Origin of the sequence: Nibrella saemangeumensis, assembly GCF_039541915.1 — a bacterium.
In the GTDB taxonomy this organism is placed as follows: Bacteria; Bacteroidota; Bacteroidia; order Cytophagales; family Spirosomataceae; genus Nibrella; species Nibrella saemangeumensis.
Map to the genome: position 1 here is coordinate 1 of NZ_BAABHD010000027.1, position 56584 is coordinate 56584.

At 54.4% G+C, this 56584-nt stretch carries 54 protein-coding genes; 21 read left to right on the plus strand and 33 right to left on the minus strand.

Annotation, left to right across the window (positions count from 1 at the left end):
- Positions 1 to 437 precede the first annotated feature (437 nt).
- From ABD949_RS11770 to ABD949_RS11795, 6 genes are all read left to right on the plus strand, one after another.
- Positions 438 to 1703 (plus strand): hypothetical protein, encoded by a 1266-nt coding sequence (locus ABD949_RS11770; RefSeq protein WP_345243674.1) that lies wholly within the window; start codon positions 438 to 440, stop codon positions 1701 to 1703.
- Between the two features lie 4 nt (positions 1704 to 1707).
- The gene (locus tag ABD949_RS11775; RefSeq protein WP_345243677.1) at positions 1708 to 2703 is read left to right on the plus strand and encodes a GRP family sugar transporter; all 996 of its coding nucleotides are present in this window, start codon (positions 1708 to 1710) and stop codon (positions 2701 to 2703) included.
- 76 nt (positions 2704 to 2779) lie between these two features.
- Positions 2780 to 3442 (plus strand): hypothetical protein, encoded by a 663-nt coding sequence (locus ABD949_RS11780; protein WP_345243679.1) that lies wholly within the window; start codon positions 2780 to 2782, stop codon positions 3440 to 3442.
- A 27-nt stretch (positions 3443 to 3469) separates the two neighbouring features.
- Positions 3470 to 3913 carry a DMT family transporter gene (locus tag ABD949_RS11785; RefSeq protein ID WP_345243681.1) on the plus strand — a complete coding sequence of 148 codons (444 nt, stop codon included), beginning with the start codon at positions 3470 to 3472 and terminating at the stop codon, positions 3911 to 3913.
- Positions 3914 to 3936: 23 nt separating this feature from the next.
- Entirely contained in the window at positions 3937 to 4521 is a 585-nt protein-coding gene (locus tag ABD949_RS11790) for a PD-(D/E)XK nuclease family protein (RefSeq protein WP_345243683.1), read from the plus strand.
- A gap of 80 nt (positions 4522 to 4601) precedes the next feature.
- The gene (locus ABD949_RS11795; RefSeq protein ID WP_345243685.1) at positions 4602 to 5225 is read left to right on the plus strand and encodes a Uma2 family endonuclease; all 624 of its coding nucleotides are present in this window, start codon (positions 4602 to 4604) and stop codon (positions 5223 to 5225) included.
- A 19-nt stretch (positions 5226 to 5244) separates the two neighbouring features.
- Here the strand turns inward: ABD949_RS11795 and ABD949_RS11800 are convergent, their stop codons facing one another.
- From ABD949_RS11800 to ABD949_RS11810, 3 genes are all read right to left on the minus strand, one after another.
- Positions 5245 to 5787 (minus strand): DinB family protein, encoded by a 543-nt coding sequence (locus tag ABD949_RS11800; protein WP_345243687.1) that lies wholly within the window; start codon positions 5785 to 5787, stop codon positions 5245 to 5247.
- 141 nt (positions 5788 to 5928) lie between these two features.
- A complete protein-coding gene (locus ABD949_RS11805) occupies positions 5929 to 6768 on the minus strand; it encodes a hypothetical protein (protein ID WP_345243689.1) in 840 nt (279 codons plus the stop codon).
- 182 nt (positions 6769 to 6950) lie between these two features.
- Positions 6951 to 9164, minus strand: a complete 2214-nt coding sequence (locus tag ABD949_RS11810; RefSeq protein ID WP_345243691.1) for a bifunctional alpha,alpha-trehalose-phosphate synthase (UDP-forming)/trehalose-phosphatase — start codon at positions 9162 to 9164, stop codon at positions 6951 to 6953.
- A 356-nt stretch (positions 9165 to 9520) separates the two neighbouring features.
- On the opposite strand from ABD949_RS11810, the gene ABD949_RS11815 reads away from it, so the two are divergent.
- Both ABD949_RS11815 and ABD949_RS11820 read left to right on the plus strand, forming a co-directional pair.
- Positions 9521 to 10492 carry a mechanosensitive ion channel family protein gene (locus tag ABD949_RS11815; RefSeq protein ID WP_345243693.1) on the plus strand — a complete coding sequence of 324 codons (972 nt, stop codon included), beginning with the start codon at positions 9521 to 9523 and terminating at the stop codon, positions 10490 to 10492.
- Positions 10489 to 11061 carry a DUF421 domain-containing protein gene (locus ABD949_RS11820; protein WP_345243695.1) on the plus strand — a complete coding sequence of 191 codons (573 nt, stop codon included), beginning with the start codon at positions 10489 to 10491 and terminating at the stop codon, positions 11059 to 11061. The genes ABD949_RS11815 and ABD949_RS11820 overlap by 4 nt, the downstream gene beginning before the upstream one ends.
- A gap of 15 nt (positions 11062 to 11076) precedes the next feature.
- On the opposite strand, the gene ABD949_RS11825 is transcribed toward ABD949_RS11820, so the two are convergent.
- The 3 genes from ABD949_RS11825 to ABD949_RS11835 all read right to left on the minus strand — a co-directional run bounded on the left by ABD949_RS11825 (position 11077) and on the right by ABD949_RS11835 (position 13405).
- Positions 11077 to 11241, minus strand: coding sequence for a hypothetical protein (locus tag ABD949_RS11825; RefSeq protein ID WP_345243697.1), 165 nt, complete (start codon positions 11239 to 11241; stop codon positions 11077 to 11079).
- Positions 11242 to 11347: 106 nt separating this feature from the next.
- Positions 11348 to 12724: a sensor histidine kinase gene (locus ABD949_RS11830; RefSeq protein ID WP_345243699.1), complete on the minus strand. Its 1377-nt coding sequence runs from the start codon at positions 12722 to 12724 to the stop codon at positions 11348 to 11350.
- 3 nt (positions 12725 to 12727) lie between these two features.
- Positions 12728 to 13405: a response regulator gene (locus ABD949_RS11835; RefSeq protein ID WP_345243701.1), complete on the minus strand. Its 678-nt coding sequence runs from the start codon at positions 13403 to 13405 to the stop codon at positions 12728 to 12730.
- A 415-nt stretch (positions 13406 to 13820) separates the two neighbouring features.
- Here ABD949_RS11835 and ABD949_RS11840 point away from each other — a divergent pair, with 415 nt between their 5' ends.
- Positions 13821 to 14879, plus strand: coding sequence for a sialidase family protein (locus ABD949_RS11840; RefSeq protein ID WP_345243703.1), 1059 nt, complete (start codon positions 13821 to 13823; stop codon positions 14877 to 14879).
- 79 nt (positions 14880 to 14958) lie between these two features.
- On the opposite strand, the gene ABD949_RS11845 is transcribed toward ABD949_RS11840, so the two are convergent.
- The 4 genes from ABD949_RS11845 to ABD949_RS11860 form a co-directional block, all read right to left on the minus strand.
- The gene (locus ABD949_RS11845) at positions 14959 to 15144 is read right to left on the minus strand and encodes a hypothetical protein (RefSeq protein WP_345243704.1); all 186 of its coding nucleotides are present in this window, start codon (positions 15142 to 15144) and stop codon (positions 14959 to 14961) included.
- Between the two features lie 126 nt (positions 15145 to 15270).
- Complete coding sequence (locus ABD949_RS11850; protein WP_345243706.1) at positions 15271 to 16515, minus strand: MFS transporter; 1245 nt, start codon at positions 16513 to 16515, stop codon at positions 15271 to 15273.
- Entirely contained in the window at positions 16493 to 17407 is a 915-nt protein-coding gene (locus tag ABD949_RS11855) for a sterol desaturase family protein (RefSeq protein ID WP_425576749.1), read from the minus strand. Before ABD949_RS11855 ends, ABD949_RS11850 begins: the two co-directional genes overlap by 23 nt.
- Positions 17408 to 17460: 53 nt before the next feature.
- On the minus strand, positions 17461 to 18120 hold the full coding sequence (locus ABD949_RS11860; RefSeq protein WP_345243710.1) for a metalloregulator ArsR/SmtB family transcription factor: 660 nt from the start codon (positions 18118 to 18120) through the stop codon (positions 17461 to 17463).
- A 223-nt stretch (positions 18121 to 18343) separates the two neighbouring features.
- Between ABD949_RS11860 and ABD949_RS11865 the strand changes: the two genes are divergently transcribed.
- The 4 genes from ABD949_RS11865 to ABD949_RS11880 all read left to right on the plus strand — a co-directional run bounded on the left by ABD949_RS11865 (position 18344) and on the right by ABD949_RS11880 (position 22298).
- Complete coding sequence (locus tag ABD949_RS11865) at positions 18344 to 20542, plus strand: heavy metal translocating P-type ATPase (protein ID WP_425576746.1); 2199 nt, start codon at positions 18344 to 18346, stop codon at positions 20540 to 20542.
- A gap of 85 nt (positions 20543 to 20627) precedes the next feature.
- On the plus strand, positions 20628 to 20867 hold the full coding sequence (locus ABD949_RS11870) for a heavy-metal-associated domain-containing protein (RefSeq protein ID WP_345243712.1): 240 nt from the start codon (positions 20628 to 20630) through the stop codon (positions 20865 to 20867).
- A gap of 16 nt (positions 20868 to 20883) precedes the next feature.
- Positions 20884 to 21351 carry a substrate-binding periplasmic protein gene (locus ABD949_RS11875; RefSeq protein WP_345243714.1) on the plus strand — a complete coding sequence of 156 codons (468 nt, stop codon included), beginning with the start codon at positions 20884 to 20886 and terminating at the stop codon, positions 21349 to 21351.
- On the plus strand, positions 21348 to 22298 hold the full coding sequence (locus ABD949_RS11880; RefSeq protein ID WP_345243716.1) for a cation diffusion facilitator family transporter: 951 nt from the start codon (positions 21348 to 21350) through the stop codon (positions 22296 to 22298). Before ABD949_RS11875 ends, ABD949_RS11880 begins: the two co-directional genes overlap by 4 nt.
- Before the next feature lie 47 nt (positions 22299 to 22345).
- Here the strand turns inward: ABD949_RS11880 and ABD949_RS11885 are convergent, their stop codons facing one another.
- The 4 genes from ABD949_RS11885 to ABD949_RS11900 form a co-directional block, all read right to left on the minus strand.
- Complete coding sequence (locus ABD949_RS11885) at positions 22346 to 23386, minus strand: AI-2E family transporter (RefSeq protein ID WP_345243718.1); 1041 nt, start codon at positions 23384 to 23386, stop codon at positions 22346 to 22348.
- A 115-nt stretch (positions 23387 to 23501) separates the two neighbouring features.
- Entirely contained in the window at positions 23502 to 25541 is a 2040-nt protein-coding gene (locus ABD949_RS11890; RefSeq protein ID WP_345243719.1) for a heavy metal translocating P-type ATPase, read from the minus strand.
- An 11-nt stretch (positions 25542 to 25552) separates the two neighbouring features.
- Positions 25553 to 26167: a hypothetical protein gene (locus ABD949_RS11895; RefSeq protein WP_345243721.1), complete on the minus strand. Its 615-nt coding sequence runs from the start codon at positions 26165 to 26167 to the stop codon at positions 25553 to 25555.
- Positions 26168 to 26297: 130 nt separating this feature from the next.
- The gene (locus tag ABD949_RS11900) at positions 26298 to 27035 is read right to left on the minus strand and encodes a hypothetical protein (RefSeq protein ID WP_345243723.1); all 738 of its coding nucleotides are present in this window, start codon (positions 27033 to 27035) and stop codon (positions 26298 to 26300) included.
- A gap of 120 nt (positions 27036 to 27155) precedes the next feature.
- Here ABD949_RS11900 and ABD949_RS11905 point away from each other — a divergent pair, with 120 nt between their 5' ends.
- Positions 27156 to 27950, plus strand: coding sequence for an ion transporter (locus tag ABD949_RS11905; RefSeq protein ID WP_345243725.1), 795 nt, complete (start codon positions 27156 to 27158; stop codon positions 27948 to 27950).
- 102 nt (positions 27951 to 28052) lie between these two features.
- Complete coding sequence (locus ABD949_RS11910) at positions 28053 to 29429, plus strand: chloride channel protein (RefSeq protein ID WP_345243726.1); 1377 nt, start codon at positions 28053 to 28055, stop codon at positions 29427 to 29429.
- Between the two features lie 5 nt (positions 29430 to 29434).
- Here ABD949_RS11910 and ABD949_RS11915 read toward each other — a convergent pair whose 3' ends face one another.
- Genes ABD949_RS11915 through ABD949_RS11930 form a run of 4 tightly spaced genes read right to left on the minus strand, consistent with a single transcriptional unit; the run spans position 29435 to position 35638 of the window.
- On the minus strand, positions 29435 to 30379 hold the full coding sequence (locus ABD949_RS11915; RefSeq protein WP_345243728.1) for an efflux RND transporter periplasmic adaptor subunit: 945 nt from the start codon (positions 30377 to 30379) through the stop codon (positions 29435 to 29437).
- Positions 30380 to 30398: 19 nt separating this feature from the next.
- Positions 30399 to 33575, minus strand: a complete 3177-nt coding sequence (locus ABD949_RS11920; RefSeq protein ID WP_345243730.1) for an efflux RND transporter permease subunit — start codon at positions 33573 to 33575, stop codon at positions 30399 to 30401.
- A 50-nt stretch (positions 33576 to 33625) separates the two neighbouring features.
- Complete coding sequence (locus tag ABD949_RS11925; RefSeq protein WP_345243731.1) at positions 33626 to 34192, minus strand: hypothetical protein; 567 nt, start codon at positions 34190 to 34192, stop codon at positions 33626 to 33628.
- An 18-nt stretch (positions 34193 to 34210) separates the two neighbouring features.
- On the minus strand, positions 34211 to 35638 hold the full coding sequence (locus ABD949_RS11930) for a TolC family protein (RefSeq protein WP_345243732.1): 1428 nt from the start codon (positions 35636 to 35638) through the stop codon (positions 34211 to 34213).
- 84 nt (positions 35639 to 35722) lie between these two features.
- On the opposite strand from ABD949_RS11930, the gene ABD949_RS11935 reads away from it, so the two are divergent.
- Positions 35723 to 36124, plus strand: coding sequence for a YidH family protein (locus tag ABD949_RS11935; protein ID WP_345243733.1), 402 nt, complete (start codon positions 35723 to 35725; stop codon positions 36122 to 36124).
- Between the two features lie 19 nt (positions 36125 to 36143).
- Here the strand turns inward: ABD949_RS11935 and ABD949_RS11940 are convergent, their stop codons facing one another.
- The 4 genes from ABD949_RS11940 to ABD949_RS11955 all read right to left on the minus strand — a co-directional run bounded on the left by ABD949_RS11940 (position 36144) and on the right by ABD949_RS11955 (position 39221).
- Positions 36144 to 36467, minus strand: coding sequence for a hypothetical protein (locus ABD949_RS11940; RefSeq protein WP_345243735.1), 324 nt, complete (start codon positions 36465 to 36467; stop codon positions 36144 to 36146).
- A gap of 242 nt (positions 36468 to 36709) precedes the next feature.
- The gene (locus ABD949_RS11945; protein ID WP_345243738.1) at positions 36710 to 36967 is read right to left on the minus strand and encodes a hypothetical protein; all 258 of its coding nucleotides are present in this window, start codon (positions 36965 to 36967) and stop codon (positions 36710 to 36712) included.
- Between the two features lie 188 nt (positions 36968 to 37155).
- Entirely contained in the window at positions 37156 to 38544 is a 1389-nt protein-coding gene (locus ABD949_RS11950; protein WP_345243740.1) for a sensor histidine kinase, read from the minus strand.
- A 2-nt stretch (positions 38545 to 38546) separates the two neighbouring features.
- Complete coding sequence (locus ABD949_RS11955) at positions 38547 to 39221, minus strand: response regulator transcription factor (RefSeq protein ID WP_345243742.1); 675 nt, start codon at positions 39219 to 39221, stop codon at positions 38547 to 38549.
- Between the two features lie 841 nt (positions 39222 to 40062).
- Here ABD949_RS11955 and ABD949_RS11960 point away from each other — a divergent pair.
- From ABD949_RS11960 to ABD949_RS11970, 3 genes are all read left to right on the plus strand, one after another.
- Positions 40063 to 41070, plus strand: coding sequence for a porin family protein (locus tag ABD949_RS11960; RefSeq protein ID WP_345243744.1), 1008 nt, complete (start codon positions 40063 to 40065; stop codon positions 41068 to 41070).
- 19 nt (positions 41071 to 41089) lie between these two features.
- A complete protein-coding gene (locus ABD949_RS11965; protein WP_345243746.1) occupies positions 41090 to 42145 on the plus strand; it encodes a hypothetical protein in 1056 nt (351 codons plus the stop codon).
- Between the two features lie 356 nt (positions 42146 to 42501).
- Positions 42502 to 43899 carry a mercuric reductase gene (locus ABD949_RS11970; protein ID WP_345243747.1) on the plus strand — a complete coding sequence of 466 codons (1398 nt, stop codon included), beginning with the start codon at positions 42502 to 42504 and terminating at the stop codon, positions 43897 to 43899.
- Positions 43900 to 44049: 150 nt separating this feature from the next.
- Here ABD949_RS11970 and ABD949_RS11975 read toward each other — a convergent pair whose 3' ends face one another.
- The 8 genes from ABD949_RS11975 to ABD949_RS12010 form a co-directional block, all read right to left on the minus strand.
- Positions 44050 to 45672, minus strand: coding sequence for a D-alanine--D-alanine ligase family protein (locus ABD949_RS11975; RefSeq protein WP_345243749.1), 1623 nt, complete (start codon positions 45670 to 45672; stop codon positions 44050 to 44052).
- A gap of 103 nt (positions 45673 to 45775) precedes the next feature.
- Positions 45776 to 46042: a NifU family protein gene (locus tag ABD949_RS11980; RefSeq protein WP_345243751.1), complete on the minus strand. Its 267-nt coding sequence runs from the start codon at positions 46040 to 46042 to the stop codon at positions 45776 to 45778.
- A gap of 85 nt (positions 46043 to 46127) precedes the next feature.
- Positions 46128 to 47234: an Mrp/NBP35 family ATP-binding protein gene (locus tag ABD949_RS11985; RefSeq protein WP_345243752.1), complete on the minus strand. Its 1107-nt coding sequence runs from the start codon at positions 47232 to 47234 to the stop codon at positions 46128 to 46130.
- Positions 47235 to 47282: 48 nt separating this feature from the next.
- The gene (locus ABD949_RS11990) at positions 47283 to 48287 is read right to left on the minus strand and encodes a GSCFA domain-containing protein (RefSeq protein WP_345243753.1); all 1005 of its coding nucleotides are present in this window, start codon (positions 48285 to 48287) and stop codon (positions 47283 to 47285) included.
- Positions 48288 to 48438: 151 nt separating this feature from the next.
- Positions 48439 to 48879 carry a 50S ribosomal protein L9 gene (rplI, locus tag ABD949_RS11995; protein WP_345243755.1) on the minus strand — a complete coding sequence of 147 codons (441 nt, stop codon included), beginning with the start codon at positions 48877 to 48879 and terminating at the stop codon, positions 48439 to 48441.
- 91 nt (positions 48880 to 48970) lie between these two features.
- Complete coding sequence (gene rpsR / locus ABD949_RS12000; RefSeq protein ID WP_345243757.1) at positions 48971 to 49222, minus strand: 30S ribosomal protein S18; 252 nt, start codon at positions 49220 to 49222, stop codon at positions 48971 to 48973.
- A gap of 2 nt (positions 49223 to 49224) precedes the next feature.
- Complete coding sequence (gene rpsF, locus ABD949_RS12005; protein ID WP_345243759.1) at positions 49225 to 49593, minus strand: 30S ribosomal protein S6; 369 nt, start codon at positions 49591 to 49593, stop codon at positions 49225 to 49227.
- Between the two features lie 136 nt (positions 49594 to 49729).
- The gene (locus tag ABD949_RS12010) at positions 49730 to 50671 is read right to left on the minus strand and encodes a hypothetical protein (RefSeq protein ID WP_345243761.1); all 942 of its coding nucleotides are present in this window, start codon (positions 50669 to 50671) and stop codon (positions 49730 to 49732) included.
- A gap of 178 nt (positions 50672 to 50849) precedes the next feature.
- Between ABD949_RS12010 and ABD949_RS12015 the strand changes: the two genes are divergently transcribed.
- Together ABD949_RS12015 and ABD949_RS12020 are read left to right on the plus strand one after the other, a co-directional pair.
- Complete coding sequence (locus tag ABD949_RS12015; protein ID WP_345243947.1) at positions 50850 to 51512, plus strand: YggS family pyridoxal phosphate-dependent enzyme; 663 nt, start codon at positions 50850 to 50852, stop codon at positions 51510 to 51512.
- Between the two features lie 94 nt (positions 51513 to 51606).
- Positions 51607 to 51984, plus strand: coding sequence for a DUF423 domain-containing protein (locus ABD949_RS12020; protein ID WP_345243949.1), 378 nt, complete (start codon positions 51607 to 51609; stop codon positions 51982 to 51984).
- Between the two features lie 6 nt (positions 51985 to 51990).
- On the opposite strand, the gene rodA is transcribed toward ABD949_RS12020, so the two are convergent.
- The 3 genes from rodA to ABD949_RS12035 form a co-directional block, all read right to left on the minus strand.
- A complete protein-coding gene (rodA, locus tag ABD949_RS12025) occupies positions 51991 to 53271 on the minus strand; it encodes a rod shape-determining protein RodA (RefSeq protein WP_345243762.1) in 1281 nt (426 codons plus the stop codon).
- A 60-nt stretch (positions 53272 to 53331) separates the two neighbouring features.
- Positions 53332 to 55269 carry a penicillin-binding transpeptidase domain-containing protein gene (locus ABD949_RS12030; protein WP_345243763.1) on the minus strand — a complete coding sequence of 646 codons (1938 nt, stop codon included), beginning with the start codon at positions 55267 to 55269 and terminating at the stop codon, positions 53332 to 53334.
- A 225-nt stretch (positions 55270 to 55494) separates the two neighbouring features.
- Complete coding sequence (locus ABD949_RS12035) at positions 55495 to 56472, minus strand: SMP-30/gluconolactonase/LRE family protein (RefSeq protein WP_345243951.1); 978 nt, start codon at positions 56470 to 56472, stop codon at positions 55495 to 55497.
- Positions 56473 to 56584 lie beyond the last annotated feature (112 nt).

The window sequence follows — 56584 nt, forward strand, 5'->3', positions numbered from 1 at the left end:
CGCCGACTCAGCAAAGATTATGAATGTGACTGTTCATCGGCCGAATCCTTTGTGTATCTGGCGAACATTTATCGCATTAGCCGTAAAATTTAAACAGGTTCTAAAAGACTTAGTACTTACTCAGATAAAGAAGTCATCGAAGCCTATAATCGGGAGGTTGGCAATCAAGGATGGACAGGGGCAAAAGGTGCCTTTATTTCAGCATTACGGTATGAGTTTGAACGCAGAGGGTGGGACTATTCAGCAATAGGTAACAGGTTGGTGCTCTCTTTCACGTCAAAGATTAAGTTAGAGGGCAAAACGATAAAACTCGAAAATGAGTTGTAACAACTCGGATGGATTTATAATAACAGTTTGAATCAGATATAACCGGAATTGCTCCGGCGGCCTCGTCCGGTCTGCAGTTTAAACAACCGGAAAGGGATCCCGGTCTACATATGCTCAAACTCCTCCTGTTTTTCCTGCTCATAACGGCGGCACACGCCCAGAAGCTCCCTGCGGCAATGCACCCCGATCCACAGGGTGCCCTGGCCGTCTACCGGCAGAATCTGGCTTTGCTGCGGCAGGAACACACTAACCAGCAGGAGTTACCGGATATGAAATTCTTTCTGTTTGGGATGGGCAACCGAACCAAACTCATTTACCAAAAGGGTAGGTTGATGGAAGCCCAGACTGGTCATATAGTCGAGCAATGGCGGGTGCAGCAGGCCCTGATTGTACCATCGGAATACCTGGTTCACCTGACGCTGATGGACAGCACGACGGTTCAGATCCGGGAGGACGAAAACGGTGTCTGGATTCATCAGCCGGGCAAATCCCCCCAACTCGTCAAAGGCACCCGCAACCGATTGAACCTGCCCACTTTTGCGGACAAAAAATACGGGCCTGTGCTGCGGGTACTGCACCACGAAGTACTGATCAATATCATAGCCGGGAAGCCGGTTCCTAACTTTCTGGTATACAGCCGACCGTGGTTCCGAGATGCTGCGCTGATGGGGATGGTGATGCAGCAAACCAACAACCTGCACCTGATTAAAGACTGGATCATGAAAATTCGTGACCCGTTCGACCGCAATAACCGAGGCATCAGTGAAGCCGACAATCTCGGGCAGGTACTCTTTCTGGTTTCACTGGTTTCAGATCAGAAACACCCGGCGGTGAAGATGGTGCTCGACTCTGTAAAGCGGTTTGGAAAACCGCTCCTCCCCAGTGTAACGGATACCATAGCCGTCAGACCTATCGCCCAATCCTCCACTGCCCCCCATTTACCCGACAAGATCTATTTATCCGGCAAAACTGACTACGCCGAACACCCGGTATTCCAGACCAAGTGGATCAAATACGGTCTGAAATCACTCGGCCTGCCCGACCCATATACCATTCCAACCGTATACGACAGCTATTCAGCCCTGTTCTGGTGGGACTACACTGATCAGCACGTTCCGGGCAAACCATTCAATGAAAGCTCCGGCAGAAACTACCCGTATCTGACGTGGGCTGAAGATCATTTCAACAGCCGCACGGGCACACTCGTCCGGCGGGGAATGGTCGGCAGCGTGGATTATCCGCTTTCGTGGGAGCAGCAGGCCAGCGAAGCCAATTACGCCGGTATGACTATTCTGGACAAAAATCTGATGAAACAAAAGCTCAGCTTTCCCCACACCTGGCATGCGGCCGAGATGTTTCTGCTTTTAATTGAATAACCGTATGTTTATCATCCAAACCTACTCCTTAGCCGTACTCTTCTGCATCATCACTATGCTCTGCTGGGGGTCCTGGGCTAACACCCAGAAACTGGCCGCCAATAACTGGCGCTTCGAACTCTTTTACTGGGACTATGTTATCGGTATCCTGCTGCTGGCGCTGCTGTTTGCCCTGACCCTCGGCAGTACCGGCGATAGCGGCCGGTCGTTTCTTCCTGACGTGGCTCAGGCCGATACCAGCAATATCGGCTCGGCCATGCTGGGCGGTATTATCTTCAATGCCGCCAATATTCTGCTGGGGGCCGCTATTTCGATCGCCGGCATGTCGGTTGCCTTTCCAGTGGGTATCGGGCTGGCGCTGGCAATCGGGGTCGTGGTGAACTACCTGGATTCGCCGGTGGGCAATGCGCTGCTGCTGTTTGGTGGAGTCGCGCTGATTGTAATTGCCATTTTGCTGAACGCCAATGCTTACCGTAAAACGGCCTCCAATACGTCATCGGTATCTACAAAGGGCCTGGCCCTATCGATAATCAGCGGCTGCCTGATGGGTCTGTTTTACAAGTATGTAGCCCAATCTATGTTTCAAAATTTTGATGTGCCCGAAGCCGGCAAGCTCAGCCCGTACACAGCGGTGGTATTTTTCTCCATTGGCATCTTTCTCAGCAACTTCGTATTTAACACGCTGCTGATGATGCGGCCGTTTGTGGGCTCGCCGGTCAGCTACGCCGATTATTTCCGGGGCAATCTGCGCAGCCACCTCATGGGCATCATCGGGGGTGTGGTCTGGTGCATCGGTATGTCGTTCAGCATCATTGCATCCGGTAAGGCCGGGCCGGCCATCTCCTACGGACTGGGTCAGGGTGCTACCGTAGTGGCCGCCTTATGGGGTATTTACGTCTGGCACGAATTCCGTAACGCCCCCAAAGGTACCAATACGCTGCTCAACCTGATGCTGCTCTGCTACGTAGTCGGTCTGGGCCTGATCATTGCCGCCCGATAGGCAATATTTTACAAACCGAAACCAGGGTTTTTAACCTCAACCGCGTAAATTTGACACCTTGCATTAAGGTTTATTCATGAATTGGGTTGTCCAACTTATACTTTTCGTTTCGCTTGCTCCGGCCGCTTTTGCCCAACAGGTTATCATCAACGCCCCCGCCGACGACCACCTGGAACCCGAAGCGGGCTACTTCGCCGATTTCAACTTCAAACATGATTACTACCCGCACATCCGGAATTACCTGCTTAAAAACCTGAGCCAGAATCCGGTCGCGCGGGTGCTGGTGCTGCCGACATTTGCGCCCGAATACGTCATTTCCGTTGAAAAAGATAAACGGTGGGACAACTACTTTCTGGTCTGCGCCGAAGCCCAGGAAAACATCTACCAGAAGCCGGGGAAAGAAGGCATTCAGGTGACAGTTCGCCGTATTCAGATTGCCAAAGACCTGGCGCTGCAACTCAATAAGCTGTTTATGACCGCTATTGGACAGGTAAGCTACCGCCGGAATCAGGCCTGGGGGGTAGATGGCACTACCTTTCACTTCACCGCCTATGCGGTTGGCGAAGGCGTAAGGAGTGGTTATACGTGGTCACCCCAGCGGGGTTCCCGTATGCACGACCTGGTGCAGGTCGTGCAGTTGCTGCAAAAAATGACCAGTACAAAAGATAATAGCCCGGTAGCGCAGGAGGTAGCTACCCGCTGCGAGAACCTGATGAAACGAATCAGCGTTACGCCTTAACAGAAGTCGCCTTCGATACCGCTCCTTATGCTTTACATTTATTTTCTGCTTGCTGTTCTGACCGGTATTGCCAACAGTACCCAATCGGGTGTCAACTCCCAGCTTCGTCATGGCCTGAACAACCCGATTATGGCCGCCATCGGCTCGTTCGGTATTGGCTTTCTAACCCTGATCGGGGTTCAACTGCTAACGGGTAACTCCACCCCTTCGCTGGAAACCGTCCGCAGCATCAGCTGGTGGAAGTGGACGGGCGGGCTGCTGGGCGCCTTTTATGTCACTACCGTTATTTTCACCGTACCCCGCATTGGAGCCGCCAGCCTCCTGAGCCTGAGTATTGCCGGGCAACTGCTGGCTGCCGTGCTGTACGATCATTACGGCTACCTGGGCTTCCCGCTCCATCCCGCCAATGGCTGGCGCGTGCTGGGCGTGGTGCTGATGATTGTTGGGGTGGTTTTGGTAGTTAAAAACTAAGAACTGCTTACTGAATACTGAAAATGGACGTTCGCTATCGCATCTACCCTACGCTGCTGAATGTGTTCTCGCGGTACCTGCGCGGGGGCGGCCTGACCGTGCAGGAACTGCTGGATACCATCAACCGGGTGCCATCACCTACTACAGCCGCGCAGGAGCGGGGTATTTCGTTTGAAGCGGCTGTGATCAAGGGCGAGGACGAAGAGCGATTCGATCCGGTGATCCTGCAAAAGGTCCGCAAGCTTCTTCCCCGCCCCATTGTGGAAACGCAGGTCTACTGCCAGTGGCAGATTGACGACGTACTGTTTTACGGCTACGTGGATCTGATTGGTAAATTTAAGGCGGTTGATATCAAAACCACGGCATCGTACCAGCCGCAGCGCTACCTCTTCAACCACCAGAACCTATACCTGCACGCGTTGAAAAAACGGGGTATCAAACTGATGGAGTACGTGATCACCGACTTCACCGATGTATACGTAGAGAGTTACCCGCTCACGCACCCTATTGAGAAACAACTGGAAGAGATCCGGCAGTTCAGGCAGTTTCTGGACGAGCACCAGGCGCTGATTACCGATCAGAAGATCTTTGTGCGGGACGGGCAATAGCGGCCTGTAGCCGGCTGTGCCATGTTTGGCCGTCTGTCGGTATTTTTGTACACTTGTAAAGAGTAAGACCCAGGAACGTTATGCAGGCCGTTACCGAACCCAAGCGCCGTCGTTCGCCGAAACAAACCCAAACCATTCCACCGGCTCTGGTCTATGAGCAGTGGAACGGTAAGCCTATTTACTACCGGGGTTATCGCGACGTGCTGGCCGGGAAAAAAACCATCGAAGAAATCATGTCATGTTCTGATCTGCAGGGTGTTCTGGTAGCTCTTTTAACAGGTCACCTCTTTGGAATCCTCAACCGCAAAAAATACCTGCTTGCTTCTAATGAGATTGGCTTACATGTGGCACTGAACGACAACCTGGGCAGTGACCTGGTCATTTTTGATAAAGAGAAAGTAGGCAAACTGAAGGGCAAGTACTTTGATGTGCCGCCCCGCGTGGTGATTGAGGTAGATATCAAGGCCGACGTTGCCGATTTTCAGAACAAAGAAACGGAATACATCCTGCAGAAATCACAGAAGATGCTCGACTTCGGCGTGGAGAAGGTCATCTGGATACTCACTACGCCACAAAAAGCCTACGTCATCGACCGCAATGACCCGCGCTGGTACATTGTCGACTGGACCGAAAACATTCCCGTCCTTGACGACTGCCTGTTGAACATTCAACAATTGCTGACCGACGAAGATATTACCTACTAATCCATTTTGCTTCTCTTGGTTATTGAAACTCTATATACTTCGGCGGCACAATGCCCTTCAGCCGGAGATAGACCAGCATCTGCGCCCGGTGGTGCGTCACGTGGTCGGTCATCAGCAACAGAAACTGCCGGCGGGTACGGGTAAATTTGGCGTACGAGCCGGTTTGGTCCAGCCGGGCCGGGTCAAGTGAGCGCACCAGCTCGGCCGCCCGGTTGAACTCCCGGTTCACCATCTCGATCATCTCCTTTTTGGTGCGGCCTTCTACCTTAAAATCATTCAACCGGGGCCGGTATTCCTGCCCATCGGCTTTGCTGAACGCATGCCAGTCGATCACCCAGGCGATATGCATGAGCTGTTCGGCAAAGGTCATTTCTTCCGGTGTGGGCTTAAATCCATACTCACTTTCGGGCATGGCTTCAGCCACGGTCAGCATATACTGACGGGATGTCTCCCAGCGCTCAGCATAATCTTTCAGAAAGGCATCTTTCTGGGCGAAGACAACCTGGGTAACAAGCAAAAACAGTAAGCAGGTCAGGGATGAGCGGTACGGGTATCCAGTCATAATAAGGGTGAGGTTTCGGTTGAAAGCATAAGCCCCTATTTTCTGACTTTATCAGGAGAATTCCTAAATAGTAAGTAAATTACGCGTTATGAAGTATGTCTATCAATCCCCAATTCTGGGGAGAGCGAAGGGTCCGTGTCATCAGTTCTTTACGGCAATCCCCCCGCTACCCGGCGCTTTAGCCCAGACTTCGCGCAGGTCTCCCGACCAGCCCTCCTGCACGTACTGACCATCTTTCGCCGTAATGCGGAACGTTTCGACCTTGCCTTTCCGCGCACCATTTTCCTGCCAGGACCAAAACTCGTTTGTCTCCGTCAGCGTCTTCCCATCAAACTGGTAGCGGGCACCTCCGGCCCCGTTAAACTGGCGCGTAATGGGGTTGTAGTATGCGTATACCACCATTGGATAGGTAAAGATTTTAACAACCTGCATGCCTTTGTATTGCCCCTCCCCGAAGCGGCTGCTGCCCCAGACGCCTTCCTGCATGAACCACACACCCTCCAGGCCCGGATGTTTGAGGGGTTCGGGAGACGAAATCCGTTCTGCTACTTCATTGATTGGAAAGTCTTTGTACTTGTCAGATGTCATTACGCCGTACTGCTCGTACTGATTCGGACTTACCTTGTAGTCGAAGGCAAACGTATTGCCTACCGCCGTTGAGTCCCAGGAATAGAAGGTTACTTTCTCGACGTACTTACCCCCTTTCAACGCGTAGGTACCGCCACAGGCCCCGTTAAAGGATCGAATACCGGGCGATTTTTCGTCGTAACGCCCCTGCCGTTTGTCATCGTAAAAAGCAGTCAGCCAGTAGCCATCCCGAAAAACTTTAATTACCGTTACCGAGTCACGGGTGCCCCATTTAGTCATGGCACCGTACTTGTAACGGGTTTGCCGGAATGCTCCGTTAAGTTTATCAACTGGTTCATCGGCGAGCAGGGCAACCAGACAGGCTACCAGAGGAAGTAATAACAATCGTTTCATGATCGTTCAGCTAATTTGTTTGGTCAAAAGTAGCCGACGACCTTTCCAACGGATTGTAAAAAAGGGACTTTCTCGTACCCAACTGACGCATAAGGCAATTAGGCCGCCCAGACGAGCCGTAATCAACACCCTAGCGGCTACCTCCGCTGTTTACGGGCGTAACGCCGTGGCCGGCTTTTGGTTTAAACCAATAACTGAAGCAACTGCTCCACATCCTGCTGACGGGCCAGGCGGTACCGGGCAAAGGATATGCCCGCACCGATTTTGATCGTGTATGCCCAGTTTGGCAGTTGCTTGAACATGTCCTCATCGGTGGTGTCGTCGCCGATGCTGACCAGGAAGTCGTAGGGTTTGGCTTCAAAAAAGCTGCGCGCTACCGCTCCCTTGCTGTGCTGGGCCGGCTTTACCTCCACTACCTTATTGCCCAGTACAACCGACAGCGGAATGTCTACGGTCAGATGGCTGAGTTGGGTCGCCAGTTCCAGCGCCCGCAGGTCGGCTTCCTGCCCCCTGGCGGTGCGATAATGCCAAGTAATAGCCGTTTCTTTCTCTTCCAGAAACGACCCCTTGATCTCCTTTACGTAGCTGTTCAGCGCTACCCGGATGGGCGTTATCCAGTCTTCCTGAGGCAGCGAAAGGGGTTCCCAGTCCAGGCCGGACCCGTCCAGGCCTGGACGTTTGACGAAGGCTCCGTCTTCGGCAACCAGGTAGACAGGAATGGTTCCGAAAGTCCTGTCGAGGTAAGCGCGGCTCCGGCCACTGACCACCACCAGATCATTGCCGTCGCTGAGCCGGACCAGCAGTTCCCGCATCGGCTCCGAAAGCAGAGCCTCCTCCGGATCGTCTACCAGGGGGGTAAGTGTACCATCATAATCCAGCAGCAACAGCCGGTTGCGGGCATTCTGGCAGGCTGTAACAAACTCGGCAACGGGCAGATTGGTTTGCAACGCAGGCTCGCTGATGGCTACATCCTGGAGCGTAGACAGGAATCGGTAGGTCCACCGGAATACATCATAAACCGCCAGATGGGTACGCATTTTTTCGAGCCGTTCCCTCTGCTCTCTGGCAGGCATTTCCAGGGCCTGCTGAATGGCGGAGGCAACCTCCTGGGTATCGGTCGGATTAATAATAAGCGCTTCGGTCAGTTCGCGGGCGGCTCCGGCCATCTCGCTCAGGATCAATACGCCTTTTCCGTCGTTGCGGCTGGCGACGAACTCTTTAGCGACCAGATTCATCCCATCCCGGATCGGGGTAATCAGGGCCACATCGCAGCCGGTATAGAGCGCCACCAGCTCCTCAAAACTTAACGACAGGTAGGAATACACAACAGGCCGCCAGCCGATGGTTCCAAACAGGCCATTGATCCGGCCAACGGCTTCTTCAATCTCCCGCTTAAGCTCCTGGTAGTGGGTGATCTTATCCCGCGAGGGTACCACTGTCATCACAAACGTAACCCGGTTGTGCCACTCCGGATGCTGGATCAGAAAGCGCTCGTAGCCCAGCAGGCGCTCCCGGATGCCTTTGGTATAGTCGAGCCGGTCTACGGAGAAGATGATCCTGTTCCGCCGGAGGAGCCGTTTGTACGTTTTCCTAAGCTCGCTTACAGGAGCTGTCTGACCAGCCAGACTGAACTTATTGAAATCGACGCTGATAGGGAAATCCTGCACCAGTACGGAGCGGTCGGGCAGCACCACGCGCTGGTTAATAATGGGCAAACTCAGCACGTCTGACACGCTCTGCTGAAAATGCTGCACGTAGTCGGTGGTATGAAACCCCACCACATCGGCTCCCAGAATACCCTCCAGCAGGGCCTGCCGCCAGGCGCGGGGAATCAGCTTGAAGATGTCGTAATTAGGAAATGGAATATGAAAGAAGTAGCCGATTGTAGCGTGCGGTACCGACGCCCGCAACAGCCCCGGCAACAGCATTAACTGGTAGTCGTGAATCCACACCAGATCGCCGGGTTCAACCAAAGCGGCTACCTTTTCCAGAAAACGGGCGTTAGCCTGTTCGTAATCCTGGTAATAGGTATCCGCGAAGGATGCGTAAGAAGTAAAATAATGAAACAGCGGCCAGATGCAGTCGTTGCAGAACCCTTCGTAGAAGCCCCGGTTCAGTTCCGGATCGAGGTATACCGGATGGACCACAAAATTGTCGTTCTCCAGCAGCGCCGGCGGTACGTCCTGAAAATCGGCGTCGCTATGCCCAATCCAGTGTATCTTCTCAAACGGCAGGTTTTCCGAATTACCCATACGCTCCGCCATTGATAGAACAGCCGATACCAGTCCTCCTGAATTTTGCCGGATAGACAGGCCTTCCTCCGTTCGCATAATGGCAAACGGCAGCCGGTATGAGACAATCAGTAATCGCTTAAATTTCGTTGGGTGTAAAGTCATGCTCATGGTGGTTATCAGTAGGGAAATCCTTATTGGCTTACGCGCATTCAGACTTCCTTTCCAGGGATAATGGCTGGAATAAAACAACAAAGCCGGGCAAAGTAAAGTACGGAGACAAAGCTTAGCTCCTTCTGAGAAAAGCCTTAGAATCTGCTTAAAATAACCAGCCCGCAACTGGCCGCTCAATTTTATAAGTTTAAAATCTCCTTAGAATTTCGCCGGCACAACAACAAATGACTCTAGCTAAGTCATTTATTATCAGAATTTTACTAAAAAGACTAATAACATTGGATCTCTACTAAGGTTATAGAAATAAGGGACAACCGTAGTCAGCGTCGTATTTAATCAGAACCACTATGCAGTTAGTCAATTTAGTACGCTTACAACAACCGGCTCAGGACCAAACGGTATCCGACGGCCTGCAGACCGTCTGGCAGACATTCCGGGAGATGGGCGGTTTTCTGCTGGAGCGACTTCCTTATATCGGAGTTGGCGTAGTTGTATTTTTCCTCTTTCTGTTCGCAAGTCGATTGGTTCGGTCGCTGATCCGGCGTTTTGCCACGCGCATTCACGCGCTGGATGAAACCCTGGCCGATCTGCTTGGTAAAATTGCCGGGGCAATCACCGTAATTCTGGGATTTTTTGCGGCTGCGGTGGCCATCTTTCCGGCGTTCAAGCCGGGTGATCTGATTGCCGGCCTGGGCATTACGTCGGTAGCCATTGGGTTTGCCTTTAAAGACATTCTGCAAAACTTTTTTGCCGGTATTCTGATTCTGCTCCGGCGCCCGTTCAAAGTTGGCGACCAGATCCGGGTCAAGGAATTTGAAGGAACGGTGGAGGAGATCAATACCCGCTCCACCCGGCTGAAAACCTACGATGGTGAGCGGGCCATCCTGCCGAACGGTGATGTATATACCAGCGCGATCCTGGTGCGAACGGCCTACGACCGCCGACGGGTCAAAATGGTCATCGGTATCGGTTACGAGGACGCTATCGAAGAAGCCCGCCAGGTCATCCGGCAGGTGGTGGAGTCGACCGGGGGCGTACTGCCTGAGCCGGGGCCGTGGATCTACGTATCGGAACTGGCCCCTTCCTCGGTTAATCTGACGGTTTATTTCTGGGTAGAATCCCACCAGGCCAATCTCCTGAAAGTCAGCGACAACGTAATGACCGGTATTAAGCTGGCGCTGGATAAAGCCAGCATTGACATGCCGTATCCGCATACGGTCCTTCTGATGAAGAGTTCCGTTGATGATTCCGGAGAGAAAGACGCACCGGCCGGATCGTCCCGCCAGGATAATCACCGGCAAAACGGACAGAATCGATGACGCTACAACTCCTGACGATAAGCGACTGGCTGTTTAAAGGCTGGGAAAGCGTTGGGCGGGTGCTGTTGGTGGGCATACTCGCCTACGCCGGCCTGGTCCTGTTTCTGCGCATTTCCGGCAAACGCACCCTGTCGAAGATGAACGCTTTCGATCTGGTGGTGACTGTGGCCCTCGGCTCTACCTTAGCCACTATTCTGCTCTCCCCACAAACCGGGCTGGTCGAAGGACTAACCGCACTGGCATTGCTGATTCTGCTTCAATACGCCGTAGCCTGGTTATCGGTCCGGTGGCCGTGGTTCAGGCACAAAATAAAGAGCGAGCCGACCCTGCTGTTTCACCAGGGGCAATTTCTCCGGCAGGCGCTGCGCCGGGAACGGGTAACGGAAGATGAGATACTGGCGGCCATGCGCAGTTCGGGAGCGCTGCAACCCGAGGAGGTAACCGCCGTGGTCCTGGAAACCGACGGATCATTCAGCGTTGTGCAGGCAAGCAAAAACAAAGACGTGGAGCCAACAACCCTGCAATCCGTGAAAAATATGGCAACGGCAAAACGGAAGACAAACCGGTAATATGCCGGTGCTAATCTACCAACCCGATGTGTTGGTTAACCCCATCAGCAGCAAAGCCGTCAGCAGCAATCCCGTGACCAGCCAGAGCAGCCAGTCGGGCCCGGAGGGGGACGGCTGGGTAGGCGGTCCGGGCATTTCCGGCTTTGTGCCGGTGCCCGCCGGGCTAAGATATGAACGCATGCGCAACGAAGCTGTCATTTACGGTTTTCCTCTGAGGTATGTACTGGTTATCAGCAAAGAAAAACCGGGGCTCTTAGGGGCTGCTGAGAAAAACCTTAGAATCTCCTTAAAAGCTTGACTGGTAGGGTAGCCTGACCTGAAACGTTGTGAGCTGCGGATCTGACTCCGACCGGACCTGTAACCGACCGCCGTGCAGCCGCACAATCCGGTCTACCAGCGACAGACCTATGCCATAGCCCCTCACTTCTGCAGTCTGCTGGCTCCGGTAAAATGGCTGAAAAATATACGGCAGATCTTTATCCGGTATCGGTTCTCCGTAATTGGACACGGTCACGTCAATCGCTTCTTTTTCAAACTGGGCGTGAATCATCGCCCGGCTATCCACCGAAAACTTACAGGCGTTTTCGACCAGGTTTTTCAGGGCCGTTTTCAGCAGCGCGGTATTTCCCGGCACGGCCACCCGCTCAAAGTCATCGGGTAAGGCTTCCAGATCAACCTCAACCACATAACGCTCGTTCAGGCGGGTTACCTCCTGCTGTACGTCCCACAGGACCTCATCTACCCGCACCGATTCGGTCAGTAGAACGGTGGCGTCTTCGGAACTTACCTTCGAGAGCTGGAGGAGTTCGTGGGTCAGGCTGGTCAAGTCGCCCACATCGTCAAGAACCGACCGGATCACCCGTTCGTACTCTGCCGGGGAGCGTTCCCGCAGCAGCAGCACTTCCAGCTGGGAGCTGATCTGGGTGAGCGGATTTTTGAGTTCATGCGAGACATTGGCCACGAACATACGCTGCAGGCTAAAGGATTCTTCAATGCGGTCGAGCAGGCGGTTGATGGTGGCCGAAAGCCGGCCCGGCTCATCGGTGGTGTCGGCGATCAGCCGCTCGCTGAGGGTACGGGGAAATATCTGATTGAGGTGGTTCTCAATGCGTTGCATAGGCAGCAGGGCGTCGCCGGTATACAACCAGCCCGAAAAGCCCACCAGCGCCATGATACCCAGAAACAGCAGGCCCATCATCTGCGCCATCCGGTTCAGAAACTCATCGCCGATGGTGTTCTGGGCCGTGGCCACCACCACGTACTGGCCGGCTGGTGTTTTATACAGCACACCAGCCCCGTAGGCATTGTTTATTCGGAACGAGGTCCTTCCCTCCTGCCGCACCTGCTCCAGCACAGCCGTTCTGACCGGCAGGAGTACAGTATCACCTGTTCGGTAAATCACCACATCGGTCCGGTCGTATACCACCACCTGCTGATTGGGCAGATGATCCCGCCGGAACTGGCTCAGTTCCGCCAATAATTTTGCATCTACCCTGCGCTGTAGCAGCAGATCACCGGTGGTAACGGCTTTGCGATCGAGCCGCCGGTAGAAGTCGGAGGAGAGAAAGTACCAGCTAAACCAGTAGATACTGGCAAACGTAACCGCCATAATAGCCGTTACCAGCAGCGTAAAGCGAAACGTCAGCCGGGTGCGGATCATCATAGCTTACTCCTCCCGTAAAACATACCCCATCCCAAACTGCGTGTGAATGAGTTTGCGCGAAAAATCCTTGTCGATCTTTTTGCGCAGGTAATTAATGTAAACCTCCACCACATTGGTATTCGAGTCGAAGTTCTGATCCCAGACATGCTCGGCTATTTCCATCTTGGACAGCACCCGCCCCTGGTTGCGAATCAGAAATTCCAGCAGCGCAAACTCCCTGGCGGTCAGCTCAATGGATTTACCCTCCCGCTTCACCTGTTTGGCGTCCAGGTTCATCTCCAGGCCGGCATAAGACAGGGTTTGGGCCGTCATACCCACAGCCGTTGTTCGCTTGGCCAGCGCCCGCACCCTGGCCAGCAACTCCGAAAACTGAAAAGGCTTGGTCAGGTACTGATCGGCCCCCGCATCAAACCCGCTGACTTTATCTTCTACCTCCCCCAGGGCCGTGAGCAGCAGCACCGGTGTAGTAATGCCCTGCGTCCGCAGCTGCTTGATCAGCTCAAAACCGTTCAGGCCGGGCAGAATAACATCGGTAATGATTACCGAGTACGAGTTTTTGGTAGCCAGCCGTTTGGCAATCAGACCGTCGTAGGCCACATCCACTTCAAAATGACTTTCTTCAAGGCCCTGCTGGATGGCCTGTAATGTCTTGGGTTCATCTTCAACCAATAAAATCCTCATAAAATCATAAATTCTAAGTACTTTTTAAGATTAGCTTAAGGTCTCTCCAAACAATGCTGCCGATTTTTACGGTAAGATTGGACATTATAAATGCCTTTTTCATTTTCACTGGTTTCGATAGCCACCCAAGTCTCTTGAGTGGCTATTTTGTTTACACCCATCTAAGCACATTCTAAGGTAGTTTTAAGGGATTTCCAACATCTGCCTCTTTTATTCGCCTTATAATTTGAGATCTTTTCCCCTTTCATTAGTTCACTCATTGCATAGCCGCCCGGACCTTCCGGACGGCTATGTTGTTTGCCCGGTTACTTTCTTATCTGATAAACAAAATCAGGATGAGAATGGCTGAAGACAGGGTAGTGAGTAAGTTAACCTGCTCACTTTCTTTACCAGTAGTTCATAGCCTCATTGACGTATGCTGATTCACCTGCTTGCCAACCTGCTTGCCAACCTGCTTTACTGCCTTTCTTTGCTGGCAGATTCTCCTTCCGCAACTTTACTGGCCCCTAAGGGGTATCATCCGGTGGTTTGTACGAATGGGCAGCAGGACGTGGAGGTGGTATACGGCCTGAACGACCTGATCTATTATACGCATTCAACCGATAAAGGTAAGACGTATGCACCCGCCGAGGTAATAGATACACTCCAGGATCTTTTTCTGGTGGCTCAGCGTCGTCCCCAGATTGCGTCCAACAGCCAGACCACGCTCGTTTTGGCGTTGAATAAGGCGGGCAATATTTTTGCCTACGTCAAAGACAAAAAAACCGGACGCTGGACGAAACGGATCAAGGTCTCCGACCAGCCGGATGTGGCGAAAGAAGGCTTTGTCTCCATTGCGGCCGGCCCCGGAAACATGTTCTACGCCGTCTGGAATGATTTGCGGGGCAATGCACAGAATAAAGTGGTGGGTGCCCGGTCATTGGATGGTGGTAGAACCTGGTCGGCCAATCAGAAACTGTACCAGTCGCCGGAAGGGCCGATTTGTCCCTGCTGTAGCCCGTCGGTAGCCATTGAAGGCAGTCGTGTGTACATTACCTTTCGTAATGCGCTGGCGGGTTCCCGCGATATCCATCTGCTGACGTCGTCGGATGGCGGGCAGCACTTTGGTCAGCCGCAGAAGCTGGGTACCGGTACCTGGAAACTCGAGGGCTGTCCGATGGATGGTGGGGGCGTAGCCATTGCCAAACCCGGTCAGGTGGTAACCGCCTGGCGCCGGGAGAACCGCATCTACGTAGCCGAACCAGGCAAACCGGAGCAGGAAGTGGCGCAGGGTGGTAAAAATGTTGCCTTAGCGAGTAATGCCCTGGGTAACTACATCATCTGGCAGGCCGACGGCAAAGTATGGGCGATTACACCCCGGCACAATACTCCGGTCAGCCTCGGCATGGGTGCCTTTCCCAGGGTAGCCGCATTGCCGCAAAGTGCTGTTTGTGTCTGGGAAACCGAAAACGGGTTGTTAGCGACGACATTGTAATCATGCTGGTGGTAATAGCCCCCACATGAAAAAGGCCGCCAGCGTATCGCTGGCGGCCTCACTTTATTAGCCAAATAGCTTACTTCTTAACCGTATCCGTTTCTACGGTAGTTTCTGTCACCACCTGTGCGGTGTCTTGAGTAACCACCGTACTGGTATCCGTAGTAGTGGTTTCTGCGTCGCCATCGGCTTTCTTGGAATCACAACCAACAGCCAATGCCATCATTGACAGGACAAAAAATGAGTATTTAGCGAGAACCTTCATAGCGTAAAATTTTTAAGGTTGTTTATATAACCACCTTTAATACGCTTAACCGGAAAAGGTAACCCACTGGGTCCGAAGCATCAGCCCGTTACACCGCAGACCGCGACTTCAGACAACCCGCAACGGTTAGCACGCAATAGCTGTAACGCTTGGGGCCTTACCGAATGTCTCGTCACCGCAACGCATCCGATACTGGATAATCAGCGCCGAGCCAACCGTCAGTAGCCCTACCGCCAGCACCGACGCCCCAATGCCTGCCGCATCGGCGATGATGCCCGTCAGTAAGGCCCCGATCGCGTAACCCAGATCCCGCCATAACCGAAATATGCCAATGCTCTCGGCGCGTTGCGACGGGTGCGTATACCGGGCAATGGCCGTCAGGAAGGTGGGATAAACGATAGCCGTGCCGATGCCCAGCAGCGCCGATAACGCCAGAAAGACAAGGTAGCTGTCAGCCCACAGCATCGCGATCAGAACGGCACCCTGCAGGAGCATTCCCCAGAATAGCATCGTCTTTTGACACAGGTGGTCGGCCAGCTTGCCCGTCACGAGCTGCCCCAGTCCCCAGACGGCCGGGTACATTGCTACAATGGTCCCTATGTCAGTCAGCGCAAAACCTTTGGTTGCCAGCAGCACCGGAAATAAGCCCCACATCATGCCATCGTTGAGGTTATTTACCAAACCAGCCTGCGTTACTGAACCCAGATTGGTATGCCGCCAGGTGGTTTCCCAGAAAACGTTTTGGAGTGTTTGCTGCTTGCTGCGCTGTGCGTCCAGCGCCGAATGGTGACGGGTATCCCTGACCCAGAGCCAGCTTGCCAGCAGCCCCACCACCGAAAACGCTATACCCAGGTAAAACGGGTACGGCCGTAGCCCGTAGCGGGAGGCCAGCCAGCCCGTAGCAACCGCCGAAAACGCCAGGGCCAGGTAACCCGACGCTTCGTTGAGCCCCATGGCCAGTCCCCGGTTTTTCTCACCCACCAGATCGATCTTCATCACGACGGTCGACGACCAAGCCAGTCCCTGATTTACCCCCAGCAGGAGGTTAGCCGCCATGATCCATGCCCAGCTATCGGCCCACATCAGCATAAACGGAATGGGCAGACCTACCAGCCAGCCAATGACCAACAGGCGCTTGCGGCCGATGCGGTTCGCCAGACTGCCGGTGTAATAATTGGTCAGCGCCTTGGTGACGCCAAAGACGACAATGAACGTCAGCATCACCGAGTGCGCATTCAGGCCGAATTCGGTATCGGCCAGTTCGGGCAGAATCGTTCGCTCCAGCCCGATCATACCGCCCACCAGGGCATTGATAAACACCAGCAGACTAAACTGCCGCCAGTTTTCTTTAAGGCCAAGTTGTACGTCCATGGGTAAATTGTTTTGTTGGCCGAAACGGGTAGCGTAGCTGATGCCAAAAACGTTTTGGAAACGTTTCCACCCCGTCAAAGCCCAAAGCCACTTGATGATTACCTCTGGGAAAGAAACCCGTCCCAAACAGATAGTCCCAGAGATTAAGGGTCATGCCAAAATTTATGCCATAGGGATGATGACCAGGTAGCTCTTTGGCGTGGTGCCAGGTGTGCGCCTGTGGGTTGTTCAGCACGTACCTGAGCGGCCCAAGAGGCAGATACACATTGGTGTGGTTTAAATGGCCAATCGTGAGCGTAAACCGGTGTACGAGGAAGAAATCCGTCAGGCCGAAGCCAATCATCGCCAGGGGAACATACTCAATCGTGCGGTACACCAGCGTCTCCATGGGATGGTAACGCAGGTGAGCGGCAAAGCCCATCTCCTCCACGGAATGATGCAGTTTATGGAATTGCCACAACCAATCTACCCGGTGCAGCAGGCGATGGACATTCCATTGAATGAAGTCCCGCACCACAAACAAGGTGAGCAACCGCGCCCACAGGGGCCACCAGGCTATATCCCAAACTACCAGATTGCTGATACCGAGGCCGGCCAGACCATCCTGAAAGGCGGCTACCGCTACTTTGGACAGGGCGTTATAGCCAATCAGGGAAAACAAAAAGAAATTAAAGACCATGTAGAAGGCATCCAGCCAGAAATCCTGCCGGATAACAGCCTGGTCTTTTCGCCAGGGGAACAGTATCTCCAACCCCCAGCATAACACGGACAGAGCCAGTAACCAGTAAACAAAGTTTGTCCAATGTGGGTGAAGCAACTCCCCGACCAAGTAGTTGCCATAACCCGTAAACGAGTCTGACAGAATACGGCCGTTTTTATCGACTACAGACATCATGTGCGTTGGTCAGTTGGCCGAACAGCCAGGGAATCTGGTTTGCATTCTCATCAGCAGGCTATTGGCAGGCCGCGCCCTTTCCAATCCGGAAATCCCTCCTCCAGGCGGATAGCGCGGTAGCCTTTGCCCCTGAGACGGGCTACGGCTTCATCAGCAAATACGCAGAAAGGCCCCCGGCAGTAGGCTATCACTTCTTTGTGCAGCGGTAACGTATCCAACTGAACGTCCCACTGGTCCACCGGGACGGAGATCGCTTGCGGAATGTGTCCCATCCGATATTCTTCCGCCGGCCTGACATCCACCAGAATGAGGTCATCGGAAGCCAGCTTTTCGGTGAGTTCGTCAATGGAAATGGCTTCCAGGCTATTGCGCTCATGCCGGAAATCATTGAGGACCTGCTTTACGTCGGGTATCTGCCGGATGCTTAATGAGCGGAGCGACTGCCAGGCCGAAAATACGTCGGGGTTGGCCAGGTTGTAGAAAATGTAGTGCCCCTGCCGGCGGGTACTGACCAGCCGGGCCTGTTTCAGCACCTGTAAATGCTGGGAAGCGTTGGCGACCGATTGCCCGATTTCCTCCGCAATTACCTCCACCGTCTTTTCCCCCTGGGCCAGCAGGTCGATGATTTCCAGCCGGTGCGGGTTCGACAGGGCTTTTGTCAATTGGGATATACCGCTGTAAACGCTTTCCTTAAACTTCCTCTTTTCCATAGAAATCTGCATTCACTGATGAACAGGAACAAAGTTAAAGTATTTATTTAATTATTCAATAGAATTATTGACTAATCGATAAAGTAGCTTATCAGATTGTACAGGTTATCAACCATCGCTATGATCAAAATCCTGTACACCTCAACCCGCATTATGTACCGCTTCTCCGCCATAAAGACCCTTACTTTGCCAGTAAGAACAGCCACCACAATTTCGACCGCATATGAATCACGAACATCATTCAACGGAAGGTCACGCCAATCACCACCACGAGCCGGCAAAAACAGACCTGACCGGCAAAACCAGCGAACCACCAGCCGAACAGCAGGCGCAGCAGCATATCGGGCACGACAGTCACAGTGGCCCTATAGACCATACCCACCACCAGGGCGGTACAGGTATGAATCATGGTCAGATGGATCATTCCAAAATGAGTCACAGCCATACTGGTCATAGTGGTCACGCCGGCCACGACCACGGGGCCATGATCGCCGACTTTCTGCGCCGGTTCTGGGCGTGTTTGATTCTGTCGGTGCCGGTGATAGCCCTGTCTATGATGTTTCAGGATCTGATGGGGTACCACCTGGATTTCCCGTACCGCGAACCCATAGTCGTGGTTCTGGCTAGTGTTATCTATATCTACGGTGGCTGGCCGTTCCTGTCCGGTATGGTTGGGGAACTGCGCACCCGCCAACCGGGGATGATGACGCTGGTCGCGGTTGCCATTACGGCCGCTTACGCATACAGCGTAGCCGTATCTTTCGGCTGGCTGCGGGGAATGGACTTCTTCTGGGAACTGGCTACTCTGATTGATATTATGCTGCTGGGGCATTTTCTGGAGATGAAATCCGTAGCCGGGGCCTCCCGCTCGCTGGAGCTGATCGTACAGATGCTGCCGGCCGATGCGCATAAGGTAGACGGCAATGCGGTTACCGATGTAAACGTGGATACGCTACATCCCGGAGACCTGGTCCTGGTGCGGCCGGGCGAACGCATTCCGACCGACGGTGAAGTGGTTAACGGGGAAAGCACCGTCAATGAAAGTATGCTGACGGGTGAAAGCGTGCCGGTACAGAAAAAAGCGCTTGATGGGGTAATTGCCGGAGCCGTCAACGGCGAAGGTTCGCTCACCATTCGGGTAACCCACAAAGGCGAAGACAGTTACCTCAACAAAGTGGTAACCATGGTAGCCGAAGCCCAGAACGCCAAATCCCAAACCCAGACACTGGCCGACCGGGCTGCAGGCTGGCTCACGCTGCTCTCCCTCTCGGTAGGTCTCATTACGCTCCTTGCATGGCTTTGGGGCGGCAAAGAAGTATCGTTTGCCGTTGAACGCATGGTGACCGTGATGGTAACGGCCTGTCCGCACGCGCTGGGCGTTGCTATTCCACTGGTGGTCGCCATCTCCACCGCCATTTCCGCTCAGCGGGGCCTGCTCATCCGGAACCGCACTGCCTTTGAAGAAGCCCGCAAGATTACGGCTATGGTGTTCGACAAAACCGGCACGCTGACCGAAGGTGAGTTTGGCGTTACCCGCATCCGGGTGCTGTCGGCCCATTTCGACGAAACCAGCTTCCTGCGGACCGTTACCGCGCTGGAGCAGCAGTCGCAGCACCCCATTGCGCAGGGCATTGTCCGGGAGGCTAAAAAGCGGAAACTGGACCTGCCGGCCATCAGCGACTTCCAGTCTATTACCGGCAAGGGTGTGTCGGCTACCGTCGACGGTCGGCGGGTGCTGGTGGTCAGCCCCGGTTACCTCAAAGAACACGGCATTGAGCAGCCGCAGGATGCCTACGGCAGCGGAGCTGAAACGGTGGTATTTGTCCTCATTGATAACCAACTGGCGGGCTACCTGGCGCTGGCCGATAAAATTAGGGAGGATTCCAAAGAAGCTGTCCGGCGGCTGCAGGAAGCCGGTATAAAGGTCTATATGGCCACCGGCGATAACCGGAAGGTAGCCGACGCCGTCGCCAGTGAACTCGGTCTGGACGGTGTATATGCCGAGGTTCTACCCGAGCAGAAGGTAAACGTGGTGAAGGCGTTGCAGCAGAAAGGTGCGTTTGTGGCCATGACCGGCGATGGCGTGAATGATGCTCCTGCCCTGGCACAGGCCAACGTGGGTATTGCCGTCGGCTCCGGCACCGATGTAGCTGCCGAAACCGCCGATATCATTCTGGTCAACAGCCGGCCCACCGACATTACCAATCTGGTTGAGTTTGGTAAAGCTACCTACCGCAAAATGATTCAGAATCTGCTCTGGGCTACGGGCTATAACGTGGTGGCGATTCCGTTGGCGGCCGGGGTGCTTTACCCTGATTTTGTACTTAGTCCTGCCCTGGGGGCCGTACTTATGAGCGCCAGCACGGTGATTGTCGCCATCAACGCCCAGTTGCTGAAGGGTACTTTGCAGGAAAAGCGATAATTTAACAAAGCCGGAAGCTCGACCGTTATTCTATAAACCGGCTATTATTACCGCAACGACTCAACCGTGAAAACAAAGATTAGCGATGGAAATTCTGAAGTTCAAGACCAATATCAAATGTGGAGGCTGTGTAGCGGCCGTCACGCCGTTCTTAGACAAAGACGAGCAGATCTCAAAATGGCAGGTAGATACCGAGAGCCCTGACAAACTACTGAGTATCTCGGGCAAGGATATCGACCCCCAGCAGATTATCAATCTGGTTGAACAGGCCGGGTATAAAGCAGAACTCGTCCGGGTTATGGGCATTGGTGGCGGAGATTTGTAAAGCACTGCACTTTTCTATGAAAAATGTAGTGCGGCTGATTATCCTTACGCTGCTCAGCGGAGGGTGTGACAGGTTTCCGAAAGATCCCAACGATACCCTCAACACCGTAAAAGGCGGAACCCTGGTGGTGGGTTATTCTGAAAACCCGCCCTGGGTGCAAAAAACGGATAGCCTACCAACCGGACTGGAGCCCGACCTGGTCAAAGCCTTTGCCGAATCGCTGGGCGCCCGCATAACCTGGAAAAACGATACCGAACAGAATCTGTTTGAAGCCCTGGAGCACAGAGAAGTCCACCTGGTGATAGCAGGTATTACCGACGATACCCCCTGGAAGGATAAAGTGACCTTGACCCGACCTTACCTGAAAGCAGGCAAGAGGAAGCACGTAATGGCTGCCATTCGGGGTGAGAATGCCTTCATCGTCCACCTGGAAACGTTTCTCCACAAGCGTGAATCCGTTCTGGCAACCCGTGTACAGCCATGAAACAACTGGACAAGTTTGAATACCCGGAAGAGCTCAAACCGGATTTCGAAAAAGCCAAGCGGCTGGAGTGGATCACCATTACCTACCTCATATCAACCGCCGTTGTCGTTTACCTGACCATGGGCAACTCGCAGGCCATGAAAACGGCCTGGTTTGAGGATCTGCTGAGTCTCACTCCGTCGGTCTCGTTTCTGATCGCTTCGCACCTTTTCATGAAGGCACCGAACCGGGATTTCCCGTACGGTTATCACCGGGTAGTCAGCATTGCTTATCTGTGCAGCGCCCTGGCCCTGTTTGCCGCCGGCGTTTTTCTGGTTATCGACTCGTCGATGACGTTGAGTAAGGCAGAACACCCGACTATCGGCATTGTTGTTCTGTTCGGGTATCCGGTCTGGCTGGGGTATCTGATGATCGCAGCCATGCTGTGGAGCACCTTTCCGGCAATAATCCTGGGCAAAAAAAAACTGCCGCTCGCCAAAAAACTGCACGAGAAAAACCTGTTCACCGATGCTGAGATGAATAAAGCAGACTGGATGACGGCTTCGGCGGCTATCGTGGGCATACTCGGTATTGGCATCGGCTGGTGGTGGGCAGATGCCGTGGCAGCCCTGATTATCGCGGTAGACATCGTCCGCGACGGCTTTACCAATTTAAAGCAGGCGGTCTTTGACCTAATGGATGAAGTACCGAAGACCGTAGATGATCAGAAGACCGACCCGCTGGTCGATCAGGTACAGGCAACGCTGGCGGGGCTTCCCTGGGTGAAGGATGCCAGGATACGGCTACGCGAGGAGGGGCATATCTACCTCGGAGAGGGCTTCGTCATCGCCCGTCAGGAGGAGAACCTGACCCAGCTCATTGAAAGCGCATCCCGTGAGGTGCAAAAGCTGGACTGGCGTATACAGGAGTTCGTTATCATGCCGGTGCAGCAACTGCCGCCGGAATAACAAAGCTGTCTGGCCGTATTCCTGCTCAAAATTGTATCTCAGCTTACCTAAACAGCATGGCGTTTTTCCAGAACGTCTTTAACGAACAGCTCATTGACAATCACCAACAGCACCGCGATCAGCGGTGAAGCAAAGAGTACACCAACAAGACCCACCAGAAGACCTAGCAGCACCTGCCCGAACAGCAATAGCGCCGGGGGTGTCGACACAAACTTTTTGTCAAGCAACGGCGTCAGAATATAGCCCTCCAGCGACTGGATGCCCATATAAAGCAGGAAAACATACAGCGCCATATCGGCCCCCTGGGCAAACGCAATTAACAGCGCCGGTGCCAGGGCGATATAGGGTCCCAGATTGGGTATAAAATTCAGTACCCCCGCGATGATACCCAGGATAACCGCAAACGGAATGCCCATCAGCACCAGCCCTCCCCAGGTAGATACCCCCACCACAACCATGGTTATGGAGCGGCTGATAAACCAGTTGGCTAAGGTATGATAGCATTCGTCCAACACATGGCTGACCCGCTCCCGATACGGCGGATTAATGAGTTTGACAAAGCCGTCTTTATAGCTTGTGGGGCTCGACGCCAGATACAACCCCGTAATCAGCACGATCAGGAAGTTGACAAACACGCCCAGCGTAGACGAAAAAATTCCCGTAATTCTGGATAAGACATCCTTTTGTTCCGGTAAGAGTTGACTGGGCTTGCTGGGTAACCCCGATAAAAGCCGCTGGCCCCAACTCGACTTGGCAAGCTGCGATTCTGCTTTCCGGATGGCCTGGGGCAACGATTGCGACAACTGGTCGACCTGCTGACTAACGCTGGGAGCCATTAACCATCCTGTTGCGCCAATGATCAACAGGATAAGCAGACAAACTGCTGCCATAGACAAGCTATACCGCAGTCCGGTCAACCGGCTGAAAAGACTGGTCAGCCCGCTTATCAGAACGCCAAACAGAATACCACCAAAGACCAGAAAGAAGAAATCAGCCGCATAACCAATCAACAGAAACAGGCTGGCGATGGTCAGGCTGACCAGGGCAGCAATAGCTGCCTTGCGGGTGAAAGAAATAGGCTGTTCCATAATGCAAAATGCGCCTTTCCGTCTGGCGAACGATACCTAAATGCGATTCTTCGTATTCGGTTAAACCCGTTGTCTGGTTACCATATTCACCAGTATATAAAGACTTGAAGCGACATCAGGCCACCCTCATCCGCTGGACCCGAACGGCATTCAGAATGGCCAGCAGCGCTACCCCCACATCGGCAAATACCGCTTCCCACATGGTAGCGATACCGCCGGCTCCCAGCAGCAGCACAATGGCTTTGACCACCAGCGCCAAAATAATATTCTGCCAGACAATGTTCCGGGTGGCCTTGCCGATCTTAACAGCCGTGGCAATCTTTGAGGGTTGGTCAGTTTGAATCACCACATCCGCCGTTTCCACCGTCGCGTCGGAGCCCAGGCCGCCCATGGCGATGCCTATATCGGCCAGGGCCACCACCGGCGCGTCATTAACGCCATCGCCCGCAAAAGCGAGCCTGGCCGGGCGACGCTTCGCCTTTGGGTTAGCCGCCAGTTCCGCTTTCAGCCGGTCAACGTGTGCGACTTTGTCTTCCGGCAGCAGGTCGCCAAACGCCTGGTCAACGCCAACCTGTCTGGCAACCGCCTGCACCACCGCCGACTTATCGCCCGAGAGCATAATCGTCTGAATACCCAGGCGGTGCAGTTCCTGAACGGCCGCGGCTGCGTCTTCCTTCACTTCATCGGCAATGGTCACGTAACCGGCAAACTGCCCGTTTATGGCCACCATCACAATGGTAAAAGGAATCTGGGTCAGGGCTTCATCAAAGGCTACCCCAAACTTCCGCAGCAGTTTGGCATTACCCGCCAGCACCTCCTTTCCGTTTACGGTTCCCTTCAGGCCATGTCCGGCAATCTCTTCCACCGCCGTTACAGGTATTGACAGATGCCCTTCACCGGCACGAGACCCGGCGTTGCCGCCCTGGGCATAGTCCAGAATGGCCGTCGCTACCGGGTGGGTCGATTTACTTTCCAGCGCGGCCGTCAGCCGGACCAGTTCATCCGGGCTGACACCGGGCTGCGGCCTCACCTCCTGCACCCGAAAAACGCCTTTGGTGAGGGTTCCCGTTTTGTCCATCACCATGATTTTTAGCTGCGTCATCAGGTCCAGAAAAACTGACCCTTTGAACAGAATACCCTGCCGCGACCCGGCCCCAATGCCGCCAAAATACCCCAGAGGGATAGACACTACCAGGGCGCAGGGGCAGCCGATGACCAGAAACACCAGGCCCCGGTACAGCCAGTCGCGCAGCACGTAATCCTCCACGAAAAAGTAAGGAACTACGGTAATCAGCACCGCCAGGGCACAGATGATGGGCGTATAAATTTTGGCGAACCGGGCGATAAACTGCTGCGTCTGCGCCTTGCGGCCGGTAGCCTCCTGCACCATCTTCAGGATACGCGACAGCTTGGAATCCTGGTAGGCCGTTGTCACCTGCATGTCCACCAGCGACTGCCGGTTAATCATCCCCGCCAGTACCTCCCCGCCTTGCACCACGGTGCGCGGTACACTTTCTCCGGTCAGCGCAGCGGTATCAAACGATCCTTTCCCCGAGCGCAGGGTACCATCCAGCCCCACTTTTTCACCGGGCTTTATCTGAATGGTCTCTCCCACCTCTACCGAAGCTGCTTTTACCTCCGTAGCCCGTCCCTTGCGGAGCACCGTTACCGTATCCGGGCGCACGTCGAGCAGGGCTTTGATGGAGCGCCGGGCCCGCATCACGGCCGCGTCCTGAAACAGCTCGCCGACGGTATAAAACAGCATCACCGCTACGCCCTCCGGATACTCACCGATGATAAACGCGCCAATAGTAGCCACGCCCATCAGAAAGAATTCGGTAAAGACATCTTTGTTGCGGATGCGGTTCCAGGCCCGGCGCAGCACCGGCCAGCCCACGGGCCAGTAGGCTGCCAAATACCAGACAAACCGCCAGGGATCACGCCAGACAGTGGACTGGAGCCCCTCCGACGCGAAATTGTCCAGGGCAATACCCATCATCAGCAGCACAAAGCTGATAATGGCAGGCAGATAAGTACGCCAGCCCTGCCCTGGGCCACCAGCCGCCGGAGCCGGATCTTTAACGGGCCCCTGAGCCGCTACCACGTCAACCTCGTCGTGGCTATGGTCGTGGTCATGATCATCGTGTGGCGTCATTATCGTAGTGCTTAAATACTGACAAAAAGATTAACTATACCCAGCCCAATCAGCATACCACCGGTCAGGCGTTTTTCGTGGTGCTCCAGCCAATGCCCGTGCAGGTGCGCTAAGCCCCGAAAGGAGAGGGCTGTTAGCAACACCATGCCGCCAACCGTAAACACGGTATAGAACACGGCCAGGGTAACAATGGACAACCAGCCGTACGTACCGGCAGTAAAAAAGAAGGCCTCAATTTCCAGACAGGGCGAAAACAGCATGGCCATGGCCAGCGTAACAATGATAGCCCGTTTTGACCGTCCCGTACCAGCTGTCGATACCTCTTTATGCGTATGTAGTGCCGGGCGGGCCAGGTAGATGATCCCCATGCCAATAAGCAGCCCGGACGAGAGCCAGCGCGTTTGGTGCTCCATGCGCTCAGACAGTTCCAGGCCAACGGCGCCGATCAGAACCCCGAGCAGTACGGTGCTGAACGTATGGAAAAGCCCGCTGATTGCCGATACAGATAACGTATCACGCAGCGACCAGTTTTCACTACGGCCAATAAGCACCACCGGCAGCCAGTGATTCGGGAGTGCTGCGTGGATCACGCTTATAACCAGACTACCAATCAGTAAAGACTCCATGTATCGGGTAACGCGGAAGCAAAAGCCAAAGATTAATAGAAATTCGTTGCTTAAAAAATACCAACAAGGTCGTTATGGCTGGGCTGTGGTTCTTTACCGGTCGGTTTCGTCCGAAATCGGTAGAATCTGTTCAGAGGGCCAGCAGCAAAACCGCATAACCGAACGCGCCCAGCACAAACGGCAGAAACTGACTCTGCCGCTCTTTGGGCAATTCCTCTTTGATAACGTTCAGGATAACGCCCCCCGCCAAAAAGGCTATGGCCACTGCCGTACTCTCTTCGGGCAGCTCCGTTGTAAAGCCCACGGCCGCGCCCAGCAGAATGGCCCCGGACAACAGCCAACGCCCGATACGCTGGTAACGTGCTGCCTCATGGTGTTCCCGCAAGCCAAAATCCGACACAATAAAGTGCAGCCCCATGGCTACAGTAAACAGCAGCACCGACTCCAGGTTGACGCCTTCTTCCAGATGAAAGAGGGTATAGCCAATCAGGGGGTTGTACAGGGTAAAAGACCCAATATGAATCCAGAAAACCGCAGGCGTTGTTTCCGTTTCCTCACCCGACTCCCCGTGCCGGGCCCGGGAGGTAAGCGCCAGATGTTCCAGCCCATAAAAAGCGACCAGGCCGGTGAGCGCCACAAGGTATACCGGCTCCTCCAGGGCAATGGTCAGCGGATGATTTTCACCGATAGCCTGCTGTTGTGACCGGTTCAGTTCGGGCAGGAGGTGTACCAAAACGTAGGCAATTGAAATGCCTCCCGCAAACGACAGCCAGCGGTTGCGGGGTATTCCGCCCAGAAAACTGAACCGGGCGGCAAACAGATGAATGAAAGCCAGTAAAAAGGCCGCAGCCAATGCTGTTACCTGCATACAGAAGCGGGGTAGTGTCTATCTGCAAGTAACCTGGCCTGGTCACAAATGATTAGCGCGGGCAAACAACCTTATCCAGCGGAAGGTTTGGGATACAGACCGCTACCCCCAACGAGCATTATGGCAGCAGTGGAACCTCAGGACCGCCGGCTATTGAAAAAACAGCGATACACTTTACTTCGCCGGTTGAATCGTTGGCTGGAAACACCGCTTGTATTTCTGGGGTTTGTCTGGCTGGTCCTGTTGATTCAGGAACTGGCGTATGGACTTACTCCGCTACTGGAAAAGCTGGGTACTGGCATCTGGTTTATCTTCATCATCAGCTTTCTGTTACAGTTAACGGTCGCCCCGCATAAACTCGAATTTCTGAAAAGGAATTGGCTGACCGTACTCTCGCTGGCTATCCCGGCACTGCGATTGTTCAGGCTGGCCAGGGTATTACGTATCCTGCGCGTCACGCGGGGCTTCCGGCTGGTTAAAGTGCTGGGCTCCATTAATCGGGGGATGCGGGCGCTGGGGGCCAGTATGAGCCGCCGGGGGTTCGGCTATATTGTGCTGCTGACCATATTGATTACCGTTGCCGGAGCCGCCGGCATGTACGCCTTTGAGCGGGAAGCCCCGGATGGCACCGCCCTGGACAGCTACGGCGAAAGTCTGTGGTGGACTGCCATGCTGATGACCACCATGGGATCCGAGTACTGGCCCAGAACGCCGGAAGGACGCGCTTTGTGCTTTCTGATCGCGCTGTATGCCTTTGCCGTCTTCGGGTACGTGACCGCTACCCTGGCTACGTTCTTTATCGGCCGCGATGCCGAAAGCAAAGAAGGCGAAGTGGCCGGAGCCCAGGCCCTGGAGGAACTGAAAACCGAGATCCGGCTCCTGCGCGAGGAGGTGGCGCGACTCCGGGAGCCGTAACGGCTCCGCGTTTAATCTGGTCCGCAGGCTCAGTTATCTGCTCGAATCAGGCACCTGAACGTTAACCTTAAACGGCCACCTGGACCCGGAACCTGAGAAAAAATGCAACGTTTTTCGCTTTATCAACGCTTACTAAGCTGGCTCGACCGGTCGGTTCTCCGACAGCTCCGGTCAGATAATGTACGCACGGCAACGCAGTTGGCCATTCCGTTCTGGATCGCTTCGATAGCCACGGGCCTTATCGCGTACCTCTATGAAAAAGGCTTTTCCTGGGCCGAAGACGTTTGCCGGGAGTGGCTGGCCGGCGTGCCGGCTATGGCGTTTCTGATTACGCCGGTTGCGTTTCTGCTGGCCTGGGGGCTGGTCTATTACCTGGCTCCCGGGGCCCGTGGGAGCGGTATTCCGCAGGTGATGGCGGCCCTTGACCTCGCCAATCCGGGCCACGACCACAAAGTTGGGTATCTGGTTGGTATTAAAGTAGCGGTTGTTAAAATCATCAGCAGCATCCTGCTGTTGCTGGGGGGAGGGATTATCGGCCGCGAGGGACCTACTATCCAGATTGGCGCTTCGGTGTTCCGCTGGATTGCGCACTGGCAACCTAAAAACTGGCCTCAGCTTTCGCGCAAGGTTGTGCTGGTCACCGGCGGAGCCGCCGGGCTCGCTGCGGCCTTTAATACGCCCCTGGGTGGTATTGTCTTCGTGGTAGAGGAGCTTACCCGGACGCATATTACGCACTTCCGGACGCCGGTCTTCACGGCTGTCATCATCGCCGGGATGACGGCGCAGGCGTTTCTGGGGCCCTACCTCTACTTAGGGTATCCGCCGGTCTCTCCCACGGGCATTTCGTTTCTGGGCATTGCGTCGGTTACGGCGGCCTGCGCCGGATTGGCCGGTGCGGTCTTTGCCAAACTACTCGACAAAATCAACAGCTACCGGAAACGCTGGAGCAGTACCAGCGGGCAGGTCGGCTGGGTATTCACCTGCGGCCTGTTGTTTGCCGGCCTGATATTTTTGTTCGGTCTGGATGCCATGGGTACGGGTAAGCCGCTGATCAACCGGCTGCTGTTCAACCCGTTTTCGCACGTGGCCTGGTATATCTTTCCGGTGCGGCTGGCCGGCATGGTGCTGAGTTACAGCAGCGGGGCAGCCGGGGGCGTTTTTGCTACCTCGCTGAGCGCCGGGGCAATTCTGGGGAAACTACTGGCCGGCTGGCTGCACGTAGCACCGGCCCATACCACCATGGTCATTCTGGTCGCCATGGTCAGCTTCCTGACCGGCGTAGCCCGATCGCCGTTCACGGCAACTATACTGGTTGTGGAAATGACCGACCGCAATATGGTTATCTTTCCGTTGCTGGTAGGTGCCCTGGTGGCGCAACTGGTAGCCACCCTGGTCGACTCCCGTTCGCTCTACGAGCGCTCAAAGAGCACGTTTTTTGCGGAAGCTCTCCAGCAACCGGGCGCCCCGGCTCCGGTCTGAGCGGTTTACTCTATAGCTCCTCCCTCCTGGGCTACCGCTTCAGGCGCTTCATCCGAGCGCAGCACAATCTCGGCAAACATACCCGGCTTAAACTGCCGGTTCGGATTCGGCACGTCAATCTCAATTGTCTCCGAGCGGAACTGCTGGTTCATGCGGCCCGAACGGCGGCTCACCTGACCCTGAAACGCTTTACCCGGCACGGCATTGACGGTGAAGGCAACGGTACTGCCCTCCCGCAGCCGCATACTATACGTCTCAGGAACGTCGACCACCAGCCGGAGCCGGTAGTGGTCCTGCAATACCAGCATCGGCTGCTCCTGTTTGGAGCCCGGTCCTACCAGCGCGCCCGGATGCACGTTGCGCTCGGTAATCACCCCGTTGAACGGTGCCCGCATGACCTGATAGGCCTTCATCTTCTGCAACGCCTGGTAATTGGCGTTTTCGCCGATCATGGCTGCACTATCGGCCGCCACTCTGGATCGGGCGGCTTCCAGGTCCAGCGGGGCTACTGAGCCGGGCACCTTACTGCTGGTCTGGAGTCGGTGGTAATAATCGTGGCTGGCGGCCAGCACCGCTTTTGCCTTGAGGTAATTGGACCGGGCCGCTACCAGTTGCTCTTCAATTTCGGGCGCTTCCAGCACCATCAGCACCTGCCCTTTCCGCACCACCGAGCCGCGGTCGACCAGCACCTTCGTGATAAACCCGTTGGCTTTGGGAAATAGGTTTACTTCCTGGTATGGCCGAAACTCAGCCGGCAACTGAATGACCGGGGCCAGCGCCTGCTGTGAATGCTCTCCTGAAGGAGTTACCTTGTTTACCGGCACCGCCTGTTGTACGGCGGCCGCCCGCCGTGGCCGCTTCTGACGGGGCTTTTCTTTTTCTGCCGACTGGCAGCCCGTCAACAGGGCTCCCGAAATCAGGGCGACGGCAAGCGCAAACGTTATTTTCATTTTCATGGTCTGGTTTCGATTAAAGCGTATCTGCAGTTGGAGTTTCGGCGTCCGGCATGAGCGACGGGCTGCGGAACGGCGTTTTTTGCTGCACCCAGGCATATACCTGCGGTACGATGTACAGGGCCGCCAGGGTGGAGGCTATCAACCCGCCGATGACCGCCCGGCCCAGCGGAGCCACCTGTTCGCCGGCCTCGCCCCAGCCCGTTGCCATCGGCACCATACCCGCCACCATGGCGAAACTGGTCATCAGCACCGGACGCAACCGGATACCCGCACTGTCTATGGCCGCTTTTCGGGCGTCGCGGTACTCCCAGCGCAAGCGCTCGGCGTTGGTAACGATCAGAATGGCGTTGGCTACCGAAATCCCCGTTGCCATGATAATGCCCATGTACGATTGCAGGTTGAGCGTAGAACCCGTGAGCAGCAGCAGGGCAATGGACCCCACAATCACCGCCGGCACCGACGATAAGACCGCAAACGACAGCTTAAACGACTGGTAGTTGGCCGCCAGCAGCAGGAAGATAACCACCACGGCTACCCCCAGACCCAGTTGCAGGCTGTCCAGCGTCTCGGTAAGCAGCGACGACATGCCTTTTACCGCCACCACCAGTCCTTTAGGCGGGGTACCGATGCCGGCAATGGCTTCCTCTACGGCTTCGGTCGCCGTACCCAGGTCTTTTTTGTGGACATTTGCACTGACGGTTACAAACCGTCGGGGGCCGGTCCGGGCGTATTCGCCCGGCATGGTATCGACCGAAAACGTAGCGACATCGGCGAGTGTGGGCCGGTTCTGACCCGCCACCAGCGGAACGGCCTGCAACTGCGAGATGTCCTGCATGGCCTGTTCGGGAATCTGCACCTGCACCTGGTAGGTATACGCCGACCGTTCATCGAGCCACTGGTTCTTTTCGGTATACCGGCTCGATGAGGTGGAGGCCGTAATCGACCGGGCGGTTTCCTGTAGGTTCAGCCCCATCAGGGCCAGCTTCTGCCGGTCGAGCTGAATGTTGATCACCGGAAATTTCAGCGGCTGAACAATGCGCACATCGCGCAGGAAGTGAACATCGCGCAGCCGGTCGACCAGCTCATTGGCGTACCCTTCAATCTGCGGCATCTCCCGCCCGGCTACCTGTACCTCAATGGGCGTAAAGGCCCCCTGACTCATGAGCTTTTCGGTCAGGTCGGCGGGTTCAAAGGACACCAGGATACCCGGCATCTGGTCCTCCACGGCCAGCCGGATCTCTTCTTTTAGTTCTTCAATGTTGACCTTGTGTTCGCGATCCAGCGCGAGTTTGATTACCGCATCGTTGGAGCCGCTGGTGCTGACGTACAGGTTAGAGGTGGCGTAATTGGTGGGAATAACGCCCACGTAGGCCGACGAAAGCGCCACATTGCCGCCGGTGACGTCATCGATGAGTTCTACCAGCTGGTTAACCTTCTCTTCGGTCCGTTCGAGCCGGGTGCCGTCGGGCGTTTTCATCCGCACCACCAGCTGGCCGGAATTGATTTTGGGCAGCAGGTCTTTCCCAATAAAGCTAAAGCCCAGCCCGGCCAGCACCAGTACCACTACAAAGTACACGGCGATCAGCAACCGGTTGTAGGGCATCATCCGCTCTACCTGACCGGCAAAGCTCCGGCGCATCCGGTCAAAAAAAGAAGGGCGCGCCGGTACCGCAGGCTCACCGGACTCATCCGTTGCTGCAGGTCGGTGCCCATGGCCGTCCTTCAGCATCCAGTTGGCCAGCACCGGCACCAGACTCTGGGCCAGAAAATACGAGACCGTCATGGCAAACCCGATAGAGAGCGACAGCGGCAGGAACATGGCGCGGGGTACGCCCGTCATGATGAACGAAGGCGCAAATACAGCCAGGATACACAGCAAGATGAGCAGCAGCGGGACGCTGATCTCGCGGCAGGCGTCGTAAATGGCCTGCCGTTTGGGCTTACCCATTTCCAGATGCTGGTGAATATTCTCGATGGTAACGGTGGCCTGGTCGACCAGAACCCCGATCGACAGGGCCAGCCCCGACAGGGTCATGATGTTGATGGTCTGCCCGGCCAGATACAGAAACAGCACCGCCGAAATGACCGACACCGGAATGGTAATGATGACCACCAGCGAACTCCGCAGATCCCGCAGAAACAGAAACACCATCAGACCCGTCAGAATAGCGCCAATTCCCCCTTCGACCAGCAGGCTGTGCACCGCGTTGATCACAAAGACCGACTGGTCAAACTCGTAGGTAACCTCAATGTCGTCGGGCAGCAGGCTGCGCATCTCCGGCAGTTTGGCCTTCAGGTTGGTCACCACCGACCAGGTAGAGGCATCGGCCGTTTTGACCACGGGAATGTAAGATGACCGGCTGCCGTTGACCACCGCATACCCTACCGTTATATCAGAGGCATCCTGCACGGTAGCCACATCCCGCAGGAAGATCATCTGCCGGCCTTTACTGACCACCGGAATCCGGCTGAAATCCTCGACCTGTTTTTCGAGCGAGTTCAGGGTGGTAATGAACATGGTGTTTTTGATCCGGATGTTGCCCGAGGGCGTCATGGTGTTGTTGCGGGCCAGGGCCTCAACCACCTCATCCGGCGAAATATTGAACCCCCGGATCTTGCTGGGGTCCAGGTTAATCACCACCGTTCGAGAGTTGGTACCGATGGGCGGGGGAGCGGAGAGGCCGGGCACGGTCGAGAACAGGGGGCGAATACGGCTGGCCGCCATTTCATGAATCTCGCGCAGGGGCCGGGTACGGCTGCTAAAGACCAGATCGCCGATGGGCACCGAGGAGGCATCGTAGCGTACCACCTGCGGAGGCAAGGCTCCCGGCGGAAAGAACTTCATGGCCCGGTTTACCTGAATGGCCACCTCGGCAGCGGCCTGGGCCATGTCGGAGCCTTCGTAAAACGCCAGTTTGACAATGGTCAATCCCTGTACGTTGCGGCTTTGAATTTCCTTGATACCCGATATATACAGAAACTGGTCCTGCATCCGGGTCGCAAAGAATCCCTCCATCTGCTGGGGCGACATGCCCCCGTACGGCTCAATGACGTAGATAACCGGTGAATTCAGTTTGGGAAATATATCAATGGGAATACGCAGGGCGCTCAGGATCGAGAACAGCAGCACACCCGATACCAGCACCAGAACGGCTATTGGCTTTTTTAACGAAGTGGATAATATAGACATAATGGATAACAGCGTTGCGTTCTACAAAAGGCCAGGGGCATGTACTGGCCTTACTGGCTGGTTAGCTGCCCGTTCTGGCACTCCCTCCAGGCATTAATCAGGTTATCAGCTCCCTGGGCGTTCGTTTGCAGCAGGTTGCCTGTTCTTACCTCTTTCATCCGGTGAAGGACACAGGGATTATTCCGAAACACTAACCGGATGTTCTTCTTATTCAGGTGCCACAGATCGCCGTCGGGTGTCAGACTGAAATAATACTTGTCTTTCACAACCCGGCCGTCGGGGACCCGGTCCAGGTACAACTGGATGTCTCCCGTTCGTACCAATTCATACGACCTGTTGCCATACAGGCGATAGGTTGCTCCCCCGGCAGTACGGTATCCCCAGACGTTTACCGGGCTTACCTCCTGGGTTGTGCCATCGTTACCAACAATACGAATCGTACGGGCGTTGACCCGGATGGACTTCACCCAGACCGCCTTCTCCGCCGACGGCAGTTCGTTTGCGGAACCCAGCAACTGAACCGAATTATACCGCGATGCGCAGGCAACTGATACCCAGACCATACCGGCTACAAGTACCCGTATTCCGGCTCGTCTCCACCAACACTCTTTTTTCATAGTTCGCTGGGGGTGGAATCAAGGGGCAATAGCGCGGGTAAACAGGCCCAGATCTCCGCTGGTAGCAGCCCGCAGCAGCAGGGCCCGCCATAACCCGGTGACGGCCAGCACCTGGTCAGCCTCCGACCGGTTGAGCAGGCTGACGACCTGGGTTAGGGTCATAATATTATCCAGCCCGGCATTGTAGCGCGACTGCGCCTGCGCATAGGCCTGCCGGGCCACGGCCAGTTGCCGGGGCGTCTGGCGGGCAACCTGCTGGGCCATATCCCACTGCAGGCGCGCATTCTGGTCGCCGGCCCGGAGGGCCAGGGCCTCCTGTTCATAAACTGCCTGGAAGGCCCGGGTTCGTTCGCGCTGGGCGGTTATGGCGTATTTGGCCCGGTTCAGATCGGTGGGCTGCCAGACCGCCGTTACCCCCACCAGGTAATTAAAGGCCCGCAGTGGCAAACCGGCTCCGGGCGACGAGTTGATTCGGAATGACCCATCCGGTTCGGGCGACTCCCGAATCCCGGAGCCCCGCCCCCACAAGCCGCCCAGCACGGATACCGACGGCATGGTAGAGGCCCGAATCACCTTTTCGGTAGCCTCGCTCCAGTCAATCTGTTTTTTGAACCAGCGTAGTGTGGGATGAAGTGCCGGCGCATCGACGGCTACGGGCGGACTATCCGGTAGCCGGCTGTAAAAGGCAACGGTATCCAGTTCGACCAGGGTGGTGGGCTGCCCGATCAACTCGGTCAGGCGGACCAGTTGCTGCCGGGCGTTGCGGTCGCTTTCCAGCATCTGGGTCCGGGCCCGGAATACCTCGGCCGCCACAATGGCACTGTCCATACCGGGCTTCAGCCCGGCGTCGGTGCCGGCCCGCGTTATCCTTTGAATAGCTTCTACCCGACTCAGGTTAGCCTGTTGCAGGTCCAGTTCCTTTCGGGCGTTGAGCGCCTGCAGGTAGGCATCGCACACGCGAAACTGGTGAACGAACAGTTCCCGCTCGTAATCGCTTTCCTGTTGCTCCAGCGCCGTACGGGCCTGGTCGCGCAGGGCTTCGTTCCGCCCGAAGGTAACTACCTCCCAGTTGATGAAAGAAGAGACAAAACTGGTCCAGGCCGGCTGGGCCGTGAAGCCATTGGGTTTGATACTGCCCGACAACGAAGGCGTCAGCCAGCCACTCGATACAGAAGCCCCCCGCACCTGATTGGAGGTAGCGTTCAGCGCCTGCGCCTGGATGCCGGCCTGCGGTAACAGCGAGGCCCGAACTTCCTGACGGTCGGCTTCGGCGGCCCGAATCTGGGCGAGTTTAGCCTGAAGACCTGGAAAGTTGGTGCGGGCCAGGTCCAGCGCCTGCGGCAGCGTCAGCCGGTTCATGCCCGGTGATTGGGCGCGTACGCCGGTCCCCAGCCAGGGGAAAGTAAAGAGAATTACATATATAAGTCGGTTCCTGACGTTGAGCATAGAGGTACTGAATTGCAGTAGCCCTAAAGTTCATCCTGAGTTCTTAGAAAGGAATTAGATACAAATTAGAAATTATTAGAAAGTATGGAAAACAACAAAGCAGATGAAAAACCTAAGAAAACAGCCGGACCGGCAGACTACCTGGCCAACGAGCGAACCTTTCTGGCCTGGGTTCGCACCAGCATTGCCTTAATGGGATTCGGCTTTGTTATTGTCAAGTTTGCCTTATTTATCCGGCAGATCAGTTTTGTGCTGGGCGATCAGGTAAGGCCCCTGCCGGGTAAGGGTTATTCGGCTGAAATTGGTATTCTTATGGTAGCGCTGGGAGCGCTGATGGCTACCCTGGCCTTCGTCCGGTACCGGGCTATTGACAAACAACTAAAAACCAATCAGTATTTTCCTTCCCAGTGGCTATCGGTGTTGGTAACCCTGAGTATTGTTATCGGAGCAATTTTACTGGTCATCTACCTCTTACCGAGCCTGTAACACCAAGGCACGGTACCGATCAGTATTCATGGTGTAAAGTATCCGCGAGCTGATCAATCAGGTCGTCGGCCTGCTTCAGGTATTCCGTCTCGGTAATCTTTCCGGTCTGGTAGTGCGACAACAACAGGTCGAGTGCTTTTTTAATCCGTACGGAGTTCAGTTTGTCTTGTCGCAGGCCCTTGTTCGATTCGGGAAAAGGCGTGAACGGGCGCGATGGTGCGTACAGCGGCCCGGTTGGCATGAGCGCTGTAGCCGCTGTAGCCTTGTTGGTTGTCGGTTCACGTGCCATATCCGGTTCCTCTTCACCCTCCATCAGGTGAATCAGGTAGCAGAGTATTCCCACTCCTAACAACGTCAAAAGAACCTCCAGAACCATATCCTGTGTCTGTCTGACCGGTTAAACCATACCGTCACCTGCTCAATGACGTAAATAAGACAGGTACTTCTTAAAATGTTATTAGATCCGGCTTAGAAATTATTAGAAACAACAATCCGCCTGTTGCCGGAAAAGAATAGCCGCCTGGGTACGCCCGGGCGGCTATTCTTTTCCGGCAACAGGCGCCTGGCGCACTACTTATGATCCAGCTATCCGCCTTCTTCCCGTTTCGACTCGTCAATCGCCTGCTGATACAGTTCCATAACGTGAGCCAGCATCTTTTGCTGAATAATCATCATGGATTCAATATTAGCCTCCTGAATGGCGCGCAGGGAACCGTCCTCCTCCGTCTCCTGAACACTCTGCAAATCGGATTCCAACCGGTTTATCGTCCGGTTTATGTCCGCCATTTTTTTCTCGAGGGTAGCCATACGAACCTGTAATTCTATTTTTTCTTCTGAATTCATGGTAAATCTCCTGATTGGTTCAGGTCGTTCCGTATGCGGCCCGGTCAGTAAAGCGTTATACCGGTGTCAACCCGAAAAGAAATCAGCGCTAGAGTAACCTGCGCAGTAAACCGCATAGTAGAAGCCGTAATATTCGAAAGCACTTCTTAGAATAAACTTAGAGGCACATTAAAAATTATTAGAATCGGCTACCGGGTGATCATCGGCAGGGTAATTTCGGCGGTAGTTCCTTCGCCATTCCGGGAAAATAGCCGGAGGTTGCCCCGGTGGAGGGTAATGATGCGCCGGGCCAGCGTTAGCCCAATCCCAAAACCCTGGATCTGCTCGACGTTAGAGCCGCGTACCAGCGGCAGAAAGATCAGGTCCTCTTCGCCGGGTTTCACGCCGATTCCCTGATCGATAATCCGGATGTGGGCCTGATTGCCGGGGCCGATCGCCAGATGCACGGTTACGGGCTTACCCGCGGAGTACTTGGCCGCATTTTCGAGCAGATTCAGCAGAGCCGTCTTCAACAGGTGCGTGTTTCCGTCAATCATCAGCGGAGCAGGGTATTCGAGTACTTCATCACTTACCTGCACCGAGAGCGGCTGGCCCAACTTTTGCTGGCCAATGGTATCAGCCGCATCCAGCAGAACGTCCATCAGCTCGACCGGCTGATGATCGATGCGGCTATTCAGGTCGTCGATCCGCGCCAGTTGCAGCAGGCCGTTTGATAGCGCCGTCAGCTTATCCAGTTCCCGGACCGCCTGCACCATACCACGCTTCAGCTGGTCCGGATCGGTATCGTAAGCTATGGAGGTTTCCAGCCAGCCTTTGATGGTGGTCAGCGGGGTTCGGAGTTCATGCGACGCTTGGGCGATAAAGGAGCGCTGGCTGTCAATCAGCCGCTCCTGCCGGGTAAGCAGCTCGTTGAAGGCCGTAGCGAGTACCCCGACTTCGTCATCCGGATTTTCGGCTTTCAGGCGAACGTTCAGGGACTGCGAACCGGCGGAGTTTAACTGGTCGATGAGGTCATTCAACGGTTCGAGGGCCTTGCGGGAGAAGAAAAAGCCGAGCACCACCACCAGGCCAATGGCCACGGCAATGCCAAATAAGAACAGATCACGCAAGGTTTCCTGGCGCTGGTACCCGTCCTGGTCATAGGCCGTTACTACAGCTACATAGGGCCGGCCATCGGGCGCAGGGTTCAGGCTGGGGTAGGTCAGCGCAACGCCGTCCTTCAGGTAGTTGTGTCCCCGGCTGGGATACGTAAACCGGATGAGTCCTTTTTGGCGAACCTCTTCCCGAAAAGCCGAATCAGGCACGAAATCATTTTCGGGATTACTGACGTAGATCAGGCTGTCGGCGGGTGAATACACAAACTCGGCCTGCTCAGGAATAGTCGAGATAACGCTGCCGGCGACGGTTCCCCGCAACGTCAGCAGGTGTTCGGTTACCCTCGCTTTGCGCTCCAGCCGGTCTTCTATAGCCCGCTGCCGGAAGCCCATGTACGTGAAATAAACGTAAAATGAGAAAACCAGCAGGATACTGGCAACCAGCAGCGAAAACCAGAGAATGAGCTTGTGTTTGATTTGCATGGTCAGCCTCTCAGGACGTACCCCATACCGAAGACGGTATGCAGCAGTTTGGGTTCATACCCCTTGTCGATCTTCTTCCGCAGGTAATTGATGTACACATCGATCACATTGGTATTGGTATCGAAGTGCAGATCCCAGACGCGCTCGGCAATATCGACCCGGCTAACGGTGCGGCCCTGGTTCCTCATCAGGTACTCCAGCAGCGCATATTCGCGGGCGGTAAGTTCGATGCGGCAACCGGCACGGCTAACCGCCTGCGCCTGCGTATCCATCTCCAGGTCGGCTACGCGCAAAACCTTTTGGGTGCCAAAGAACGTATTGTTCCGCCGGGCCAGGGCTTTGATGCGCAGCATCAGTTCCCGAAACTCAAAGGGTTTAACCAGGTAATCGTCGGCTCCCGCCCCAAAACCGCTTTCCTTGTCCGACAGGCTGTCGAGTGCGGTCAGCAGCAGTACCGGCTGCTGCGGTGACCGGTCTTTGATTTGCCGGCACAGTTCGAAGCCGTTGATATGCGGCAGGTTTATATCCAGAATGATAACGTCGTAGGGTTTGCTATCCGCCAGCCGCTGCCCCATCAGGCCGTCGTACGCTACATCAATCGTATGCCCTTCGCTCTGTACTCCTTTCAAAATAAATGAAGCCAGACTCACTTCATCTTCAACCAGCAATACTCGCATACGTTGTACATCAATATTAATTCTATCTGGTTTTTTGGCTACTCTGGCATCCAATCAGACCACTCCTCCCGGATAACCCTAATGATCTTACCAGAAATTGCCAAGACCGGTTTCGCTACCTTTCCTAGAAAACCTCTACTGGGAAGTAATTAGCCAGACCGTTGATTCGCAAAACGGTGGACTGTCTGACTGAACGATACGGGCCAGTGCCTATTGTCTATATGATAGTCCGCCTTGTAATAAGCGCCCTTAAGGATAAAAGCTCCCCTCAGCAATTTTTACCCAGACCAACGAAATAACTGGGCATAGGGTTTGACGGAATTTTGTCCGGGTACTTACTCAGTTAGGCTATTAACGTTTTAAACAATCTGTTTCGCACCGAACCGGCTTCATTCTACAGCAGGACTTTAGTTAAGGTCCAACACCCTACACCGTTTCCGGCAGTTTGGCGGAAGTGCGGTTTGATTTGCAGCTAGTAGAACCCAAAACCAGCATCATGGCAAAGTTTCAACATTCATATTTCGCAGGTTAAGATGGCAGCGCTGGAGTGAAGAGGAGAAATTACCATGCTTAAGAAATCGCAGGAGCCTAAAGTAGTTGAAGTGAACGTCCGCGACGGGAGACAAACCGTAAAGATTAAAATCGCCTAAGGCTGGAAAACAGCACCTTAAGCAAATTCTAATTCTATATTAAGCCTTTTCTTATCACTGCCGGGGTTTTATAGGAGTACAATGGGCTGAACCGGCACTGGCTCTTGCCAGATCGTGTGACCAATCAGTGGGGCGGGTCAAGACCAGTGTATTTGTCTGTTTTTTAACTAAAATCAAACTTAACGTTACCTATGATGAAAACTATCTCTTTAGCGCTACTGGCAGTAGGAATTGCCGGCGCAAACCTGGCCTATGGCCAGCGCGACACACGAACGTACGAGAACAACCGGGCTACCAATGGGCAAAATCGGTACGAAAACAGGCCTTATACGGAGAATCAATCACTTCGTTCGAACGGAATATCAACGCAGCAGTTTGAGCGGGCACTCATCAATGCCTATAAAGAAGGGTATAAGGATGGAATGGAAACCGGGCAAAAGCTGAAGAGAAACGCCACCCCGGATCGGGTAACCACCCGCGACCGGCGCATCTACCCCGATCCCGACCGGGTCAGAACGAATGAAACGATGGGCCGCAACAATGATAACCGATCTGCCTCCCCGCGGCTGAATACCCGCGACCGCCGGAATGACGAGACTATGCAAACGTCTGAAGTCAACGTTAATGAACGGAGGGTAATTGTCAAAGAAAAACAGGTGCTGCCTTATAAAGCCTTTACAGGTGGCTTTTACGGAGGCCTCAACACAACACGCTATCTGGGCGAAGACATTGATGCCAGCAACCTGTCTGGTCGGTTAGGCTACCAGTTAGGCGTATTTACGCGCTTTGGCGGCCGGGTTTACGGCCAGCTCGGAGCCGAGTACTTTGCCTCCAGTTCCAACTTCTTTGTGCCGGGCGACGGACAGAGTATTCAGGACATTTCGGGGCGGATCAATAACCGGTGGCTTCAGATTCCAGCGCTGGTTGGGGTTAAACTGGCCCAGTCTACGCGGGGTATTTCCGGTATCCGGCTGGCGGTAGGTGCTGAATACGCGAACCGGCTCGGCGGCAGCAATACGGTTCAGATTAACAATGAATCGTTCCGCAGAGGCAGTTTCCTGGCGCTGGGCAACCTGGGGTTTGATCTGGGCCCGGTCATGCTTGACCTGGTCTACCACCACGGCCTGAATGACCTGATCAGCGGATTCAACAACTCACAACGCCGGTCCTTTGGGGTGAATGTCGGATTCAAATTCTAACCGATAAAACTATCACGTGATGAAAAAGACACTATGGCCCGTAGCAGCCCTGATCGCAGGGCTGCTGACGACCTCCTGCCAAACCAGCCGGACCGTAGCCGACACCCGGAACAGCACCGAACGCGCCGGTTATAATACCGATACGAACAACCAACGGGACGAGGACAGCTACGCAGCCACCGACCGTGAGGGCCGTGAGTCAGCCATGAGCGAGGACCGGCAACATGAAGACCAGCGTACCAACACCACGTATTCTAATCAGGGAACGTCTGACGATGCGTTGTCGGAAAGCCGCATCCGGCAACGCCTGGGGCTGAGCAGCGGCCAAACCAATGAGGCAAACGTGTATACCGAAACAGACCGCAACCAGAATCGCCGGTACGACGGCAGTCCGGCCGGTACGCAGGCCCAATCATACGGAATTGCTAATGACCGGAATACAAACCAGCGGTATGATCACTATCAATACCCGAACGGATTCTACGGGTACCAGCCATACCGGGATAACAGCTACCCGTACCGCAACGAGCCGATGAATACCCGCAGGCCATCGGGCACCCGGTATGGGAATGGGCAGATGTCCTACAACCAGTATCCTGGCGACGGCTATCCGGACAATCGGACGCCGTATGGCGATACCGGCAATCCGTATCCCAACGGCCAGTATACCGGTTACCAGTATCCCAACGGTCAGTACGCCGGGAACCGGATGTCAGACAATCAGACAGTCAACGACCGGATGCGGTATGACCAGAATGGTTACACCGACAGCAGAATGACTACCGCCAACGGGCAGAACAATCGCCTGAATGCGGAGCGCCGGCAACTCGCCGACCAAATCAGCGAAACGGTGAAAAGTCTGGACCGTTCGCTCCAACGGCTCCGGAATAACCCACAAAATTCGGTAAGCACCACGCAGCAGGAACTTACCCAACAACGCGACGACCTGGTTAAAGCGTATTACGAGGTGCTACACGGGTCTGAACAGCAGTGGAAGCAAACCCGGCGGCAGGCTAGCCGACTCGTTTATGATGTTGAGGAAAAACTGGAAGCAACGGAAAAGCCGGCAAAATAGGAAATTGCTAAACTGGCGCTGCTATATAGCCAGGACTGGTTTCCCGCCCACAAATTATCCTAGGTGAAAAGCCTGCCGGTACGACCGATTGGCACAACCATCAGAACCATGCCACTTGGAGGGCATACGGTTCTGATGGTTGTGCCAATCGGTCGTTCTTTCTGGTGATTAGTTACCTTATCGGAAAGGGTATTGGTGGAAATGAAAAACCTCCAAGCAATAAGCCCAAAAAAATGTTTAAGCTAATGAGCTTCCTTGAAAAGGTGCCATCCACCACTTATCGATAAATCTACTCATTGATTACGGCCTGGCTATTGTTGCTCATTTACGGAATTATCGGTACATCAACCATTAACATGAACGAAGACAATCAGGAACAGTTTGACGCCATCATCATCGGCGTTGGTCAGGCCGGTAAGCCGCTGGCCTTAGACCTTGCCGGAAAAGGCTGGAAAACAGCCGTCATCGAGCGCAACTTTCTAGGCGGGAGTTGCATCAACTACGGCTGTACCCCTACCAAATCATTAATTGCCTCCGCCCAGATAGCCTACCACGCCCGCCGTTCCGGTGATTATGGCATTACCACCGGCGATGTTCGCGTAGACTATCCGGCGGTAAAAAAACGCAAGGACGAGATTGTAGAACAGTTTCGGGAGGGTATCCAGAAAAAATTTGATGAAGCCGAACACCTGACGCTCATCCGGGGAGAAGCGCGGTTTACCGGCCCAAAACAGGTGGAAGTCGCCCTCAACGAAGGCGGCAGCCGGACGCTAACCGCCGACCATATTTTTATCGATACCGGCACCAGCCCCCGCAAACCGGACCTGCCCGGTCTGGATGATGTACCCTGGCTCACATCAACCTCCCTGATGGAGTTGGAAGAGCTGCCGCAACATCTGCTGATCATGGGTGGAGGCTATATTGGGCTGGAGTTTGGGCAGATGTTCAGGCGCTTCGGCAGCGAGGTAACGCTGATTGAGCGCGGAGACCAACTGCTGAGCCGGGAAGATAAAGACATCGCCGATGAGATGGCTACGTTTCTCCGCGATGAAGGGATTATCATTCACTTGAACACGCAGATAGAACGGGTAAATCAGGATGCATCCGGTGCTATTGAGCTATCGCTGAAAACCGGAGACAAGTCAGACAAGGTCTCCGGCTCGCATTTGCTGATTGCCATCGGTACTACTCCCAATACAGCCGCCCTCAACCTGGAAGCTGTGGGTATTGAAACGGACAAACACGGCTATATTCAGATAAACGAGCGGCTGGAAACCAGTCAACCTGGTATTTGTGCGCTGGGGGATGTAAAAGGCGGGCCGGCGTTCACCCATATCTCCTACGACGATTATCGCGTCATCCGCCAGAACCTGCTGGAAGGCGGCAATGCCACCATCACCAACCGCCCGGTGCCCTATACCGTCTTTACCGACCCGCAACTGGGTCGCATCGGACTTTCGGAGCGGGAAGCCCACGAGCAGGGCCGTACTTTCAAAATAGCGTCAATACCGATGTCCTCAGTGGCCCGCGCAATTGAAACCAGCCAGACCAACGGCCTGATGAAAGCGATTGTTGATGCTGACACAGGGCAGATTTTAGGCGCAGCTATCCTGGGTCTTGAAGGCGGTGAGCTGATGGCGATGCTGCAAATTGCCATGATGGGCAACGTACCCTACACGTCGCTGAAAGACGCCGTTTTTGCCCATCCAACTTTAGCCGAATCGCTGAATACGCTCTTTGGGGAAATTGAGTGATTAAATGATTGAGTGGTTGAGTGAGAGCGCTGCTTAATAAACATTTTTACAAAATACCTGTAAGTCTTCCAGGTACGTACATTGATTTTTAAAACAATCAGAGCGAACTTCACTCGTTTCGTCCGATCAATCACTCAATCACTCAATCACTCAAACATACTGCGCCACAATATGCCTCGCGCGTTCGGCAGTTTCGAGTACCAGGGGGTGACGGAGCTGGTGCAGGGCAGCGTCGAGGTCTTCGATGGTGTCTTTGAACATTAGGTGGACCGGCAGCTCGTGCGATTCCAGCTTCGATTTGGTGTATATCAGCACGGGCTTCACCTTTCCCTCGGCGGCCAGACGGTTGTATTCCTTTTTGGCTTCGGCGAAATTCTCGTCGGTAGGGCCAAAGCCGATTGTCTGCTCCGGTAGCGGATGGGCTTTGCGCTGCGCCAGACGATTATCCAGGTCATGGAGCATTTGCCACAGGCGAAAGGTATCCTTGCCGGTACGGATACGCTCACGCAATGACTGACGGATCAAGTACGTCAGCGCGTTGGTGATGTTCATCCCAATCTCTGCCATCTGCTTGAAGATCAGCGAGGCCGGTGACATGCCCGGAATGGTGTTGGGGTCGTGCAGCAGCACGCGGCCGTCAGGCGTTAGAAAGCCGTCGATGCGGGAGTATACGTTGATGCCTAAGCGCGTAAATACCTCGGCCACTGCCTGCTGAATCTTGCGGTTATGCTCCAGACTGGCCTCAACCGGTATACGCTTGCGGGAGGTATTCGACTGGTATTTCGATTTGAAGTCGAAGCTGGTGACGTTGTAAACTTCTGTGGGCGGCAAAGCAATGGCTGTGCCTTCGTCGTCCTGGATGACCCCGCACGAGAACTCCTGGCCGGTAATAAACTCCTCAAATAGCACCTCGTCTTCGGCATGAACGGAGGATAGCGTGATGGGTTGCTGGTGACCCGCCAGAAACGCCAGCAGCGCCTGCGGAGTGCGCAGGACATCGCCGGTCTGCTCGGCCACTACCGGATACCCGATGCTTTCGTCCAGGTTGGCGATGCGCTGGGCATGATCCCGTTTTTCCTCGTCGGAAAAGGCGTTCCACTCCGACGGGTCTACTGTCAGCGTAAAGAAACACTGATCCACCGCCCGGCAGAAGGCACTCAGGTTATTGTCACGAACAATAGCCACGCCAATAGACGATCCCTGATGGGGAGCCTTTACGACAACGGGCAACCCCAGATGCTCCACCAGCGACGAGAAAAACGCATCTTTATCGGCATTCAGCCAGGCGTCGCGGGTAATGACGGCGGTTTTCTTCTGCTGCCCGTTCACCAGTGCGATCAGCTCGTTTTGCAGGATCTTGTTGATACCCACGGCCGAGCCCATAAGGCCCGGTCCGGTATACGGCATCTTGTACCACTCAAACAAACCCTGAATGCTGCCGTCTTCGCAGTCGGGCCCATGCATGGCCAGAAACGCTACCTCAAAGTGCTGCTTAAAGGCTTCGGGTTTAATCTCGGGATAGTCGTTGCCCCAGCCATCGGCGGATAACGATTCATCATACACCGTAAAACCAGACTCCTGCGGCAGCATCTCACGGATGGATGTCCTTTGTAAAATGGTCGGATTTACCAGCCGGAAACGTCCGGTTCCGTCGACAAAGATCAGGACCGGCTCAAACAACGATTTATCCAGATTATCGTAAGCGGTGCGCCCACCGGCAAACGAGATTTCGCGCTCCCGGGAGGGACCACCAAAGAAGATTCCTACTTTCACCGTGTTACTATTAGTCGTGTTACGGCGCAAACTACGAAAAAAGCCGTCCCGCAGGAGAGCGGGACGGCTTTTTTCATGGGTTCGTTATCGTATAACCTCAGACTCAGAACGGTGATGTAATATTCACGGCTTCTACCTTTGTTACTTCGGGTACTGCCTTCAGCACGGCCTCTTCCAGACCCGCCTTGAAGGTCATCGCCGACATCGGACATGAGCCACAGGCCCCTACCAGTTCGAGCCGTACCACACGGTCATCGGTTACTTCCAGCACCTTTACGTTACCGCCGTCTGCTTCCAGATACGGGCGGATACCGTTCAGGGCTTTTTCTATTCTGTCAATGAGTTCGCTGTTACCTACCGCTGTTTCCATGTCGGCTTTTGTTTACTATCGCTGTGGTAAAAATACCATTATTTATGCAAGAAAGCAAGGTACGGGGGTATTCATAACCAAATCGCTACACCCGAAGTTCCACGCGTTTGGTCTGGTCGAGCTCGGCATTGCGTATAGAGACAAACTGCGCCAGCGCTTCGGCCGCTGACCGGAAAGCCCCGGCGGCAACCGGCTCATCAGCAATCACGGCCGGCCGACCTTCATCGCCCGCTTCGCGGATGCTCTGCACCAGCGGGATCTGCCCCAGCAGGGGTACGCTAAACTTATCGGCCAGCTGCTGTCCACCGCCTTTGCCGAAGATATAATATTTTGAATCCGGCAGTTCGGCCGGTGTGAAATACGACATATTCTCGATGACGCCCAGCACCGGCACGTTGATCTGCGGCTGCCGGAACATGGCCAACCCCTTTATGGCATCGGCCAGGGCCACTTTCTGCGGGGTCGTCACGATAACAGCTCCGGTAACCGGCACGGTCTGCACCAGGGTCAGGTGAATATCGCTGGTACCGGGCGGCAGGTCGATCAGCAGGTAATCCAGTTCGCCCCAGTTGGTATCGCCGAAAAACTGTCTTAAGGCCTGGCTCGCCATCGGGCCGCGCCATACTACCGCGCTATCAGCCGGTGTCAGGAAGCCAATGGACATCAACTTAACGCCAAACTGCTGCACGGGCTGCAACAGATTACGGCCATTCACCTCCGATACAGCCGGCTGAATCCCTTCAGCACCAAACATCAGCGGCATGGATGGTCCAAAAATATCGGCGTCAATGATACCGACCTTCGCGCCCGACCGGTGCAGTGCCACAGCCAGGTTAGCCGTTACGGTCGATTTGCCAACCCCTCCCTTACCGGAGGCCACGGCAATGATGTTCTTCACGCCCGGCAGCACCGGCGCGTTGTTTCGGGTAGAGGTCACATCGGCGGTCATATCCACCCGCACCTGGATGCCGGGGCCGATGTGCGTATGGATCGCATCTTCGCAGCGCTTCCGGATCAGTTCCTTTAGCGGACAGGCCGGTGTGGTCAGCACGACGGTAAAACGTACCTGATCAATGCCCAGCTCAATATCTTTAATCATATTGAGCGACACCAGGTCCTTTTTCAGGTCCGGTTCTTCCACATGGCTGAGCGCCCGCAGAACCGATTCTTTTGTGAGTTTATAGGTAGACATAAGTGATACTGTACGGTCGGATATAGTGCTAACCCCACGGAACGCCGATTAGTTTGCCGGCTGACGATTTGCTACGGTAGCTTCCAGTTGTTCCCGAACGGAGGCTATCTCGACGGACACATCCACCCTCGTCCGCAACGTTTCCAGCTTAGCCAGCAGATGGGTCAGAAAACGCCGGTGCGCGTCGGTAGGCCCGTAGAGCGACCGGTGCGCCAGCGACTTCCGGATACCGGCCCATTCGGCAACGAACGCGCGAAGTTCGTCATCAAAGAGACTTTCGCCAAACTTTTGGAAGATATACTCATGCGCTAGGGCATTCGGGTGAATCAGGTCGGATTCGTAAAAACGGTAATCGCGGAGGTCATCCACCATAATCTCGTAGCTCGGGAAGTAGTGGACAAAATCATGCCAGACAGTCAGTTCGTGACAGACTACCCGCAACAGCGATTTGCTCACCTGGTTCATGGGAAGGGTATCGCGGGTATGCCGCACCGGACTAACCGTCAGCAGCACGTTCAGCTTCGGATTGGCCCGGCGAAGCGCCTTCAACACCTTCGTCTGCGTATCACGCACATGGTCCAGGCTATAAAGGTATTTCTCAAACAGAGAGCCGGGCATTTTATGGCAGTTCGCTACCACCTGCCCGGTTTCGATATGGCGGTACACCATCGCCGTGCCGAACGTCAGAAAGAGCCAATCGGCCCGGCGGAGTGTTTCGCCTACGGCACACAGGGTATCCTGTAACTTACCGGCCAGCGCGTCCCGGCTATCAGCCCAAAGGGATGAGTGAAAGTCGTAGTGAAACCAGATACCATCCCGCTCCACGTAAAGGCTCTCGTCTGGCTGGTTGCCGTTCAGCGCCATCAGCAGCAGTTTGGCCATGGAGACCGGGTTGAAGATGGTACCGAATGGATTGATGGACACGTTCAGTTTATGGTCGGCCAGGTGGCGTCCCATCACGTCGGCAAAGCAGGAACCAATGGTAAGAATTTCGTCGGTTTGCCGAAGGGGCTGCGGCAATTTTTCGGGCGTAAATTCGGTAGTGAACTGCATACAGTAAAAACAAAAAAACAGGCTAAATAGGTCCGTTTTCAGCCGTTTACTTTTGGGTTCACCAGCCTCTTTTTGAACAAAAAAACCGGCGCTGCCTCACCCGTTTTGGGTAGCAGCGCCGGCCTGATTTAACGCTGTTGCAGGAGTCTGATTACTCAGCTACCACATCAAACGTAAGGATATGCTTTACGTCCTTGTGCAGGTCGAGCGTAGCCTTGTATTCGCCCAGCGATTTTACATCGTCAACCGCAATTTTCTTCCGGTCAATGTCGAACCCTTTCTCGCGCAGGGCATCGGCAATCTGGGTGTTGGTTACACGACCGAAGATTTTGCCGCTCTCACCGGCTTTGGCCGGGATGGTCAGCCGCAGGTCGCCGATCTGGTCGGCAATAGCCTGCGCGTCGTTCTTGATCTTCTCGGCTTTGTGGGCCGCCTGACGGATATTTTCGGCGATCATCCGCTTGTTGGAATCAGTCGCCATGATAGCAAATCCCTGAGGAATCAGGAAGTTGCGGCCGTAACCGGGCTTCACCGTCACAGTGTCATTTTTATAGCCCAGGCCGGCAATATCAGTTTTGAGAATTACATCCATTTTTTAAATCTGTTTCAGGTTTCATGTTTCAGGTTCCATGTTGTTAGCTGGTGCCAAACATGAAACTTGAAACTTGAAACAGTTAAACTGTTTATTTCAGCGAGTCGCCTACGTATGGCAGGATAGCCAGATGACGGGCACGCTTAACGGCCTGAGCCACTTTCCGCTGGTATTTCAGGCTGGTACCGGTAATCCGGCGCGGCAGGATCTTGCCCTGCTCGTTCAGCAATTTCAGCAGAAAGTTAGCGTCTTTATAATCAATGTATTTGATACCGGAGCGCTTGAAGCGGCAGTACTTCTTCCGGTTTTCGTTCTTGTTGACGGATTCGTTCTGTAAGCTCATGGTTATTTAGCCTCCTCGTTTTCTTGTTTTTTCTTACCGACCAGACCTTTGCGCTTCCGCTCGTTGTAATCAACGGCGTGCTTGTCCAGTGCAATCACCAGGTGACGCAGGATGCGCTCGTCGCGCAGATACTCCGTGTTCAGGGCAGTCAGGAGTGCAGGAGGGGCATTGAACTCAATCAGTTGGTAGTAACCCGTATTTTTGTGCTGAATCGGGTAGGCCAGCTTCCGCAGGCCCATGCTCTCTTCGTGAACAAGCTCCGCACCATGATCGGTCAGCACTTTACGGAACTTGTCGACGGTGTCCTTTATCTGTTGCTCAGATAAAACGGGAGTCATAATGAACACCGTTTCGTAGCTTTTTAAAGACATGATTTATTGAACTGGTTTAAAATTAGGGTGCAAAAATACGAAGAAAAGACAATAGTCGCAAGCAGGCAGCCATTAGTTTCATTATCAGAGACTAATGGCTGCCTGCTTGCGACTACCGATTAATCCGTCTTAGTTCCTACTTGACGGTAAACTCCCCTTCCCCAATCTTAAATCCTTCCGCATACAACTCAATAACGTGGCGGCCTTCGTTGAAGCGCTGCCCACCCCGCCCATACACGAAAGATACTTCCTGGCGACTGTTGTCGAACTGAACGCGTTGCCGGGCGGTATAGATCATATCTTTCCCACCGGCATTAAACTCGCCGGAACCGGTAGCCATGTCGGAGATAACAGCCCCACTCGGATCGAGGATACGCATGTAAATCTCTTTTTCGTTCTGCTGCGTCAGCGGATTCTCGGCTAACCGGAAACTAACCTTGACCCGGTCAATGCGCCGGGCCTTGTAACTTCCGCCTTCGCGCTCCTTTCCTCTGGCATTGAGGGCATTGACGGATACATTCTCGGCTTTGAGCGCGGAGGCCCTTGTTACTTTTTCGGACAGCTCTCGATTTTTCACCGAATACACACTGACTGAGTCGCTGAGCGCCTGCCGTTCGGTACGCAGGCCGGTATTCTCCTGATTTAGTACCTCATTCTGCTGCGCCAGCAGGCTGTTCTCTTCCCGCAGCCTGACAATTTCCTGCTCTTTCTGAGCCAGCAGGCCCTCGTACGACCGGATCTTCTGTTCGTATTTCCGAAGGTTAAACCCGTTTACGTTTCGCAGTTCCCGTTTGTCAACTTCCAACTGCTCCTTGACCCGCAGCAATGAATCGACATTGCCACCCAGCCGCTGAATTTCGGCAATCTTGGCATCGAGTTGGAGCGATATAGAGTCTAGCTTGGTTTTGGTGGCCAGCACCTCCTCGGTTTTGGCGGCAATCGTGGCCTCCTGGGTTTTGTTTGTTTGTCGCTCCTGGTAATAAAAATACAACAGCAAGACATTCAGAGCAGCCAGAATCAGCAGCGCGGCTATCAGATAGTTACGACTGCTGTTCCGTCTTTCCTGATTCGCTTCCATAGAAAAGTGTAGCTTTAGAGGGTGTAAATCAAAACTTAAAACCGCTTTGGTTTATTGCTTCTAAACCGGCAAATCGGGTATTTTGCGCCAAAAACTACCTATTTCCGGTAAATTCTCAAATTTATCCATCAGAAAACGATGAAATTTCTGACCAACACGGTCCCACTGCTCCATGCCTATGACCATTGCCCAACGTATTGACCAGATCAGATCTCAGTTGAACGGACGCGCCCGCCTGGTAGCCGTTACCAAAACAAAACCCATCCCGATGCTGCGCGAAGCCTACGAGGCCGGCTGCAAATCTTTCGGCGAGAATAAGGTGCAGGAGATGATCGAAAAGCATCCGCTGCTGCCCGCCGACATTGACTGGCACCTGATTGGCCACCTGCAAACCAACAAGGTTAAATACATTGCTCCGTTTGTTAGCCTGATTCATTCTGTCGACAGTCTGAAACTGCTGCAGGAAATCAATAAGCAGGCGGCCAGGAACAACCGCACCATCGACTGCCTGCTGCAGATTCATATTGCCGAAGAAGAAACAAAATTTGGCCTGAGTCCCGACGAAGCCGAAGCCCTGCTCAATGTGCCGGAACTGGACAACCTTTCCAACATCCGGATCATCGGTTTAATGGGACTGGCCACCTTCACGGACAACGAAACGCAGATTCGCCGGGAGTTTCAGGGCCTTAAACAGTTATATGATAAACTCAGCACCATTCAGCGTACCAATGTCGCCTTCCGGGAACTCTCCATGGGCATGAGTGGTGATTATGGCATTGCCGTCGAAGAAGGCAGTACGCTCGTCCGCGTGGGTAGTGCTATTTTTGGGGAAAGGAATTAATGCTGTTCCAAATTTCATGTTTCATGTTCCAGGTTAGAAAGGGAGTTGGGAACTTGCTACATGAAACCTGGAACCTGAAACAATAAAAAACATGATCAAACTCTTCATCCAATCCGGCGCAGCGCTGGGTCTGCTGGGCGTAGCGCTTGGCGCATTTGGGGCGCATGCCCTGCGGGCTACCCTGGCGGCTTCGGGCCGGGCCGATACGTACGAAACGGCCGTTAAGTACCAGTTTTACCACGCGCTGGCCCTGCTGGCTGTAGGTATCCTCATTCAGTTGCTGGGCAATAATCCGGCGGCCGTTCGTCTGCTAACGATCGCGGGCTACCTGTTTCTGGCAGGAGTTATCATCTTCTCCGGGTCGCTGTACATCCTGTGCTTTTCTGGTATTACTGTGTTCGGAGCCATTACGCCCATCGGGGGCGTGTTGCTGATTATCGGCTGGGCGCTGCTATTCTGGGCGTTTCTTTAAGGTGCACTACCCCCTGGCAAACATGCTGGTCCGGCGTGAGTCGAGCTTCAGAAAGATAAACAGCAGAATGGTGAACGACCACAGCGACGACCCTCCATAGCTGAAGAACGGCAGCGGAATACCAATGACCGGCATGATCCCGATAGTCATGCCGATATTGACCATGACGTGAAAGAAGATAATGCCGGCTACGCAATAGCCGTATACCCTGGAGAACTTACTTCGTTGTCGCTCCGCCAGGAAGATGAGCCGGCACAATAATCCGATGAAGATGGCAACGACGATGGCACTGCCCACAAAGCCGTGTTCCTCGCCAATGGTACAGAAGATAAAGTCGGTGCTCTGTTCGGGTACGAAGTCAAATTTGGTCTGGGTTCCTTCCAGAAAGCCTTTGCCGTGAAGCCGGCCGGACCCAATGGCGATTTTGGCCTGGGTCACGTTCCAACCTACTCCCAGTGGATCAATATTGGGGTCGATTAGAACCTTAATCCGGTTACGCTGGTGCTTTTGCAGGACATCGTTGACAAAAAAATCGACGCCGGTAACCACACCCATCATAATTAGCCCTATCAAACTGATGGACAGGATGTTGGTGGGCGTCCGGTTGTACCGGGGTAACATCCAGATAACGATCAGTGCCAGCACGGCAATGGCCAGAAAGATGTAGAGTTTGGGCACGATCAGCGACAGAATCAACAGCGCAGCAGCCGCAATTCCAATGGCTGGAATAAAACCAGGTAACCCCTCGCGGTACAGCATGATCACAAACGAAGCGAACACCAGTGTGGAACCCGTTTCGTTGGACGCAATGATCAGCATAGCCGGCAACCCAATGATTCCGGCAATATACATCAGGTCTTTCCGCTTGGTCAGGTTAATACCGGGCGCGTCCAGAAACCGGGCCAGCGCCAGGCTAGTCGCTACTTTGGCAAATTCGGCCGGCTGAATCGACACGGCCCCGAACTTAAACCAGGACCGGGACCCGTTGATATTGGTACCCGCCACCAGTACCAGCAGCAGCAGCAGGATCATGATCCCATAAAAAATATAGGCAAACGAGTCGTAGAAGCGGTGGTGAATCACCAGGATACAGATGATCAGGATCACACTGGTCCCGATCCACATCAACTGCTTCCCGGCATTGTTCGAAAAGTCAAAGATACTGGTATGGTCTTCCGGACTGTACACAGCCGCAAAGACGTTGAGCCAGCCCATCATCACGCAGGCCATGTACAGGATGACGGTCATCCAGTCAATGTTGCGCGTTATTTCATCGTTACGATACATGCTACTCTAAACCGCTGCCCCTAGTCGGCAGGATTCTTTCTCTTGTTATGAATGAGTGGGTTAATTACCGGCCGAACCCTGCGGTGTTACCATGGCCATTTTGGCCAGCATCGGCTTGCGCGTACTGTCTTTCCGGGTCGTGTCTTTCTTTTTAGGCGGCACTACGGGCTTGGGTGGAGAAGTCACCACCGCAGGCATATAGTTTTTCTCCGTAATGAACTTCTCCAGTTCTTTGGCATCGGTCCGGCGCTTCAGGTAGCGCTCAGTCACCAGGGCCGCCACCGAAGCAGCCGCCACCCCACCCCAGCCTGCATTTTCGACAAATACGGCGATGGCGATCTTGGGGTTATGCGCCGGAGCGAAACCGATAAAAATCGAGTGGTCCTCCCCTTTCTTATTCTGCGAGGTACCGGTCTTGCCGCAAAGCTCTACGTCCGGCAGGTTAGCCATCCGCATCACGGTTCCGTTGGTTACGGCCGCCCGCATCCCAACGATCACCGGCTCGAAATACTTGGGATTGATGCCGGTCTCCTGCCGTTCGCGATACTGTTCAGGAACCCCCTGCCCCGGTTTGTTAAACCCTTTGATGTAGTGCGGAGGATAATAATAGCCCCGGTTCGCAATGATAGCCGCTACATTGGCCATCTTGAGCGGACTGATCAGCAATTCGCCTTCGCCGATACTGAGGGAGTATACGGTCGAGAACTTCCAGCGTCGGGTACCGTAAACCTTATCGTAGTACTCAACATCGGGCAATTTACCTTTTAATTCGCTGGGAAGGTCTACCCCAAGACGTTCACCGATACCAAATTTCTGCACCATATCATGCCAGTACTCCAGGCCGGCCGCCGATGCCTTAAAGGTATTCGTTTCGGAGTTGTTATACATCAGACGCCGGAACACATGGTAAAAGTAGGGGTTGCAGGAGTACTGAACCGCACCGTACAGGTTCACCGATCCGGGGTGACCGTGGCATTTTACCGGAGCACCCGCGTGCGAGTAAACCGTGTTGGGAAACAGTGTTCCCTGCTGCTGGGCCACCAGGGCCTGGATAAGCTTAAATGTTGAGCCTGGGCGGTAACTGGCCATTACCGGCCGGTTGATCAGCGGCTTATAGGGATTCCGGATTAGTTTAATGTAGTTCTTTGAAAAATAGCGACTCGACAGAATATTCGGGTCGTAGGTAGGTGCCGATACCGACACCAGAATCTGGCCGGTTGAAGGTTCAATGGCCACCACGCTACCCACCTTGTTCTGCATCAGACTGTCGGCATACTGCTGTACCTCAATGTCAATACCGGTATAAAGGTTCTGACCCGGCACCGACAACGTATCGTATTCCCCGTCTTTCCAGGAGCCTTTGAATACCCCACGTACGTTCTGCATGATGTACCGGACGCCCCGCTTACCGCGCAGTTGCTCCTCATACTGCTCCTCCAGGCCGTTGTGCCCGATGTAGTCTCCCTGCCGGTAATACATCGTCTCCTGATTGTCGAGCTGTTTTTTGGTGATCTCACTCACGTAGCCCAGTGCGTTGGCCAGCGTACGGGCGGGATACGTACGCATCGAACTCGTCGCCGGCTCAAAGCCGCGGTAGTCGACCAGCGCATCCTGAATACGGGCGAAATCTTCTTTGGACAACTGCCGCATAAACAGCGAAGGCTTTACAGAAGAGTACGCCTTGGCCAGGTTCATTAAGCTGTCAAACTCATTGGTCGTAATACCCATCAACCGGCAAAACGCCAGCGTATCGGGTATCTTGACCTGACGCGGAGTCACGTACAGGTCATATACGGGCGTGTTGTAAACGATCAATTTGCCGTTTCGGTCGTAAATCTGCCCCCGAACGGGTACTTCAATAACCCGCTTGATCGAGTTACTCGACGACTCCAGCGAATAGCTATCATCTAAGATCTGGAGATAAAACAGACGAGTCAGATATACCAATCCGACGAGGCAGAAGACGCCGATGATGATATATTTTCGATTCTCAAACATGTATCAATTTTCCGTAAGCCAGGCTTCACAATTCAACTCTTATCCTACAAAGTTAACGCCGTTAGGCGGCATTCAGCAAGCGAGCCGGATGTCTTACCAAATTATTTTTTGGTTGAACAACGACGTCCCCTCTAATAACGATGCACAACGGGTTTTCTGCATAGTAAACCGACGACCGGAAGGCAATGTTTGCGCAGGAAGCTACGGTAAGTGCCTTTGGCAGAGCTACCAATTCCCCCTGGCGGTGGTGCGAATCCGGCAAAGGTACATATCGGCGGTCAGGTAAAGCGTGGAGCCATCGTCGCCCCAGGCGCAGTTGGCGGTAGCCTCACCGGTTTCAATGCGACCAAGCAGTTTTCCGGCCGGAGAAATCACCAGCACACCGCCCGGTCCGGTACTCCAGACGTTGCCGTCGCGGTCGGTTTTCAGGCCGTCGGGCAGGCCCTTCAGGTTCTGCTTCAGGAGCGGAGCGGCATCAAACAACACCCGGCCCTTCCCCACCGAGCCATCTGTCTGCACCGGATACGCCATGATGACGGGCCGCTGTGGGTCAGATTGCGCGATGTACAGCGTTTTTTCGTCAGGCGAGAACGCAATGCCGTTCGGGCGGGTCAGGTCGTTGATGAGCAGCGACACGGTACCGTTAGGCGCAATCCGGTACACTCCAAAAAGGTCTGTCTCCCGCGTCGGGTCTTTTTCCTTGCCGGGCAAGCCGTACGGTGGATCGGTAAAGTAGTAGCTGCCGCTGGAATGGACCACTACATCGTTGGGGCTGTTGAAGCGCTTGCCCTGGTAATTGTCAGCCAGGGTTCGTTTGCCTCCGCCCGACAGCGGCATGGCCGATACCCGCCGGTCACCGTGCTCGCAGGCAATGAGCCGCCCCTGCCGGTCGAGGGTAAGCCCATTGCTTCCCGGTTCGTCGCCATACTCGCCCGCCCCGGTATAGCCGGAAGGTTTCAGGAATTGAGTGAGACCATCTTTCTCCGACCATTTAAAGATGGTATTCTGCGGTACGTCGGAGAACAGCAGGTAATTACCGTTTTTGATCCAGATAGGACCTTCAGACCAGACAAAGCCGGAGGCCAGCACTTCGATGCGGGCATCTTTGGGAATGAGTTTATCCAGTTGCGGATCGTTGCGGATAATGGTGCCGATGGAAGGATAATTGCTGGTTTGGGCGGTCGCGCCGGTCGTCAGAACCATTGCCACCAGCGAGCCGATGGCGACGGCAGAAGTCAGGGTTTCGGGGTACATGGGGTTAGCTTATCGCGTGTTTTGGTATGTCAGCATAAATAGGTTCAGGGTTCGGGTTACC

What these genes read in the sequence shown, in the direction of transcription:
- ABD949_RS11770 (WP_345243674.1), top strand. Translation starts at nt 438, where the DNA reads ATGCTCAAACTCCTCCTGTTTTTCCTGCTCATAACGGCGGCACACGCC.
- ABD949_RS11775 (WP_345243677.1), top strand. Translation starts at nt 1,708, where the DNA reads ATGTTTATCATCCAAACCTACTCCTTAGCCGTACTCTTCTGCATCATC.
- ABD949_RS11780 (WP_345243679.1), top strand. Translation starts at nt 2,780, where the DNA reads ATGAATTGGGTTGTCCAACTTATACTTTTCGTTTCGCTTGCTCCGGCC.
- ABD949_RS11785 (WP_345243681.1), top strand. Translation starts at nt 3,470, where the DNA reads ATGCTTTACATTTATTTTCTGCTTGCTGTTCTGACCGGTATTGCCAAC.
- ABD949_RS11790 (WP_345243683.1), top strand. Translation starts at nt 3,937, where the DNA reads ATGGACGTTCGCTATCGCATCTACCCTACGCTGCTGAATGTGTTCTCG.
- ABD949_RS11795 (WP_345243685.1), top strand. Translation starts at nt 4,602, where the DNA reads ATGCAGGCCGTTACCGAACCCAAGCGCCGTCGTTCGCCGAAACAAACC.
- ABD949_RS11800 (WP_345243687.1), bottom strand. Translation starts at nt 5,787, where the DNA reads ATGACTGGATACCCGTACCGCTCATCCCTGACCTGCTTACTGTTTTTG.
- ABD949_RS11805 (WP_345243689.1), bottom strand. Translation starts at nt 6,768, where the DNA reads ATGAAACGATTGTTATTACTTCCTCTGGTAGCCTGTCTGGTTGCCCTG.
- ABD949_RS11810 (WP_345243691.1), bottom strand. Translation starts at nt 9,164, where the DNA reads ATGACTTTACACCCAACGAAATTTAAGCGATTACTGATTGTCTCATAC.
- ABD949_RS11815 (WP_345243693.1), top strand. Translation starts at nt 9,521, where the DNA reads ATGCAGTTAGTCAATTTAGTACGCTTACAACAACCGGCTCAGGACCAA.
- ABD949_RS11820 (WP_345243695.1), top strand. Translation starts at nt 10,489, where the DNA reads ATGACGCTACAACTCCTGACGATAAGCGACTGGCTGTTTAAAGGCTGG.
- ABD949_RS11825 (WP_345243697.1), bottom strand. Translation starts at nt 11,241, where the DNA reads ATGCGTTCATATCTTAGCCCGGCGGGCACCGGCACAAAGCCGGAAATG.
- ABD949_RS11830 (WP_345243699.1), bottom strand. Translation starts at nt 12,724, where the DNA reads ATGATGATCCGCACCCGGCTGACGTTTCGCTTTACGCTGCTGGTAACG.
- ABD949_RS11835 (WP_345243701.1), bottom strand. Translation starts at nt 13,405, where the DNA reads ATGAGGATTTTATTGGTTGAAGATGAACCCAAGACATTACAGGCCATC.
- ABD949_RS11840 (WP_345243703.1), top strand. Translation starts at nt 13,821, where the DNA reads ATGCTGATTCACCTGCTTGCCAACCTGCTTGCCAACCTGCTTTACTGC.
- ABD949_RS11845 (WP_345243704.1), bottom strand. Translation starts at nt 15,144, where the DNA reads ATGAAGGTTCTCGCTAAATACTCATTTTTTGTCCTGTCAATGATGGCA.
- ABD949_RS11850 (WP_345243706.1), bottom strand. Translation starts at nt 16,515, where the DNA reads ATGGACGTACAACTTGGCCTTAAAGAAAACTGGCGGCAGTTTAGTCTG.
- ABD949_RS11855 (WP_425576749.1), bottom strand. Translation starts at nt 17,407, where the DNA reads ATGTCTGTAGTCGATAAAAACGGCCGTATTCTGTCAGACTCGTTTACG.
- ABD949_RS11860 (WP_345243710.1), bottom strand. Translation starts at nt 18,120, where the DNA reads ATGGAAAAGAGGAAGTTTAAGGAAAGCGTTTACAGCGGTATATCCCAA.
- ABD949_RS11865 (WP_425576746.1), top strand. Translation starts at nt 18,344, where the DNA reads ATGAATCACGAACATCATTCAACGGAAGGTCACGCCAATCACCACCAC.
- ABD949_RS11870 (WP_345243712.1), top strand. Translation starts at nt 20,628, where the DNA reads ATGGAAATTCTGAAGTTCAAGACCAATATCAAATGTGGAGGCTGTGTA.
- ABD949_RS11875 (WP_345243714.1), top strand. Translation starts at nt 20,884, where the DNA reads ATGAAAAATGTAGTGCGGCTGATTATCCTTACGCTGCTCAGCGGAGGG.
- ABD949_RS11880 (WP_345243716.1), top strand. Translation starts at nt 21,348, where the DNA reads ATGAAACAACTGGACAAGTTTGAATACCCGGAAGAGCTCAAACCGGAT.
- ABD949_RS11885 (WP_345243718.1), bottom strand. Translation starts at nt 23,386, where the DNA reads ATGGAACAGCCTATTTCTTTCACCCGCAAGGCAGCTATTGCTGCCCTG.
- ABD949_RS11890 (WP_345243719.1), bottom strand. Translation starts at nt 25,541, where the DNA reads ATGACGCCACACGATGATCATGACCACGACCATAGCCACGACGAGGTT.
- ABD949_RS11895 (WP_345243721.1), bottom strand. Translation starts at nt 26,167, where the DNA reads ATGGAGTCTTTACTGATTGGTAGTCTGGTTATAAGCGTGATCCACGCA.
- ABD949_RS11900 (WP_345243723.1), bottom strand. Translation starts at nt 27,035, where the DNA reads ATGCAGGTAACAGCATTGGCTGCGGCCTTTTTACTGGCTTTCATTCAT.
- ABD949_RS11905 (WP_345243725.1), top strand. Translation starts at nt 27,156, where the DNA reads ATGGCAGCAGTGGAACCTCAGGACCGCCGGCTATTGAAAAAACAGCGA.
- ABD949_RS11910 (WP_345243726.1), top strand. Translation starts at nt 28,053, where the DNA reads ATGCAACGTTTTTCGCTTTATCAACGCTTACTAAGCTGGCTCGACCGG.
- ABD949_RS11915 (WP_345243728.1), bottom strand. Translation starts at nt 30,379, where the DNA reads ATGAAAATAACGTTTGCGCTTGCCGTCGCCCTGATTTCGGGAGCCCTG.
- ABD949_RS11920 (WP_345243730.1), bottom strand. Translation starts at nt 33,575, where the DNA reads ATGTCTATATTATCCACTTCGTTAAAAAAGCCAATAGCCGTTCTGGTG.
- ABD949_RS11925 (WP_345243731.1), bottom strand. Translation starts at nt 34,192, where the DNA reads ATGAAAAAAGAGTGTTGGTGGAGACGAGCCGGAATACGGGTACTTGTA.
- ABD949_RS11930 (WP_345243732.1), bottom strand. Translation starts at nt 35,638, where the DNA reads ATGCTCAACGTCAGGAACCGACTTATATATGTAATTCTCTTTACTTTC.
- ABD949_RS11935 (WP_345243733.1), top strand. Translation starts at nt 35,723, where the DNA reads ATGGAAAACAACAAAGCAGATGAAAAACCTAAGAAAACAGCCGGACCG.
- ABD949_RS11945 (WP_345243738.1), bottom strand. Translation starts at nt 36,967, where the DNA reads ATGAATTCAGAAGAAAAAATAGAATTACAGGTTCGTATGGCTACCCTC.
- ABD949_RS11950 (WP_345243740.1), bottom strand. Translation starts at nt 38,544, where the DNA reads ATGCAAATCAAACACAAGCTCATTCTCTGGTTTTCGCTGCTGGTTGCC.
- ABD949_RS11955 (WP_345243742.1), bottom strand. Translation starts at nt 39,221, where the DNA reads ATGCGAGTATTGCTGGTTGAAGATGAAGTGAGTCTGGCTTCATTTATT.
- ABD949_RS11960 (WP_345243744.1), top strand. Translation starts at nt 40,063, where the DNA reads ATGATGAAAACTATCTCTTTAGCGCTACTGGCAGTAGGAATTGCCGGC.
- ABD949_RS11965 (WP_345243746.1), top strand. Translation starts at nt 41,090, where the DNA reads ATGAAAAAGACACTATGGCCCGTAGCAGCCCTGATCGCAGGGCTGCTG.
- ABD949_RS11970 (WP_345243747.1), top strand. Translation starts at nt 42,502, where the DNA reads ATGAACGAAGACAATCAGGAACAGTTTGACGCCATCATCATCGGCGTT.
- ABD949_RS11980 (WP_345243751.1), bottom strand. Translation starts at nt 46,042, where the DNA reads ATGGAAACAGCGGTAGGTAACAGCGAACTCATTGACAGAATAGAAAAA.
- ABD949_RS11985 (WP_345243752.1), bottom strand. Translation starts at nt 47,234, where the DNA reads ATGTCTACCTATAAACTCACAAAAGAATCGGTTCTGCGGGCGCTCAGC.
- ABD949_RS11990 (WP_345243753.1), bottom strand. Translation starts at nt 48,287, where the DNA reads ATGCAGTTCACTACCGAATTTACGCCCGAAAAATTGCCGCAGCCCCTT.
- rplI (WP_345243755.1), bottom strand. Translation starts at nt 48,879, where the DNA reads ATGGATGTAATTCTCAAAACTGATATTGCCGGCCTGGGCTATAAAAAT.
- rpsR (WP_345243757.1), bottom strand. Translation starts at nt 49,222, where the DNA reads ATGAGCTTACAGAACGAATCCGTCAACAAGAACGAAAACCGGAAGAAG.
- rpsF (WP_345243759.1), bottom strand. Translation starts at nt 49,593, where the DNA reads ATGTCTTTAAAAAGCTACGAAACGGTGTTCATTATGACTCCCGTTTTA.
- ABD949_RS12010 (WP_345243761.1), bottom strand. Translation starts at nt 50,671, where the DNA reads ATGGAAGCGAATCAGGAAAGACGGAACAGCAGTCGTAACTATCTGATA.
- ABD949_RS12015 (WP_345243947.1), top strand. Translation starts at nt 50,850, where the DNA reads ATGACCATTGCCCAACGTATTGACCAGATCAGATCTCAGTTGAACGGA.
- rodA (WP_345243762.1), bottom strand. Translation starts at nt 53,271, where the DNA reads ATGTATCGTAACGATGAAATAACGCGCAACATTGACTGGATGACCGTC.
- ABD949_RS12030 (WP_345243763.1), bottom strand. Translation starts at nt 55,269, where the DNA reads ATGTTTGAGAATCGAAAATATATCATCATCGGCGTCTTCTGCCTCGTC.
- ABD949_RS12035 (WP_345243951.1), bottom strand. Translation starts at nt 56,472, where the DNA reads ATGGTTCTGACGACCGGCGCGACCGCCCAAACCAGCAATTATCCTTCC.